Origin of the sequence: Bacteroides hominis, assembly GCF_033042785.2 — a bacterium.
In the GTDB taxonomy this organism is placed as follows: Bacteria; Bacteroidota; Bacteroidia; order Bacteroidales; family Bacteroidaceae; genus Bacteroides; species Bacteroides hominis.
This window is the reverse complement of record NZ_CP178829.1, coordinates 57672-115064: the sequence shown is the minus strand read 5'-3', so window position 1 is coordinate 115064 and position 57393 is coordinate 57672. Positions and strand designations below refer to the sequence as shown.

The following is a 57393-nucleotide window of genomic DNA, read 5'->3' as shown; positions in this document are numbered from 1 at the left end:
CATGGGGGAATTTTTGCAAAACCCTTGAAGCGCTGCCTTGCTTCGGAAAAATAAAGATGAGGCTTAAATAATAATAATTCAATAAAACCCAAGAACAATACAATAATAACATGAAAAAACTGATTTTACTTCTCGTACTGATTTTTTCGTTGCCTGTCGCGGCGCAGAACTTTACGATCGGGAAGAATACCTTTCTTTTAAATGGCAAGCCTTTCACCGTAAAGGCTGCTGAGTTGCATTATACCCGTATTCCGGCACCTTACTGGGAACATCGCATCGAGATGTGTAAGGCATTGGGCATGAATACTATTTGTCTTTATGTGTTTTGGAACATTCACGAGCAGACTGAGGGTAAATTTGACTTTACCGGACAAAATGATATAGCAGCTTTCTGCCGTTTGGCACAGAAGCACGGAATGTACGTTATTGTCCGTCCAGGTCCTTATGTCTGCGCCGAATGGGAAATGGGCGGACTTCCCTGGTGGCTATTGAAGAAGAAAGATATCGTTCTCCGTACACTCGATCCTTACTTCATGGAGCGTACAGCTATTTTTATGAAGGAAGTTGGCAAGCAGCTCGCACCTTTGCAAATTACCCGGGGAGGGAATATCATTATGGTACAGGTAGAAAATGAATACGGTGCCTATGCTGTTGATAAACCTTATGTCTCGGCGATTCGTGACATCGTGAAAAGTGCCGGGTTTACTGAGGTTCCCCTTTTCCAATGTGATTGGAGCAGTACTTTCGACCGGAATGGTCTGGACGATCTGCTTTGGACTATCAACTTTGGTACGGGAGCCAACATTGAGCAACAATTCAAACGTCTTAAGGAGGCTCGTCCGGACACACCGTTGATGTGCAGCGAGTTTTGGAGTGGGTGGTTTGATCATTGGGGGCGCAAACACGAGACTCGTCCCGCCAAGAGTATGGTACAGGGCATAAAGGATATGCTCGACCGCAATATCTCTTTCAGTCTTTATATGGCACATGGGGGTACTACTTTCGGCCATTGGGGAGGTGCCAACAACCCTGCTTATTCTGCTATGTGCAGTTCGTATGATTATGACGCTCCAATCAGTGAACCGGGATGGGCTACAGATAAATATTTCCAACTGCGTGATCTGCTGGAAAACTATTTGCCTGCAGGTGAACAGTTACCGGCTGTTCCCGTAGCTTTTCCGGTCATAGAGATACCCGAGGTGAAGTTTACGCGGGTGGCTCCCCTCTTTGCCAATCTGCCGGAAGCGAAACAGAGCACGGATATACAACCGATGGAAGCTTTCGATCAGGGATGGGGAACTATTTTGTATCGGACTGTTTTACAGCAGCCTGTAGATGCCGGTACGACGATGAAGATTACAGAAGTACACGATTGGGCACAGGTTTTTGCGGATGGTAAACTATTGGCTCGCCTCGATCGCCGTCGTGGTGAATTCACTTTGCAGCTGCCGGCTTTGAAGAAAGGGACCTGCATCGATATTCTGGTAGAAGCTATGGGGCGTGTTAACTTCGATGAATCCATCCATGACCGTAAAGGTATCACTGAGAAAGTAGAACTTGTCTGTGATAAGCAAACCACGGAGTTGAAGAACTGGACAGTTTACAATTTCCCGGTCGATTACTCATTTGTGCAAGACAAAAAATATAAAAGTGGAACGGCCCAGACAATGCCTGCTTATTATAAGGCCACTTTCCATTTGGATAAAGCCGGCGATACGTTCCTTGACATGAGTACCTGGGGTAAAGGTATGGTATGGGTCAATGGTATTGCTATCGGACGTTTTTGGGAGATCGGTCCGCAACAAACACTTTTTATGCCCGGTTGTTGGCTGAAAGAGGGAGAAAATGAAATAATTGTCCTCGATCTGAAGGGACCTGAGAAAGCCTCTGTTCGCGGTCTGAAGAAACCCATACTGGATTGGTTGCGTAATGAAGGTGCTTCTACCCATCGAAAGAAAGGTGAACAACTGAATCTGAAGCAGGAAACTCCTGTTGCTACAGGTACGTTTACTCCGGGTAACGGATGGCAGGAGATCCGTTTGGATCGTCAGTATACCGGACGCTTCTTCTGCCTCGAAGCTCTTTCGGCCCAAGACGGAAAGAAGATTGCAGCCATTGCCGAACTCGATGTGTTGGGAGCAGACGGCAAACCGATTTCGCGTGAAAAGTGGCGGATACGTTATGCCGATAGCGAAGAGACACGTAGTGGTAACTGTACGGGAGATAAAGTGTTCGATCTTCAGGAATCTACTTATTGGATGACTGTTGCCCGTGATGCTTATCCGCATCAGTTGGTTATTGATTTGGGAGGTGACTATACTGTAACCGGTTTCCGCTATCTGCCCCGTGCGGAAAAAGGATACCCTGGTATGATAAAGGATTATCGGGTGTATGTCAAAGGGGAAGAGTTTCAATACTGAAACAGGAATTTCCACTGAAGATTAGGTAGATAGATTGTGAATGTTATAAGATCCAATTATAACATTCACAATTTATTACTCTATGCTGTCTGATTTCAAAATTACAGAGATGTTTTCTTGAACATATCTTTTCGGTTCATAGAAAAATATTCGGGGGAAAAATGGTAATATAATAAATGTTTTGTATCTTTGACCAAAACATAACTTTAAAACATGATGAACACAAAATCTTTTTTCATGGTTGCCATTAGCGTATTTGTTTTGGCATCTTGTAATTTAAATCAAGTCAACCAAACGGGTCTATTAACCGCTTCCGTTCGTGAAGCACTTCATTCGCCGGCAACTTTGTCTATTGCTGATGAGATAGAGTCAGTCGAATATATCCCTTTAGAAATGACCAGTGACAATGCTTCATTGATAGACGGTGTAGTCGATTTTGCCATCACAAGCAAATATATTTATGTATTGGTGGGCAAGGAAGCTCGTATCGTACTGTTCGATCGCCAAGGACACTTCTTGCGTACATTTCTTCGCCAAGGTCAAGGTCCCGATGACTTTAATGGTATGATAGGTTTTATACAGGCTGATGAGACTGATAACCGTTTCTACGTCATCGGCAATAAGGTTGGCGTATATACATTGGAAGGCACGTTTGTGGAAGACCTACCTATAAATTCTCCCATCATCTATGCTCATCACCTCGGTAGTAAGCGCATTGGCGCCATCGCCATGCCTCTTATGCCTTTCCAGGGTGGCAGTTTTGGTATTGGTATATTTCAAGAGGATGGCGAGGCGATAATCACCAAGAATGATTTCTATTCGCCGTTGGTTCCTCGAGAAGATTCAGGCTTTACATTTGGAGTAATGGGTTCACCTTCAGGTGGAAAGCAGTCTTCAGTCTTGTTTAAAACAGCCAGTAACGATACTGTTTTTCGTTTGTCGGCAGACACCATACAGCCTGTTTTAGTGGCCGGATTAGGCAATTCGGATGAAGAGGTTATTCGTGGACTCAATATTCGAGATATTAAAAGGTTTCCTGCTGATGGCGATATTTTTGTAAGCGATATTTTTGAGACACCTCGTCGTTTTTATTTGCGCATGATGTTGAACAAGAAGTATTATGTGGCTTCGGTGGATAAACACAGTGGAGAAACAGTTGTGGAACAGTGTGATATTCCTGAGACAAGTGCTTTCAACTTAGCTGATATCAATATGCAGTTAGGCATGGTAGGTAGTAAGGGGTATAACCAGTTTCCGGTATGGGGGCGTTCTTTAGGAAATAATCTGGTGCAGGTTGTGACACCTTACGAGATAGAGACGTTTGAAGAACATACAAAAATTACTATACCACAAGAATTGCAAAAGAGAAACACGAATGAAAACCCGATTTTTATCATATATAAGATAAAATAATATTCTTAATATATCGGACTCCTTGGATAAATTCCCTGTTGTTTCAGGTTATGGTTTGATTGCACTTTTGCATCTGGAAGTTACGAAAAGAGTGTAATTTATTGGAAATGAGCGTAGGTTAATTGCTCTTTATAGTAATAGGTTACGATTTAGTTAGTTATCTACTGCATTATCCTTCTGCGCGTTGCGTAACCTTCAAAGAACTCTTCATATGCAAAAGTAGCTATTTAATTCGAGATTTTGATATAAACTCCCGTTTTTTTATCCCCTCATTCATAAGATTTTTCCGTAAAAGCGGTTTTGTCCGTCGGCACACCATTGCCCAAAACGAGTTTTGAACAAACGTGTGCCGACTACCGCATAGCCGGAGAAAAGGGCATTGCCTCACGCCTAAACGATGTTTAGACTGATGATGCGATGCCCCTTTCTTTTGCGCCTATGCCAAGAGGTGCTTTTACGGGTTTTCAAATGATTTTTCTTTTTTCGCTGTCCCTTTTGCCGGAAGCGGAAAGTGAATGCAGAGTGTGTCAGCCTGCCTCATGAATGAAACAGGCGGCCACACACAGCCGGACAAACCGGGAAGAATGATTGTTGCCACCCGGCTGGACAAGTTCCGTCGGATCGGAAACAATCATACTTCCTTTGTTGTGGTTTGCCCTTTTCACGCTTCCGGTGATGTCTTTTTCCTTTTGGTGATTCTTTTTTTTACGGATTTTCCCCTGAAGTTTTTTTCTACCCAATCTGCCTCTGTTTTCGTTTACCTCCTTTTTGCGCCTTTCAGTGAGCCGCATCAGTCAGTCATTTTCGTTCTGGGCGCAAAGGTAATTCCGGGATTGGACGGGAAAGCAAGGTCAAGCCTCCTGTTTTCGGTAAAAATCTCCAGCCCTGCGGGTAGTATTTTGACCGAAAAACCTTGCATTCCCTAATCCCTACCTTTTCAAGCACCCGAAACGAAAACGACCGATGCGACAGAAAGACGCATAAAAAAAATGTCGGATAAACGAGAGGCAGATAAGATAGTTTGAAACTCAACTCCCTCAGCTCTTGAATCCGCATAAAAAACAAAAAATCAAAAACAGCGAAGATATGACAGCAACGGCAAATTTCAGACAAGTGGCGCAATACATCGGGTTGGCGATATGCGGCTTGATGATGCGCACCGCCTTCGGGATGTTCGGCATCCTTTGGGGCATCATCAGAGAGATTGTAAACGGAGTGTTCCGAGTGGCGATAGGTGTAATCGTGGCTATCCTTTCCACCATTGCCTTCTTCGGCTTCATCCTTTGGTTATTCACCCTTTAACCCTTACCGACATGGGAAAGAGAAACAGCAAGACGGCAGCGCAGCAGTGCAGATATTACGAGGTGGACAACATCTTCGTGTATATGGTGGAAACGTACATCAACGGCAATTTTAGCACTTTCCGAAGATTGTACCACGAACTGAACAAGGACGCACGGAGGGATTTCATGGACTTCCTTCTCAACGAGGTAGAGCCGACCTATTGGAGAGAGATACTGAAACAGACAATCTAAAAATGACAGCGATATGAAAGGAACAGACCATTTCAAGAGAACGATACAGATGTATCTGGAACAGCGTGCGGAAGAGGATGCGCTCTTTGCGAAGAACTACCGCAACCCTGCCAAGAACATAGACGATTGCGTGACCTACATCCTGAACTATGTGCAGAAAAGCGGTTGCAACGGCTTCACGGACGGAGAGATATTCGGGCAAGCAGTCCATTACTATGACGAGAACGAGATAGAGGTAGGCAAACCGATGAACTGCCAAGTGGTGGTGAACCACGTTGTGGAACTCACGGCGGAGGAAAAGGCGGAAGCACGTCAGAACGCTGTCCGCAGATACCAAGAGGAAGAACTCCGCAAGTTGCAGAACCGCCACAAGCCGAGAACCGCCACCAAATCGACCGCACAAGAAGTACAACAACCCAACCTATTCAATTTCTGATTATGAAACCGAGAACACGCATACAGCAGGAAGTCGCACGTTTGAGCAAGCGACTACCGATATTGACCGAAGAACAAAGGGCATACGCTTTCCGTCATTGCTTCAAGCATTACGCAATCAAGAGGGCAAACGGCACGAACATCTGCACCGAGTGCGGACATTCGTGGAAAAGCGACCACGACCTTGCCGACACCGTTTGCGGATGCACCTGCCCCCGTTGCGGTATGGAGTTGGAAGCGTTGCGCACCCGAAAGAGCGTTTTCAGCGATATGGAGTATTTCTCCATCGTCACCACCTGCAAGCAGTACCAAGTGATACGCTTCTTCTCCGTCAATTCCCGATACAAGGCAGGACAGCCTGCCGAGTATTCCATCTTTGAGGTAGTGCAGAGGTGGATTGCCCCCGACGGCAGGACAACGACCGTTGCCCGACTGCGTGGAATGTCGATGTTATATTATGACCAGTGGTCGGAATACAGCGATATGGAGGTACGCAAGAACCAAGAAATTCGGGCATACGACATCACTCCGAGATGCACCTACCCCCGACAGCGTTTCATACCCGAAGTGAAGCGAAACGGCTTCAAGGGCGAATACCACAATATCCTGCCTTACGACCTTTTCAAAGGCATTCTTTCCGACAGCCGTGCGGAAACGTTGTTGAAGGCTGGGCAATATCAGATGTTGCGCTACTACCTGCACCACTCTTTCAATATCGGGGAGTATTGGGCGTCAATCAAGATATGTATCCGCAACGGCTACACCATCGCTGACGGCTCTATGTGGCGTGACACGATAGACCTCCTGCGACACTTCGGCAAGGACACGAACAGCCCGAAGTACGTATGCCCCCAAGACCTCAAAGCCGAACACGACAGGTTGGTGGCAAGACGCAACCGCCAAAGGGAACGTGAACGGACTGAACAGCAACGGCAGAAAGCGGTTGAGGACGAAAAGCAATATCTGAAAGCCAAAGGCATATTCTTCGGACTTGTCTTTTCCGACAGCCTTATCTGCGTCAAGGTCATCGAGAGCGTGGAGGAAATGATTGAGGAAGGACGGATGATGCACCACTGCGTGGGTGGCTACCACAATCGGGAAAACTCCCTTATCCTTTCAGCGACCATTGACGGCAGACGCATAGAAACGGTGGAAGTGTCCTTGAAAACCTTTGAGGTGGTGCAGTGTCGTGGCTTATGCAACGAGAACACCGAATACCACAAGCGCATCATCGACCTTGTGAACAAGAACGCCAATCTTATCCGTGAGCGGATGAAAGCGGCATAGCATCAACCCTAAAACAACATTGATATGGAAGTAAGAATTGAAAGCATGATTTGTGTGTGGGACGATAAAATCCCTGCATTGTTCCTTGAATTTGTGAACCTCCTCACTCTCACAACGAGTGAGGGGGAATTGAGAAAGAGTGTGAAGGAGTTTGCCGAGAAGCACGAACTTGACAAGTTTTTCCTTTACGGCTTCGGCTCTCACCATTTCTACCTGCACCAACGCCACACGAGCAATCCCGAAATGGTGATGAAGAACAGAGTTCTGTCAGTACATTTTTAACCATCTAAAAAGCAACATTATGGCAACACGAATGACAATCAACGGAGTAAGCACCTGCACGGAAGCAGGTACGGAGAAATACGAGCGTTTCCAATCGGGTATCGGCAGACGCAGGCGGACACTTGTGCAGTACGACTACCGCCATACGGACGGAGAACTGTTCGCTTGTGTCAAACCCACTTTGGACGAGTGCCGAACCGCACGGGACAAGTGGCTGAACGCAAAGCAGGGAAAGGAGGGCAACCGATGAACACGACCTATCAAACGCTGATAATCAAGTTCAGCGAACCTATCACGGCATTGGACGGCATCTTTGATGATGCCGGAGCGTGGGGAACGGACACCCTCAAAGGGTGGATAGATGATTACGAAAGCACACGTTTCACCGCCACCGATAGCCATACGGCAGTCATCACGAGCGAGTACAACATGGAATGTGTGAAAGAGTGGCTGCAACGGCAGACACCCATTGCCGAGATGCGAGAATTTTGAACAAGTTGGCGGTGTCCGCACCGCCAACATATAAACCTCTAAAAACAAAGGATATGATAGCAAAGACGATATTACAGCAGATAGGCGGAAGAAGATTTACCGCCATGACGGGCAGCCGTGATTTCATAGACATGGGCAACGGCTTACGGATGAGCCTTGCGAGGAACAAGACAAGCGCAAACCGCCTTGACATCATCTATGATGCGGGGGCAGACCTCTACAATATGCGGTTCTACCGCAGGACATTCAGCAAAAAGACGTTCGAGTGCAAGGAAAAGGACATTGCCGTACACGAGGGCATCTATTTTGATATGCTGGAGGAAATGTTCACGATGGTGACGGGACTTTACACACGCTTTTAAGTGGTGGGGCGGCGAGAGCCGCCCTACTTTCTTTCAGTGAGCATGATGGCGGACAAAGAAAGTAGCAAAGAAACCTTTGTCCAATCTGCGATAACTAAAAAATCCGCAAGTAAAACTTGCGGAGGCTATATATTGGGTCGTTATTTTTGGTGGAGGGGAATGATAATCTCGAACCGTTGAACTACACATTTCTGCTTCGTCTCCATTTCCCCCAACGATTTGATACGTTCAATCATTTTTGTTGTTCCTTTCTGAATTTTCCTAAATACTTTCTTCATATTTTCGCTATACTTTTTACGGTTAATAACTATGTTTTGTATTGCTCTCACAACACTTACAACTTGAAGTGTTATTTGGAAACCGATAGGCAAAAATGGCTCAACGATGTCAATTAACGAGAAAATCCTACGATAATCTATCAAGTGATATAGCAAAAGACGTGCCAAGTTGAATATGGCACGTCTTTTGTCAGTTTTGTCAGTCCTTTTATGGAATATACAGCAGTGCAAACTCCGCCTTTCTCCGTTTGAGCAGCATGGCGTGGCGTTTTCCTTTGTAGTTGCAGAAGGAGATATACTCACGGTAGATGTTCCTATCTCCAGCCTCCAACTTTTTTATCAAGGTGCTTTTGGGGATTGTCTTGCTACCCAAAAGCCTGTATGGACCCACGTTGTAGGCAAGCGTGGCAAGCAGAAGACTATCTTTCCCGAACTGCCGGAACATCGCGCAGAACTTCCGCAGGTCTTTTCTAAGTAGTGCGTCCGCCTGCCGTTTCGTCATGGTGCGTGCAGAATATCTTTCGCCCGGCAAAATTTTGTGACCCCACCCCACGTATGGGTGGTGCTTTTCCGAGTGCCAGCCCTCAAAATATTTCGTGCAGCGCACAGCCCTCTCGAAAAGTGGCAGACGGTAGATTGCCGCCTGCCCGTCCGTCCCCTCTTGGCGGCTGATCCGTGCAGACACGGAACAGACCGCCAGAAGCGAACAGAGCATTGTCATGAATACACGCATCATTTCAGCAAGGGTCTGAAGTTGCCGATGGGAACGATGGTCAAACCATCATCCTTTACATTCCGGTTGTTGAAGTCAAATTCCAGCTCGAAGGAGTTGCCGAAGTTGTCCTCCACCACCACGATGAAATTATGCGCCTCGTCACCCTCCGCCGTGTAGTACAGGCGGAACTTTTCGTTCTCCAGCAGGTAGCGGTCATTAGGCAGGAAGGTGATGCCGTTATCCATTTTGAGAGAGCCTTCCCCCTCGAACTGGAAATAGCGGATGGTATAGAGCGTACCCGAAAAGTCGCCCTCCTTTTTCAGTTCACAGCGGATTTCCACCGTCTGCCCCTTTGTCACCTTGTTCGGCACGGGCATGACCTCCACCGTGAAGGGATAGGACTGTTGAATGTCCATGTCGTCGTCGCACGACACGAGTGTGAATGACACAGCGGCTATCAGGCATAACGCCACCGCCTTGAAGATGGATGTTCTCTTGTTTCTGTTATTCAGTATGTTCATTGTTCTTCGATTTTTAGATGGTTGTTTTTCTGTTTTTTCGTTGTCTGTTGCAGGTACTCGTTCAAGTCCTTGCAACTGTCATAGAGTGAGGTACGGTCGGTGACACGCGCCCCATACCGTTTAGTAAGTGCGGCAAGCGTCCGCCGTCCGGCTTCGTCACGGTCGAGGAAGCAGCCGATGCGCCCGTAGCCGTCCAGCAATCCCGTCGCCTTCTCTGCGTTGGCGACGGAGTTCAACACAAGGCAGTCAGCATTACCGGTTACACCAAGCGTCACCGCAGAAAGGAAGTCCATGAAGCCCTCGAACACGAGGCACTCGCCAGCCGGGATGTCCGTTGCCTTCACCAAAGACACATCTTTGGGCGGTATGCACCCCTTGAAATAGCGGCTTCTGACTTCATAGCCACCCGCCATGTTCGGGAAACCGACAGCAAAATACCGTTTCCCACGAACACCGTAATTCAGACGGCAGCAGTGGCGGGATGCGACAGCGTAAGGTATGCACCGTTCCGCCAGATACTCCGTCAGCGGTGAGCGAAACAGCGGAGCGACCTCCACATCCTCAAAGACCGGTTCGGTTGGTTTTGCTTGATAGGTCGGGGGTTCCAACCTGTCAACCACCATATTGGCGGTTTCCGCTATGAACTTCGCCTGCGCCATGAAGTCACCGCTTTGCAGAAACTCCCCGGCAAGCGTGAAGATGTCGCCGCCCTTGCCCAAACCGAAGTCGTACCAGAGCTGTTTCGCCACGTTCACACGGAAAGAGGGTGTGCGCTCGCCCCTGTACGGGGCGATATACCACAGCTCGTTTCCGCTCCTTCTGACAGGCTCATGCCCCAACCGTGCAAGAAAATCCGCAAGCGGCATCCTTCTGACTGCATCTATTTCCGTCCGTTCCATACCCGTGTCAGTTGATGATGAACTTGATGCCGACCCCGAACTGCGTGTGAAACTTCCGTGTGTCGCCACCCCACAGGCAACGCTCACGGAGGTTGGCAAGCAGGGCGATACGGTCTGCCACGTAGCACTCCACATCGAGCGTCAGCGCGCCGCCGTAGATGAAGGCGTCCCGGTCGTGCAGCGTGGAGCCGTCGTGCAGCACCTTCTTTCCCCAATTCACAGACTCATATCCGGCGAGAGCCGAAGCCCCGGCATAGACGAACACGATTTTTCGGGCGTCCGACAGTATCTTGAAGTAATAGCCGCCCTCTGCCGTGAACTGCGCCACGGGTATCTTGGTATCCTTGTAGGGGTTGTTCTTCAGGAGGTATTCGCCACCGAACACCCACTTGTTCCCCTTCTTCGTGTAGGTGGAGAGAGCCGCCCCGAAACTATACCCGCCGTCCTTGCCGCCGGGATTGAAGCCGTCCGCCATGTTCGCCCTTGCCTCGATGCCCTGCATCTTCGGCAGACACCGCTGGGCGTGCGCCTGCCCCGTGAAAAGGGCAAGCGACGCGATGATTATTGCGATGTACTTTCTCATGGTCAGCGCACTTGAAGTTCGTTGATGGTACTGGCGCGTACCAAATCCTCGTTCTCAATCACGAAGGACTGGTGACGGCCGCCGTTCTTCTCATTCAGCTCCACCACGAGGCACTTGTCATCGGGGATGGTGAACTTCGCCATCGTGAAGACCGTGCGCTCACTCTTTTTGCCCGGCACGAGGGTGGCGTAGTTCTGCGCACGGAGCGGCAGGATGACCTGCTCCTGCACGGCGGTACGTTTCGCCACCTTCTTGTCCACGATTTTCCATGTGATGTAGTCCACATCGAAAGGCACGTTGCTCTGGTTCTTTATCTCCGTGTGGAAGTAGAGCAAGCCGTTGTGCGTGTAGATGCCTTTCAACAGATACTGGATGCCGAAACGCTTGCAGCCGATATGCTTCACCTCGCGCTTGTTCTGCTTGTGGATGGACTTCATGATAAGGCGCACCAGCATCGGGCTTTCGCTGCCCAGCTCTTTCAGATAGATTTCCTGCGCATTGTTCGGGCGGTTCACCGTGCTGCCGTCATGGATGAAGTCGCACATCTCCACGTTGAGCAACAGCGGTTCGGCGGCGTACTTCACGTTGAAGGTGTAGAAACTGCCGTCCTCCGTGATGACGGACATGTTGGTTTCGTTGGGGAAATTTCTCACGGTAGCCTTCACACGGATGACGTTCTCCGCTCCGTCGGCTTTCCCGGCAATCAGATCGGGCGAGCCTAAATCGACATAGCGCACTTCCGCCGGAAAGATGATGTGGACGGTCTTGTCATAGGTCACTTCCAGACCGTGCGGCGGTATCATGCGGTCGAAGGTCAGCTTGCGCGACAGACCGTAATACAGGTCTCCATCCACCTCCTTCTGCGGATAGACCTCCTTTGTCAAGGTCGGCTGTTCATTACTTCCGTTGGTCGTTTCAACGGTTACATTCTCCTGCGCGTTGGCAGTTGCGATGCCCATAGCGAGGGCAAACATGATGATTACTTTTCTCATTACTTTTGGATTTTTAGTGGTAATTTTTTTATTGTTCTCAATCTTTTTCTTGGTAAAGCATGACCCTGTACCCGGCTTTCAGATGCACCTTGACGGTGCGCATCTTCTTGGCGATGTACTGGCTCGTGCCTTGTATCAGCCCCTTGCCCAAGTCGGAGGCGAGCTGCGCCCCGGCATTGGTGGAGATGTTGATGCTGCTCCCCAACGAGCCGCCCATGTTGGCGGCGACCTCCCTGACGGCGTTCATCTCCATCGAGTTCGGGATGAAGATGCCGGACTGTCCGTCCGTGTCATAGACCGCAAGTTCCACGGGGATAATCGTGCCGTCGTATTCCAGCGAGGTGATCCCGATGTCGAGCCGCTCACCCTGTATCTTGCCCGTGCCGACCACCACCGCATTGCGGGGGATTGTCCTGCCCGCCACCGCCATAGGCTCCAGCAGGCGCAGCCTTACCGTCTGCCCGTCCGTCACGCTCTGCGCCCCATGCACACATGCCGGTATGGTGTTCCTGTCCGATACCTCCGCCGTGCCGACAGCCGTATTAAAACTTCTGTTGCGCTCCTGCGAGAAAGTGGCGACAAACTCCGCGTTGCTCATGGGCTGTGCAAGCGAGGAAACAACTTGGCGGGTCACCTGCCTTACGGGTGTCGCCGTGTTCTTCTTTCCTTTCTGCACGGTGGCAGGCTCTGCCGCCTGTTCCGGCTTCCCACCATTCTGACCGCCCATGTACTTTGCCGCCAGCTCGTAGGATTTCTCCATAAGAGCCACTTGGTCGTCCACGGCGGAAGCCTTGCCCTTCTCGCTTTCCAGTTCCGACTCCAGCGATGCGATGCGCTCCAACAATTCCTCCATCTCGGCATTGTCATTCTTCGGCTGTTCGTAGAAGTTGCCGAGCGTAGCGTTCAGGTCACGGTAGGCGGCAGCGGAGGATTGGATGGTCTGCGGCGTGGCGGGCTGTGCCTTTTCCTCCTTGCCGCCCGGATTGGCGAGGTCGAAGTCCGTTCCGTCCTCCGTTCCCACAATCTCTCGGTCGAACATGTCGCCCAACTGCCCGATGGCACGGTTGCGGCTCTCCTGACGCTCCTCCATCTCCCCATGCTCGTAGGCTTTCAGCTTGTCGCCGATAATCTGCCGGTTCGCCTTGTCCGCGTCGGGCATCTCGGTGTTGTAGCCGTCCGTTCCCGGCTGTTGCTCCTTGCCGGAGGACGGGGCGAATATCAGCCACATCGCCCCTATGAACACCAGCACCATAGCGGGCAGGACTATCATCTTCTGCCGTTTCAGCCGCTGCGCCTCGGTCAGCGGTTCGCGCTCCTTCTTCGGCTTTCCCGTGTCGGGAGCGGCTTTGTTCTCTTTCGTCGGTTCATTCTTTGGTTCATTCTTCTTCTGTTCCATATAAATAAGGTGTTAAGTGATTGTCTGTTTCCGCCGGGGTCGGCAGCTCCACCCGTCCGGCGTGTCCCGTTTCCATGCGTGAGCCATCATTCCTGCCGATGTCATAGACGGCTCTGCCGAAGGTGTATAGGGCAAGCACCGCGAAGGCGGCGAGCATCCCCAGCACGATGCGGCGGCATGTTTCCGGCGGCAAGCCGTCCAGATACCCTTTGAGCCTTTCCACCAGCCGTTTCCGTTTGTCGTGGAGCTTCCAGTACACGCCCCACATTGTTTTTCTGATACTTTTTACTTTCCGTTTCATAATCCGTTACCGTTTGATTGTCTGTAAATCCTTGTTCTCGATGATGGTGAAACCCTCGATGGTGAAACCGTTTGGGTTATCGTCCGACCGTGATGCGTTCAGCAGGCGGCAGGTGGTCACGAGGCTGCGCTCGGTGACGTTGCTCTGCCGGATGATTTTCTGCGTGGCGTAGGTCACGGCGCGGTAGGGATAGGCGTTGAAGTCGCACACCACGCTGTCCACCTTCAGCACTTGGTTGATGTTCCCGGCGATGATGCGGTTGTAGTACCCCTTCTCGGCGAAGTCCGAATAATAGTGGTACACGCTCTTGTCCGCCAGCAGCAAGGCACGTTTCACGTTGTGTTCAATCGCGCTTTTTTCAGGTGAGAGCGTGAAGAACAGCTCGTGGAAGCGGCGCACATGCTCCCGTGCCTCCGCCGGGCGGTTCTGCGACAGGTCCTGTGACAAGGCGAGCATCAGGCTCTTGCCGTTGTCCAGCACATAGATCTTCTCCCGTTGCTTCTCGGCGAAGCGGTAGGAGTTCCACACGCTCCACACCGTCACCACGGCGCACAGCGAGAGGAAGACGATACCGAACAGGCGTATCTGCCTGAACGACGATTCGATGTTTCTGAGTGACTTGAATTCCATTTTTACTTTTTCCGTTTATAATTGCACATTGATTATTTCAGCAGCTTGCCGATGCGTCCGACGGCGTTCCCTGCGGTAGCTCCCGCAACTCCGCCCGCCATGCCTCCGGCACGTCCAGCCATCTGGTTCATGTTACGGTTGTAGCCGCCCATGCCCCCGGCTTGGATGATCCAGCCCGCCACGGTGGGGATGGTGAAGTAACCGATGATGCCGATGCAGAGGAACACGATGTACACCCCGTCGCTCGAATCCAGCGAGAAGTTCGGGTCTGCCTGCATCCGCTCGATGTCGCTTTGCAGCATCAGCACCTGTATCTTAGCCAGTATGGTGCTGAACATGTCCGACACCGGCAGCCACAGATAGACCTGTATGTAGCGGCATATCCACTGCGTGAGCGTGCTTTGGAAACCGTCCCACACCGATATGGCGAAGGCTATCGGACCGAGTATCGCCAGCACCACGAGGAAGAAGGTGCGGACGGTGTCTATCACGAGGGCGGCGGCTTGGAACAGCAGTTCCAGTATCTCGCGGAAGAAGTCGCGGATGCTCTTTTTCATGTTGTACATTCCCCGGTCGATATACATCCCCGCCATCGTCACCATGTCGGAGGGCGACCAGCCGAGTTCCTCCAGCTGTTTGTCAAACTCCTCGTTGGACACGAGGTAGGCGGTTTCGGGGTTGCGCATCATCGCCTCGTATTCCAACTTGTCCTTCTGCTGGCGGTAGGTGTTCATGTCGAGCGTTTCCGCCTCCAGCATCTTCGCCGTGCCTTGCACGACGGGCGAAAGGATGCTGTTTATCGTACCCAGCACAACCGTGGGGAAGAACATGATGCAAAGACCGATGGCGAAGGGGCGGACCATCGGGAACACGTCTATCGGTTCGGCTCTCGCCAGCGACTGCCATACCCGGTAGGCGACGTAGAACAGCGCGCCCAGCCCGGCGATGCCTTTCGCCACGCCCGCCATGTCCTCGCACAGCGGCATCATCTGCTCGTAGAGCGAGCGCAGAATCTGGTGAAGGTTGTCGAACTCCATAGTCTTACCAGTATCTTTCGTTCATGTTCCCGTACAGCCCCATGATGCGGTCGAGGTCGTTCTTCTTTTTAGCGCGGAGATAGGACACCGATATGTTCTTGTTGGTGTAGTAGCTCACGAGGTTGCGGTAACGCTTCATTTTGGAATGGCAGCGTTCCACCACGTCCATGCGCTCCTTGTCGGTCATGGAGAGCGTGGTGATGTTCACCACGTTTTTCAGTTCGGTCAGTACATCATTGCTCTCTTCCAGCAGCTTCGTGTAGCCGAAGGCGATGGCTCCCAGTTCCTCCACGGTGAAGTTGTCGTCACGCATCATCCGCTGGAAGTTGGTCACATAGATGTCGGTGATGTCGCCCACCATCAGGATGGTCTGTTGCACCTTGCGGGCATCCCGGACAAGGTTGTTCACTGATTTCAGCGCGTCGTAATACTTCTTTCCCTGCTCGTAGATTTTCACGGTTTCCTGAAAATTCTTCACCATGTTCTGGGCGGTGGTCGAGGTATGCACCACGTTCTTGGAGGTGTTCACGATGCTCTGGGCGATGTTGGACGGGTCTATCACCGCCCACTGTGCGCTTGCCCGGCCCGCGAGAAGCAGGCACAGGCAGACAATCATTGTTATTCTTGTTCTCATGTTTACTTTGGATTTTAGCGGTTGTTATTCTTCTGTCTGGTTCTCCGGCTGCGGCTTCACCCGCACATAGTCACCGTTTGGCGAGAAGGTCAGCACGTCCGTTGCCTCGTTGTAGGACACGTCGATGCGGAAGCCGGTGTTCATGAACAGGTTGCCGTTCTCCTCCTGCAAGAGATAGGTTTCCGGCTTGAGTTTGCGGCGCAGACCGCTCCGGCGGAACACCGTCACCTTGTAGGCTTCGCCCTCCTTGTAGATAAGCACGTCGGGCTTCCCCTCCACGCTCTCCCAGTTCCCGCACAGCATGTCACGGCGGTTGTCGGCCACGTCGCAGGATTGCAGCATCATGACCGCCAATCCGATCAGGCACTTGCTGACTTGCAGCATTTTCACTTTTGATAAACTCATACGCATTTTTCTTTTTTCGTTGATAAATTCATTTTTAATTTTAATTGTTGGTTGTTTCCTTGTTTCTCCGCCTTTCGGCAAGCTGCCGGATGGCGGCTTCGATGTCACCGCCTAACTTCTCCGCCAGACGGTAAACTTCCACTTTCTCCGTTTCCTCGGTGGTGTACGCCATATACTCTTCGGCACTGACCTCCGTTGCATAGACCGCCGACTGCGTGCCACCCAAGCCTATCCACACCTCCTTGTAGAGCCGTGAAGGGTTGTTCGCCATGTTGATGGAGAGTATCTGCCCTTTCTCCTTTTCCGTCAGTCCGAGCAACGCCTGTATCTGGTCAAACTTGTTCATGTACTTGCGCTGGTCGAGAAGTATCTTGCAGTCGGAGTTGTTGATGATGCTCTCCTTGACCACGGGAGAGGAAATGATGTCGTCCACCTCCTGCGTTACCACGATTGCCTCGCCGTAATATTTTCTGACCGTCTTGTACATATAGCGCAGGTATTCAGCCATGTTCGCCGAAGAAAGAGCCTTCCAAGCCTCTTCCACGATAAGCTGTTTCCGCACCCCTTTCAGCCGTCGCATCTTGTTGATGAAGGCTTCCATGATGATGATCGTCACGACCGGAAAAAGCTCGCGGTTTTCCTTTATGCTGTCAATTTCGAAGACAATGAACCGCTTGTTGAGCAGGTCGATGTTCTCCGTGGAGTTGAGCAGGAAGTCGTAACGCCCGCCCCGGTAATACTGCCGCATGGTGGTGAGCATGTTGTCGATGTTGAAGTCGGACTTCTCCACCTTGATGTCACGTTCAGCCAGCTCCTTGCGGTAGTCGTCGCGCATATACTCGTAGAAGGTGTTGAAAGACGGCACGATGCTCCGGTCTGCCTTGATGCGCTCGATGTAGGCACTCACGGCACTGCCCAGTTCGCCGCTCTCCGTCTTCGTCACCTTGTCATCCTCCGACTTCCAGAGCGTCAGCAGCAGGGTCTTGATGCTGTCCTTCTTCTCCACGTCGAAGACATAATCATCGGTGTAGAACGGGTTGAACGATATGGGCTTTTCCTCCGTGTAGGTGAAGTACACGCCGTCCGCTCCGCCTGTCTTGCGCCGGATCATGCCGCACAATCCCTGATAAGAGTTTCCCGTGTCCACCAGCACGACGTGCGTACCTTGTTCGTAGTATTGCCTCACGAGGTGGTTCATGAAGAACGACTTGCCGCTGCCCGAAGGACCCAGCACGAACTTGTTGCGGTTCGTGGTGATGCCCCGCTTCATGGGCAGGTCGCTGATGTCGAGGTGCAGCGGTTTTCCCGTGAGCCTGTCCACCATCTTGATGCCGAAGGGCGAGAGCGAAGAGCGGTAATTGGTTTCCTCCGTGAACAGGCACACCGCCTGCTCGATGAAGGTATGGAAACTCTCTTCCGCCGGAAAGTCCGCCGCGTTGCCGGGTATCGCCGCCCAGTAGAGCGTCGGGCAGTCGATGGTGTTGTGGCGCGGCACGCACTCCATGCTTGCCAGCTGGCTGCCCACATCGTTCCTTATATGCTTCAGCTCCTCCGCGTCGTCGCTCCACGCCATGACGTTGAAATGCGCCCGTACCGAGGTCAGCCCGTAGGAATGGGCTTCGTTTAGGTATTGGTCTATCCACTCGCGGTTGATACTGTTGCTCCGGCTACACCGTGAGAGCGACTGCATATTGCGGGCGGATTTCTCGAACTTCTGCAAGGCTTCCTCGCTGTTGTCTATCAGCACATACTGGTTGTAGATATGGTTGCAGGAGAGCAGCAACCCCACGGGGGAGGCGAAGGAGAGGCGGCAGTCGCTCCGGTCGGTGGAGAGCTTCTCGTAACGGGTGTCGGTAGCCACCTTGCCCGGCAGGTCTTCCGCGTCGGAGAGGGTGTGCAGGCACAGTCGGTTGTCGCCGATGCGCATCTCCCTTGCCGAAAGCTCAATATCTTGTAAGGTGGTATTCCCCTCCGGCATGAGCGAGAAGTAGCGTTCAATCAATCCCGTTTTTCCCTCAGTACCCACAATCTCATCGGTGGATAGGCGGCGCAGCCTGACAAGCCCGCTGTCGTTCATGATGCGCTCGAACTGTTCGCAGGCTTCCAAGAACTTGGTCGTGGTTTCCTTGTCCAGTTCCTTCGGGATGATATGCCCACGGCACAGCGTGCTGAAATTGCTCTGCATCCGGTTACGTTCCTTCGTTGTCTTGGTCAGGTAGAGGTAGCAGGTGTGTTTCAGGTACGGACGCTCGTTGAAGTGACGCTCGAAAGAGCGGCTTAAAAAGCTCATGTCGTCCTTCTGAAGCTCCGGTTTGTAGCGTTCCTTGATGAACCAGTCCTGTTTGTGGACGACGGAGTAATCCGGCAGTACCTTGATTGCCTTGCACCAGCAGCCGTGTATCGCCTCGTACTCCGCGCCCGTCACGGTGTAAAGTTCCGGCAGTTCCACCTCGAAAGCCACCGTGATGTCGGCGTCCTTAGAGATGATGCAGCCATGCTCCACCGCAAGCAGGGGGAACTTGTTTTCCAGTGTTGTCATTTTTGATGTATTCCTCATGTTGTTTCTTCCTTTCGTTGTCGTTTGAACAGACGGGGTATCCGCCGCCGGTTGATAAGGTACCGGGGATGGCTCCGTGCCGCTCCTAATTTCATCAGCCCGTGTTCGCCGTACCGGGCGTTAAGCGCGAAGGTCTGCCATACAAGGAGGGAGGACGATGCCGCGCCGAAGCCGATACATATCCACTGGTCGATGCCGACCATGTAGAGGATGACGAACAGGACGAAGAGAGCCAGCAGACCTCCGCAGAAGATGAAGAGGTACTGAGCCTTCAAGCCCTTGAACTCTACCGGACGACCGATACCCTTGTTGATTGGGTATTCAGCCATACATTATTATATTAGAGGAAGAATGAGCGCAGGATGGTGGCGGCTACAATCAGGAAGATGCACGCGCCGAACCAGCTTGCCGCTGTTTTTGAGGTGTCGGGGTCGCCCGATGAAAATTTCCCGTACACTTTCACGCCCCCGATAAGCCCGACGACCGCGCCGATGGCGTATATCAGTTTCGTGCCGGGGTCGAAATAGGAACTCACCATAGAGGTGGCTTCGTTGATGCCCGCGATGCCGTTTCCCTGCGCGAAGGCGGAGGCGGTTGCGGCGATGATGAGTGCCGCAGAGAGGATTGTTTTTCTGTTTCTTACGATGTTCTTGTTCATAAACTGTCCTTGTTTTTTGCCGTCGAAAGGGTGGATGGTCCTTTGTCGGGCGGTTGATACTTTTTTACTTTACTTTGGTTTAGTGGTCGCCCTTTTGTTTCCACGGACTTGGGTGTGTCCGTTGCGTACCGGATGCGCCTTGCGCTTCCTCGCCGCGTGGGTTGATTGTCATTCCTTCATGTTCTTTCCTTTTTCAGTTGTCATACATAGTTGCGGATGTCGAACTCCTCGATGTTGTCAGGCACGACGAACACTTTGCTTTTTGCTTGTGCCACGGTAGTGTTTACCGTGTCCACAAAGACTGCCATTGCTTTGGCAAGCCTCTCGCTCATTGCTTCGTCGGTCAAGCGTTCCGTTATTCTGGAGTAAAGCTCCGTCCCGTCAAGCTCCGTCATGACTTTTCCAGCGTGTCGCATCTCCGCTTCGGACGGTGAGTCCTTCTTTATTGTTCGTACTGCCATGTCGATGTCCTCGAATGCACTTCCCGAAGCCTGTCCCTTGCCCGGTTCATCATCCTCCGGCTCATCCTCTCCGTATTCCAGTTCCTCCGGAGATATGCTCGTGAAGGTTTCATCGAGTTTATCCTCCGGGACTTGTGTCGGGCGCGATGCGGTTTCCGTGTTTCCGTCGTCAAAAGTAGCCTCTTCTTCCGACAGCTCAATGCCTTTTTCCGAAATGGCTGCTTCTTGCGTCGATATGGCAGCGGTTGTCCGAGTTGGAGCCATCCTGAAACGGCTCTTACCGATGATGTCCGCATCTTCATCCGAGGCTTCACTATGCAAGGTATCTTGCTTTTCACTCTTCGTTCCCAACGACCGCCATAATCCGGCAGCCCCTTTGAGGAACCGGACGAATTTTGTTTCCGTTATTCTGTCAGACAATAACATGAGCAGGAACCAGACGTTGCAGGCAACCGATACAATCAAGAATACTTTTGTCATAATCTCACTTTTTTGGCGTTTTCAATCTGTTCCATGTACTTCTCACCGTATTGTCTGAAATGGTCACGGAGAACATTGTCCACGAACTTGCCGATGCTCAATCCGTTTCCCAATCGGTTGGCGACAATAGCGACTTTCTCATGGACTTCACGAGAGATGTATATGCACTGTCGTGTTTTGATTTCCGACGATTGCAGGAAAGCCGCAATAGGCTTGCTGCCCTTTCCCTTTCCGGGAACATCACAGGTCTTTCCCAGACCTTTGTCGGTTGCACACTTCGCTGCACGGGCAACGTTTCTCTCACTCTTTCTTGTTTGCAGGCTGTCCGCCTGACTGTCATTCATCTTTCTTCTCATGTTGTTATTGATTAAAATGTTTATAAATTGTATGACTCCATGTGTCGCTTGAAGGATTCCGCTATCTCGTCTTGAAACTGTGTGAAATGGTAGGTCAGCACGTTGTCAAGAAAACCGGCGATAGTCACCTCGTTACCTCCGATGATATGTAGCATTTTCAGTATGCGGTCGTGGTACTCCTTTCGGATGTACACCTGTTTTCCGAGCCTTGCCGTGACATTGGACTCCCGCACGAACATGGAATCGTAATCCGTCTTCTCCGGCTTGCCGTTCCTGCGCCTGCGTTCCGTTTCTTCTTTGGGACGTGATGCAGGTTGGGGTCCGGCCGACTGCGGTTCTTCCTTCGGTGGTAGATCCGATACATTGCCGTCCGTGCTTCTTGCTTCCGGCGGTATGCTTGCATCGTCCATACGGAACGAGTTGATTATGGCATCACTGTCGATGTCCTCGATTCTTGCTTTCTTTGCCATGACACTCAATTTTTGATGATACCGAGAATTTCATCCACAAGGCGGTCAAGGTTGCTGCCGCGTACCAGTGTCTTGTCCGCAGGGAACGCCGTGGAACGGAACACCGCCTTGCGCTCCGCCGCTGTTTCCTTGCGGAAACGCTTGCTGTCCGGCAGGAATGTTTCGAGGATAGGCAGGGCGAACTCGGCGCATACCTTGTCGTATGCCTTGTATAGTTCCGTCTTCTCGCGTCCGTCCACCATGTTCCACACAAGGTAGATTCCTTTGATGCCGGATTTTCCCGTGCTTATCATCTGTTCGTTAATGACTGTGGCGAACTTGATGGAACTTTCCATCACCACCCTGTCTGCGATGATGGGTGTGAAGATGTAGTCCATCTTGGCGATAGTCTGTACCACATCGGCATTGTTGATAGTACCCGGCAGGTCGAAGAACACGAAATCAAGGTCGGGCTGTGCCTCCGTCAGATTTTCGGCGGTTCTTATCGCATCCTCCGCGCGGCTGCATCTGATTGTGTACGGGTTTTTCTTCAGCCGCTTGAGCTGCTCATACGCCATCACTTTGTAATGCCCGTCCTCCATGACGGCTTTCAGGTCACGCTTGCGCATGTCATGAATACTGTACTGCGGAAAGTCGCAGTCCACCACGGCCACGTTGTAGCCTTTCACATAGTGCAGGTAGCTTGCCACAAGCACTGTCAGGGTTGTCTTTCCGGCCCCTCCTTTCTGCGTGGAGATTGCCACATAAGTTGTCTCTTTCATTTGTTTGATAATTTATTAAGTTACACATCTGTCCGGTCACGGCAGCGTATTGCCATTCATACGCACGCACGCTTTACCGTCCGTTCATTTACCTGTTCACCAATCCGTCCAAGCCTTGGTTCATACGCATGAATACGGGAATGGAAATCCGGTTGTCCGTTCACACCCGCTTCCGACCGTTTGGACAGATGCCCGGATTGCTGTCCGAACATCCGATTGAAGGGGTGTGCTTTCAGTCCTTCATCCGAATCATGCTGCAAATAAACAATGATATTTTGAAACTTGTATCACTTCCCAAGCAAGTGGCAGCACGTTGCGCCGGTTGGCAGTCATTGACCGGGTCAAGCATCTGTCCGATACCGCTTTAAGGGCGTAACTTTGCCCCCGGACAGCAGGGTTCGCCGATGGTGGCGCAGCCGGAGTCCCGAAAGGTATCTTCCCAATCCGTCCCCTGACGGATTTTTATGTTCACCTGAACATAGCAAGGTATGTTTTCAGCCGCTCAAAATATTTTGAGCATCCCGGAAAACGCCTTGCCCTTGCAGGGGGCGGGCTTTCCCTCCGAAGTCGGAAAGCCTTTCAGAACTGCGGTGCTGTGATCCGAAGCGGCGGCTTATGCCGTCAATCCGCTAAATCCAAAGTAATATGAAAGAGAAAAGGAAAAGCAAAGCAGGGAGAAATCCCAAACTTGATCCGGCGGTGTACCGTTACACCGTCCGTTTCAACGAGGAGGAACACAATCGTTTCCTCGCCATGTTCGGAAAATCGGGTGTCTATGCACGGTCGGTTTTCCTCAAAGCGCACTTCTTCGGACAGCCGTTCAAGGTGCTGAAGGTGGACAAGACGCTGGTGGACTATTACACCAAGCTATCGGATTTTCATGCGCAGTTCCGCGCCGTGGGTACGAATTACAACCAAGTCGTGAAGGAACTGAGGCTGCATTTTTCAGAGAAAAAGGCGATGGCGTTGCTCTACAAATTAGAGCAACACACCGTCGAACTCGTGAAACTGAGCCGCCGGATTGTGGAACTTTCAAGGGAAATGGAGGCGAAATGGTCGCAAAAATCAGTGTAGGAAACTCGTTGTACGGCGCGATTGCCTATAACGGGGAGAAGATTAACGAGGCGCAGGGGCGGTTGCTTACGACCAACCGCATCTACAATGACGGTTCGGGAAAGGTGGACATCAACAAGGCGATGGAGGGTTTTCTCACCTTCATGCCGCCACAGATGAAGGTGGAGAAGCCGGTGGTGCATATTTCGCTCAACCCACATCCGGAGGATGTGTTGACCGATGCGGAATTGCAGGATATAGCCCGCGAGTATCTGGAAAAACTCGGTTTCGGCAACCAGCCTTATCTTGTTTTCAAGCACGAGGACATCGACCGCCACCACCTGCACATCGTGACGGTGCGGGTGGACGATAACGGGAAATGTATCAGCGACAAGAACAACTACTATCGTAGCAAACAAATCACCCGTGAGCTGGAGAAGAAATACGGGCTGCACGGCGCGGAGCGCAGGAACCGCCGGCTTGACACGCCGCTAAGCAAGGTGGACGCATCGGCAGGTGATGTGAAGAAGCAGGTGGCTGGCACTGTGAAGGCTCTGAACGGGCAGTACCGTTTTCAGACGATGGGCGAATACCGTGCGCTCCTTTCCTTATATAATATGACGGTGGAGGAAGCGAGAGGCAACGTGCGCGGACGGGAGTATCACGGGCTGGTTTATTCCGTCACGGACGACAAGGGTAACAAGGTGGGCAACCCGTTCAAGTCCTCGCTTTTCGGGAAGTCCGCAGGTTATGAAGCCGTACAGAGAAAATTTATCCGTTCCAAATCAGAGATTAAGGACAGGAAGCTCGCCGACATGACGAAACGCACCGTTCTTTCCGTGCTGCAAGGCACTTATGACAAGGACAAATTTGTATCCCAACTCAAAGAGAAGGGCATCGACACCGTACTGCGCTACACGGATGAAGGGCGTATCTATGGAGCGACGTTTATCGACCACCGCACAGGATGTGTACTGAACGGCTCTCGCATGGGCAAGGAGCTTTCGGCGAATGCCTTGCAGGAACACTTCACCCTGCCATACGCCGGACAACCGCCGATACCGTTATCCATCCCTATGGATGCTGCGGACAAGGCATACGGACAGACCGCATACGACCGTGAAGACGTATCGGGCGGAATGGGCTTGCTCACTCCCGAAGGTCCGGCGGTAGATGCTGAGGAAAAGGCTTTCATCCGGGCGATGAAGCGCAAAAAGAAGAAAAAGCGCAAGGGCTTGGGTTTGTAATCGGAGTATCAACAATTAAAAAATCAATGTATGTCACAACAAGAAGACGATTTGAGGGCATTGGCGAAAATCATGGATTTTCTGCGTGCCGTGAGTATTATTTTAGTGGTTATGAACGTGTACTGGTTCTGTTACGAAGTCATCCGGCTGTGGGGCGTGAACATCGGTGTGGTGGACAGAATCCTTCTGAACTTCGACCGCACGGCGGGGCTGTTCCATTCCATACTGTACACAAAGCTGTTTGCCGTCCTGCTGCTTGCCCTGTCCTGTCTGGGTACAAAGGGGGTCAAGGGAGAGAAAATCACTTGGGGAAGAATATGGACGGCACTCGCCGCCGGGTCCGTGCTGTTTTTCCTAAACTGGTGGATACTGGCTCTGCCGCTTCCGATTGAGGCGGTGATGGGGCTGTATGTCCTTACCATCGGTACGGGCTATGTCTGCCTGTTGATGGGAGGTCTGTGGATGAGCCGTCTGTTGAAACACAATTTGATGGAGGATGTTTTCAACAACGAGAACGAGAGTTTCATGCAGGAAACAAGACTCATCGAAAGCGAGTATTCGGTCAATTTGCCGACACGCTTCTATTACAAAAAGCGTTGGAACAACGGTTGGATCAATGTGGTGAATCCCTTCCGTGCGTCCATCGTGTTGGGTACGCCGGGCAGCGGCAAGTCATACGCCGTGGTAAACAATTTTATCAAGCAACAGATTGAAAAGGGCTTCTTGATGTACGTGTATGACTTCAAATTCAGCGACTTGTCCACCATTGCCTACAATCATCTGCTGAACCACCCTGACGGCTACAAGGTGAAGCCGAAGTTCTATGTGATCAACTTCGACGACCCGCGACGCTCTCATCGGTGCAATCCCATTCACCCGGATTTTATGGAAGATATTACGGACGCCTACGAGAGTGCCTATACAATAATGCTCAACCTCAATAAAACGTGGGTGTGACCTGTAAAGTCGCGTAATTGATTGTTAAACAGTGATATTAGTTGCATGATTTAACCCGCTGTTCCGTCAGCGGTAGCCTACTATAAGGTGCATCTCCAGTGATGGGTTGTGCCAAGCTTATAGGACAAAGTACACTCTCCGAAAGGACAAGACTGAACCGTGAGGGAACGTCAAGGGCGGTTAGTATCATACTGCCGAGTGGCGAGGCTGGATAGCATGGTTAACATAAGTGAACTGTCTTTAGCCATCGTGAGGTTTGAAGGAGCGGAAGATACTTTAGCTCTCACCAAAAGGTAAGCAGTCGGATAACCCCTGCCCATGTTGGGGTTACACGGACATGGCACTGCCGGTGGACTTGACAGAACCTAAACTATCCTTTTGTCAATTACGTGGAACAGGGCAAGCCTGTATCTCTCTCGTAACAACGCGAGTAAGCGAACCGCAAGGCAAGCCGAAAGGGGTGCAGGTATGAGATAACGGAGAAAGCGAACGCCTCCCTGTAATGGGGAGGATACGGATTGAATCGACATCACGGGCTGATTGTGGATAACATCATCCGACACGAAAGTGGGCAGACTTCCGTATATGGTAACTCTTTACAAGATAACTTTTAGAACTTTCAAAAGGAGGAAAGCAAATGAACGAAACTAAGACATCGTGTGCGCCTGCTGACAACAGGAATCTGACTTGGGACGGTATGAACTGGTCCAAGTGCGAAGCCTATGTCCGAAAGCTTCAAGCGCGTATTGTAAAGGCTCAGAAAGAAGGCAGACATAACAAGGTGAAAGCCTTGCAATGGATGCTCACTCACTCTTTTTACGCCAAGGCATTGGCTGTAAAGAGGGTTACTTCCAACAAAGGGAAGAAAACGTCTGGAGTAGATAAACAGCTTTGGGACTCTCCCAAGCGCAAGTACAAAGCAATCAGTGAACTGAAACGCCGTGGCTACAATCCGCAGCCACTCCGTAGGGTTCACATCAAGAAAAAGAACGGTAAACTCCGACCGTTGGGAATACCGACCATGAAAGACAGGGCGATGCAGGCTTTATATCTCATGGCATTGGAACCGATAGCCGAAACGACAGGCGACCGTTTCTCCTACGGCTTCCGAAAGAAGCGCAGGACAATGGACGCAATCCGTCAGATTGATACGGTTTTAAACCGCCAACATTCTCCCGAATGGATTTTGGAGGGAGATATAAAAGGCTGTTTCGACCACATCAGCCACGACTGGCTCATTGAGAATATCCCTATGGATAAGACAATACTCAGAAAATGGTTGAAATGTGGAGCTGTGTTCAACGGAAAACTATTCCCGACAGAAGAGGGTACGCCACAAGGAGGTATCATATCACCGACACTTGCAAACATGGTACTTGACGGGCTTCAGCCGCTCTTGGCTAAAAGATTCAAAAGACTATGGCGTAACAACAAGACATTCCATTACAAGGTAAATCTTATTCGCTATGCTGACGACTTTATAATCACAGGCCGAGATAAGGAACTATTGGAAAACGAAGTCAAACCAATAGTGATAGAATTTCTCAAAGAAAGAGGTCTTACCTTATCCGAAGAGAAAACTACTATTACGAACATATATGACGGATTTGATTTCTTGGGTTTCAATGTAAGGAAGTTCGGCAAAAAGCTATACACATCTCCGTCCAAAGACGCACAGAAACGCTTTAGGGCAAAAATCAGTGACATAGTCAAAGGACATAAGATGTGTAAGCAGGAATCGCTGATACGAATGCTCAATCCTGTAATCACAGGATGGGGTAACTATTACCGATATGGTGCATCGACCGATGCTTTTCATGGTTGCGACTACCACATTTATAATCTCACGAAGAAATGGGCCTTACGTCGTCACCCTAAGAAACGCAAGTCTTGGGTCGCAGACAGGTATTGGCATGAAATTCGGGGACGCAAATGGACGTTTGCGTGGAAATATGAAACGAAAAGTATGAAAGTGAACTACCTGACCCTTAAAAGATTGTCGGATATACATTATACTCCGTACAAGCAAGTCAAGGGAGAGGCAAATCCTTTTGACCCGGAATACGATGATTATTTCTCTCAGCGTAAGGAGCAACAAATGCTGGAATCTCTCAAAGGACGTAAGTCTCTCTTATATTTATGGAACAAGCAGAACCGGATTTGTCCGTTATGTGGCAAGGAAATAGACTGTACAAAAGCATGGAACGTCAACGAAATATCTGTTGGTGGTTCGATTGTACGGCAACTTGTCCACAACAACTGCTACAAGCGAAATAAACGAAAATGTTGAAAGTATGAGCCGATTTCTAACAACAAATAGAAATATTGAGTTGCTTGAGCCGTATGAGGGGAAACTCTCACGTACGGTTCTTAGGGGAGAAGGGGGCAGCAATGCCCTTGACTTACCCGATGTGCAAAAGCAGGGTGACTTCTTTGTGGAATCACCTATCATTTTGTTCGCCAGTATTATATGGTATCTTAAAATCTATCAGAACGGGAAATATTGCACGTTTCCCCATGCCATCGAATTTTTGAACCGCCGCTACGAGGATATTTTTCCGATACTGACTTCCTATCCCGAACTGGAGAACTACCTTTCCCCGTTCATGGATGCGTGGCTCGGAGGGGCTGCGGAGCAGCTCATGGGGCAGATAGCGTCGGCAAAAATTCCGCTTTCGAGGATGATTTCACCGCAGCTCTATTGGGTGATGTCGGACAGCGAGTTTACGCTGGACATCAACAATCCCGAAGAGCCGAAAATCCTATGCGTGGGCAACAATCCCGACCGTCAGAATATCTACGGGGCGGCTCTCGGATTGTATAACTCCCGCATCGTGAAGCTCATCAATAAGAAGGGGATGCTGAAGTCGTCGGTCATCATAGACGAGCTGCCGACGATATATTTCAAAGGGTTGGACAATCTTATAGCTACCGCCCGAAGCAACAAGGTTGCCGTGTGTCTGGGATTTCAGGATTTCAGCCAGCTGGTGCGCGACTACGGTGATAAGGAGGCGAAAGTGGTGATGAATACGGTCGGTAACATTTTCTCCGGGCAGGTGGTAGGTGAAACGGCAAAGACACTATCGGAACGATTCGGTAAGGTGTTGCAGAAACGGCAGTCTATCTCCATCAACCGGCAGGATGTTTCCACCTCCATTAACACGCAGATGGACGCGCTTATCCCGCCCAGCAAGATTTCCGGTTTGACGCAGGGAATGTTTGTCGGTTCGGTGTCCGACAACTTCAACGAGCGTATCGAACAGAAGATTTTCCACTGCGAGATTGTGGTGGATGCCGATAAGGTAAAACGGGAGGAAAGTGCCTACAAGAAAATCCCCGTTATTACCGATTTCACTGACGCAGACGGCAACGACCGCATGAAGGAAACGGTGCAGGCAAATTACCGGCGCATCAAGGAGGAGGTGAAGCAGATTGTTCAGGAGGAATTGGAGCGCATCGCGGGCGATGACAACCTGAAGCATCTGTTGCAGCAGAAGTAACCTATTAAAATAAGGGAGGATAGCTAAAATCCTCCCTTATTTTAATATTCCTCCAAAAGTTTATTTTGACGTAAATCTTCAATGTAACATGCTAAGTTACTTGAAACTTTATTAAATACTTTATCAAGATATGGGATGATATTTTCCAAATTCAATTCCAACTCTAACGGGAAACTATGATATTGATGTAAAAACCTTGTGATGTCATTTCTTTCTGAAACAGATAAAAGCAAAAATGGATTACTGTTTTTATAATATACCATTGCTGAAAGATGAATAAAAGCGCATCCTAATTTATAAACAAAAAAAGGCCAGCCATAAAATTTATCAGCTAAATCCACCATTTGTTTATCGGTCACGACTTTCTTTGTATTGGGATAAGACCATTTTATTCCCTCCAAAGTTTGGTTTATAAAATGCTCTCTAAGGTTTAAGTCGCTAATTGACAACAAAAACATAACTCTTACCATAGAATCTAATTCTTGACGCAGAATAGATATTACCTGCCCATATAATTGTTGTTGCAACAAAATATTTATAGCGCAAGAATGTTCTCCTGACCTTTGAGTAACTATATCGCAAAATAAATTAATATTATTTGTTTTCATTGTTGAGTGATTTCGCTTATAAGATATAGGATTTACTATTGGTTGCCACATATATCTGATGCGGCATTTCTTTTTCGTTGTATATTATTGTATGGTTGTCGCACAAGGTCATTCCCAGCCTTTCAACCACACGGATGGATGCCACGTTTTCCGGTCGGATACTGCAACAGACAGTTTTCAGTTCCAGCTCTCCAAAGGCGTATTCCAAACACGCGCGGGCGGCTTCCGTACCGTAACCGTTATGCCAGTATGTGTTATCGAGTATATAGCCAAGCTCGACAGTCTCGTTCCCGTTTAGGGTACTATTCATCAGACCGGCTTGTCCTATCAATGCGCCGCTTTCTTTCAGTATGACGGCAAAATATCCGAACCCGTCCTTGCGGTATCGGATGAGTTGCCTGTTTATCCATTTGCGCACGTCCTTTTTGGTAAAGCCGTGTTCCCAAGCGTACATGACTTCCGGCTTTCCCATTATGGCAAGGAGTGCGTCCATATCCTTACGGGTTATCCTGCGGATAAGCAGCCGTTCCGTTTCCATGACGACCAGCGATGCGGAATAGGTCTTTATCTCAAATCCGTCCTCTTTCCATTCCTTCACAAGCCTGTTGATCGTTTCTTCCACCAGACTGTCATAAGCGGCATCGGGAATAACCTTTATAAAAAAGGTGTCACGGGTTTCTTTCATGACCCATTCGTTGATGTCTTTCAGTTCCTTGCCTTCGGGAATGTAATTCTTGTGTATCATGAACTCGTTGATGTTGTCCGCCAACAATTCTTCCAACTGATAACGGATGTCATCCTCCAGTTCGGCAAATGGTATGGTTTCCTCTTCATAGATGCCTTCTATTAAAACATCATCCTCTTCCATATCCTCGTCCGGTGTCTGATTGCCCCGTTTCATGTCCAACATATCCTGCGCGAACTGCCCGGATTCCTTGTCCTTGTACTTCTTGGCATATTTTTCCAGCAGTTCCCAGTCCTGACGGCTCATCGGGCATTTGAAAACGGCTCGTTCCACCTCGTTACAGCGCACCATGTCCGCCTTCACATCATCGGGAAGCGACCGGCATTCCTTGCAGATATGCCGCGAGTGTCCTTTGCCGCTGAATTGCTCGTTGGCTTTGTACTCGCTACAAATCCGACAGTAATGCCCCTGTTGTTTCTTCTTTTTCGCCACCATACCCCGTTATTATATCAACAGTTCTTTTCCTTTATCGGTAAGACGATATTTCTGCCGGGGATGTTTCGGATTTTCCGGGTAAATAGGCTCTACCAAATTCTGCCTTATGGCTGGATACAGATATAGTTCTAAAAAATTACTTTTGTCCTTTAATCCTATCACACACATAATCTCTTTGGTTGAAAGTGTCTGTGTGCCGATTGCAGACAACACCTTTTCCACCTGTGGGGTAACTGTGGGGTGACTGTGGGGTAACTGTCGGGTAATTGTCGGGTCGTGCCCCACAGTTTTTCGGGTATAGCGGAAAATAACCCATACACTATTTCCATCTGTATGAAACTCCGGATCGGGAATGCCGACACGCCGGCATTCGCTTATCATAAGCCCGATGCCTCGTCCCCAGCTTTCCAGAACCTCGCTTTTATACAGAACATTCGCAATAATCAGGTTTTGAGGTTCTGAATTATGCCCGCTCAATAACTTTTCCATTGTTATATCCGGCGGAAAAGTTCCACTGTTCTCAATCTCCACACGGTCATCATAGATGGCAATTCCTACCGAACTGCCGGGACGGTGGTATGAGCGGTGGCAAAGGGCATTTGTGCAGCATTCCCTCAATGCCTTGTAAGGAATCTCAAGCTCTTCCTCCCGATACAAGCCTTCAACTTTGCCCGAAAGGGAAAGATGCTTGAAAAAGAACGACATTGCAGTGTCCAGCAGTGTGTAGATATTGCCAGTGGTACGCTGATTGTCTATAAACTCGTCTTTTGTAGTTCCTTTGAAACGCGCCAACCGAAGCAGGCACTGGGGATAGAAGTAAAAATCACGACCGAACAAGACTGCGGAAGCATTATTCAGTTTTCCGTCATGTAACAGGTTGAATTTTTCGAGTATGGTCGGCAAATCCTCCCTTATGGTGGCTTCGGGTAGGCGACCGCACCGGATGCCTCCACGTACCGCTCCCATAATGGCATGTTCATCAAGGTCAGTAACTTTGATGTCGGGATTCGTCATCGCCTCCCAAGCGTATTTCCCACCTCGCTGCATAAGCAGTTGGTTATATACGTCTTGCGGCATGGAGGATGTCACGCTCTCCAATCGAAGATAAGCCCGTCCCTTATAGGAGAACGGACGCATATAACGTTGGCTGTCCGCAGACAAGGCTATCACACTCTTGTCTGTATTTTGGATACTGATATACGAAACTTCGAGTGTGGCAAATGGTTCAAAACGCCGGATGGCTTCCGCAATATCACGCTTCGTCTTGTCGCTCACTTCCTGCCCGATGATCTTTCCTTTGTCGGTCACACCGAACAACACCGTGCCACCTTCGCTGTTAAGGAAAGCGCAGAGCGTTTCCATGCCGCGCTCCAACTGCCCGGTGGTTTCCTTGAACTCCACCTGCCCGTTTTCCTTTTCGGCTATCAGTTGTTTTACTATATCGAGGTTGTCTATGTTCATATTCAATTCGTAACAATTGTACAAAGATAGCGTTTTTCGCTGAAATTCGGGGCAATAGCGCGCCGAAAACGCCCTTTTTCGTATAGATTTTACTCAAACGGGAGAACAGCATGATACCATTCTCCCGCTTATACCTGATTTTATCTTCTCATACGTTCCAGCTCTTCATCGCGCAGCATTCTCTCGTTCAGTTTCTCCTGCATCTTGTCGAGGAAATAGGTACGGCTTTCGTTTTTCCGACGTTTGATGTCGGTATAGAAGCGGTAGCAATCCTTCGACTCAATACCGAATATCTTGTAGAGAATCGGGGCGAGCTGTTTTAGCGGCATATTGCCGTTGTTGATACAGCCCATCTCGTCTATGCCGTAGATAAGTTCCACGAGGTCGATGGCGTTGCCCGTCCAAAGAAGGCTGGCGGTGGTTTCTGTTGCGTTGTTGGCGGATATTAGTGGTGGCACTTGGGGCGTGGCAAGGAATTTCTGCATCTTTCTTACGAAAGACAGAGCCTTGCTGACGTAGGCGGCAATCTCTCTTCTTTCTTCTGACAGATTACGCACCGGATGGTGCTGCAACTCGATTTCGATGTAGGCAAGCGCGATGACGGTAAGGTTCATGTCCATGCCGCCGTTGCACAGTTCTATTACTTGGGTGGCGAAAGCCGTGTATGCTTTTTCCATATTGCAGTCTCCGGCTTCGTTTATCCGGCGGAAGAACTCGGTTTCCGCCAATAAAAAATAATTCATGTCCTGTCAATTTTGAAATTTTACACTCTGTTTTCGGTATGCGCACATGAATATAATTGGCAAAAAACGCGGCAGAAAACAAAAAATCCAACGCTCAATTTTACAAAGTGTTGTATTTCAGTGGTATAAAATTCAATATTTTTTCACAGGGACAAATTATCTCCGACTTAAATTGTTTGTAATCAGAACATTTATTCTATTCTTGAAAATAAAAATGTATGCTTGCCGCACATTTTGGCTATCTTGCTTTTTTATCAAGGATGTAGATAATGCGGCATACACCGTTGGGAAAACTTTTCAAAGAGGAAAGCGTCCAGTGTTGCTCTGGCAGAGCCGACTTAAAAAAATGTCGTCCGCTTCCGGATATGAAAGGAACGGTGTATAGTATGATTTCATCCACAGCGTGCATACGCAGTAGTCCGTTTATATAGTCTGCCGTGTCCGGTGTGGCTTCCGCGAGGTAACGGATGTTTGTGCCGTCTTTTCTCCATTCGTGCAGCATTGAAATGGAATAGTCTGGTGTCACGCGGTAAAGGGCGTTCTTCCTGATTTCATCAAGACCGCAACGGTCAAGGCACAAATCCTGATGTGCTTTATAATATAACTCTGAAGAAAGACATCCGTCCATCGTCAGTACGGCGAGAATCTGAACTTTACCCATAATCGTTACCTTTCATTAGGCAAGGGCAAAAAAGTAGCGTGCAATTCACACTACCTTCAAGCGATGGCTCTGGTAAAGCCTTTACGGAGAGTACGTGAATGCACGCTATGCGTAAGCATAGCATAAGCATCACGCAATCGTCTCCGTAGTTCCAATTTACCAGATTTTCGCTTGAAACGCCTTGCGGTCTTATCCTATATGTTGGCGGCGAAAAGCTCCTGCCAATCGCCGTTTTTCTCAAATGTTATGCAAAGATAGCCAAATTCAGTGAATTACAGGCTATGATTGCTTGAATTTATATTTAAGTCCATACTCTTCAAGTTTGCTGTATAGTGTTGTCCTGCCTATTCCGAGCAGTTCGGCGGCGACACTCCGGTTGCCGTTTGCCTGTTTCAACGCACGCAATATCCGCTCCTTATCCTCCGCGTCATTGCGCAGGGCGAAGTTGACAGTAGAGGTCGGTTTCGTCACGGCAAGTTCCAGATGCTCTTTCATGACAACACCTTCCTGCGCCTGCAATACAGCACCCATAACTTTCTGCCGAAGTTCCCGCACGTTGCCCGGCCATGCGTGTGTCAGCAACGCTTTACGTGCTTCGGAACTGAACCCGCTCACGCTACACTCCAGCTCTCTGTTTGCCATATCACGGAAGAACTCTGCCAGCGGCATGATGTCTTCCTGACAGTCACGCAACGGAGGAACGGTTATCCCGAAGTCGTGCAGGCGGTACAGAAGATCCTGCCGAAAACGCTTTTCACTCACTGCCGCTTCCAGATCCTCGTTGGTGGCGGCGATGATGCGGACATTGAAACTCCTGTCTGCCTTGTCTCCGACCGGGCGATACCGCCTCTCCTGTATGGCGCGGAGCAACATCTGTTGGGTTTCCAACGCGAGGTTTCCTACCTCGTCCAGAAACAGCGTGCCGCCTTCCGCCTCATGGAAATATCCTTTCTTGGCACAATCTGCTCCTGTAAACGCTCCCTTGACGTGTCCGAAGAAGGCCGAGGGCGCAAGCTCTTTGGTGAGTGAACCGCAGTCCACCGCCACGAATGGCTTGACTGCCCGCTTGCTCTTGTCGTGCAGGTGGTGGGCAATATGTTCCTTACCCGTGCCGTTCTCTCCGAATATCATCACGCTCATATCGGTAGCGGCTACCAGCCTTATACGGTGCATGATTTTCTGAAATGCGGAACCGTCACGGGCGAACACAGGCATACGGCGTTGTCCTGCCTGACGTTCTTTCAGTATGGAACGGATCAGGGGGACAAGTTTATCCTCCACAAGCTGTTTGGGAATATAGTCTATCGAGCCGAGTTTCATGCTTTCCACGGCGGTATTAACTTCGGCGTAGTCGGTCATAATGATGAAGGGCTGCATCTTTCCCTCCTTTCGCATCCAGCGCAAAAGGTCAATGCCGTTACCGTCAGGCAGGCGCAGGTCGGCAACCACGATGTCATTATCTGTCGCCTGTTGTAGATGTTTCTTCGCGGTTGAGAGGTGGTAAGCCTTCACGGTGCGGTAGCCCTCCCGCGCCAGCATGTTGCAGACAAACTCGCAGTACACGATATTGTCTTCTACCACAATTATTGTTGTCTTATCCATCTTCGTATTTTCTCCTTTCCTCTTCTGCCAACCGGATTATTTCCGCTCCCTTATCCAGCACGGCAGTCACGGCATGGCTTAACGCTTCACCATCCGGGAGTACATCGCCATGAAGCAATCTGTAAAGTACATTTAGCGGTTGGTCGGCACGTAGCACCTCCCACGAGCTGCGCAGGTGGTGTGTCAGGGAATCCAGCTTTTGCAGGTCTTTTTCTGTTGCCGCTTCCCGTATTGTCTGCATCTCTTTTTCAGTTTCCGTCATCAACTTTTCCAGCATAACGGCTTCATTGCCGTAAGACAGCAAAGCTGAAAAATCCGGTTTCCCGTCCGGTGTTTCTTTTATGGCACACCTGTCGGAAACCTCCATCAACTCCGATATGGAGAACGGCTTGAACAGGCATCCGGCAAAGCCTTTTGCCAATAGTTCCCCTTTGTTACAACTGCCCGAAGCGGTTGCCACAACCACCGGGATTGTTGGTGAATTGCCCACGTTGGACGAACGCAACAGTTCCAGTAATTCGAAACCGTTTATACCGGGCATATTCAAGTCTGTCAGCAACAGGCTGTATTCTTTCTGGCGTATCATTTCCATCAGTTCCGCAGCATCGGTGCAAGTGTCGCAGTGTATTCCTTCTTAGGAGTACATCTCTTTCAGCATCAGAAGTAATACCTCATCATTGTCAATGGCGACAACATCATGGAATTTATTGTTATGATAAACAGGTGTATTGCTTGTATATCCAAGCTGTTCTTCAGCTTCCTGCATAGAAATTTCAACTGTGAAACGACTGCCTTTCCCTTTCTTGCTGTCCAAACGGATTGTTCCGCCAAGCATCGACACAATATTACGCATTATGGCAAGCCCAAGCCCGAAACCCTCCTTTGCGGCGGCATTTGATAGACGTTCAAACGCACCGAACGCTTGTTTCTGTTCCTCTTCTGTCATGCCTGTACCTGTATCTTCAACGACCAGTGTCAGAACTCCATTATCATATTCAGTAATCAAAGAAACACCGCCTTCTTCTGTGAACTTGACTGCGTTTGACAGCAGGTTATTCCCGATTTGTATTATTCGCTCTTTGTCGGTCAATACAATGGCATCGTGTCCAGTCTTCACGGACAAGGACAACCCTTTGTTCACTGCAACAGGAATGAACTCCGTTTCAAGTGTGTGCGTGATTGCAGAAATCCGGCAGGGTGACAGACGGGGCTGTTCCTTGCCGTTGTCCAGGCGGAAGAAGTCAAGCAAAGTGTTGAGCATATCCCGCATACGGTCGGAGGATTGCAGTATATTTCGGATATATTGCCCATTATTACCGCTATTGCATTCTTTCCGCAAAAGTTCGGTATAGCCAGTTATTGCCGTCAGTGGTGTACGCAACTCATGGGTAATAGTATGTACCGCTTTCTTTCGGGAGGTTATGAGTACCTCATTTTGTTGCACGGACTGTTCCAATTGCTCGATCAAATCCGTTGTCTTGCGTTTGTATCGTTTAATGTTCTTTGCATCACGGTGTATGATGATATAGGAAATGACCAACAGCAAAAGAACAAATCCCATCAAGCCGCCTATCTGCATAAATGATTTTTTACGCATCGCTGTTATCTCGCTTTCTCTATTTTGTAAATCAGATTGTACCTTCTTTTCGATTTGGCAAATCAATCCTTGCAGTTGTCTGTTAAGTTCTGCATTACGGGCAGCAAGACTATCGGCTTGTTCTGACAATCGACGGCTCTGCGCTTTCTGTTCGTTGACCATGTTTCTATTGGATGAACGGAGCGTAGTCGTTGTTGTCGTTGGCTTCGTTCCCTCTTTTTTGCCAAAGATGCCCAAGAAACCTTTTCGTTTTGGCTTTTTGGACTGTTCCTGCACACTTTTCTGCACAATAACCGGAATTTGATTGGCTATCTTCTTGTTAATAGATTGTTGTTCATCCATTAACCGGACTATCTGGAACATCTGTCGTTCCTTATCCTCTAAAAGACTGCGCACACTATCGATGCGCTCTGCTGGATAGGTGGCCTTGAAACGGCAGAGCATACTGTCCATTGCCATACGCCGTGCATGGTAATGCTCGATATCTTTATCGTTCCATTCCAGTATTGTTTCACCCAATAGAGAAAATTTTATCATTTGAATATTGATATTGTTTATTTCTTTTCGGAGCTCGTCTATTTTTTTATTGCCAAGTTCTAATGCTTCTATCTCCTGCCATTCATAGAGGCTATTATATGCCATACATCCGATAAGAATGGAGATAAGTATATATCCCAACTGTATTGCCTTATAGAAATTTCCTGACCGCTCCATTATTTTGATGACATTGATTTTTGGAACATGAATAAAAGTTTATCTTTTTCGTTCATGCGGATATTATCAGAATAATCGCCTTTTGTTATTTGATACCCGCATGGCTTGACCATAAAAACGCCTAAGCCCTTAGTGTATGAACTTACTTCTGAGGCGTAGTCTTTACTTGTATTTAATGGAACTTTCCCTTTAATATGACACCACTCATTATTGCAACTGATGTCTTCAATCTCAGACATCATTTTTTGCAAATCTGTAATAGCTTTGGAACTTGCCGCTTGGGGTATCTGCAACTCAAAATAGAGCATCGGTTCGAGAATGTCCACACCTGACTGTTGCAAGGCCAGCCTGAAGACATAAGGGGTCAGCTGTCTGAAATCAGCAGGTGTACTTACCGGGCTATAATACTCGGCTTGAGTAAAAGTTACTTTCAGATCAGTCACTTCCCATCCATGTAAACCAGATTGGCAAGACATACGAATCCCTTCAAAAACGGCATTTTGAAAAGAATGGTTCAGATAACCATAGGAGATGTCACTTTCGATTTGCAACCCTGTCCCTAACGGCAAGGGTTCAAGCGTCAGCCCTATTGTGGCCCAGTAAGGGTTGGGTGGCACTTCGATCTGAATAATCTTATTGACCTTTTTTACAGGTCGTTCTTTGTAGATAGTCTTGATCTCATCAAAATGGACCTTTACGGAAAATCGTTCTTCCAGCAATGTCTGTATGATTTCCTTTTGTGTCAAACCATATAACGAGATTTCCAATTCATCACTATATGAGTTTATGGAAAAGGACAAAGACGGGTCTTCAATCCACAATGTATTCAGAGCGGATATCACCTTGCTTCTCTCTTCGGACCTGTCTGGCCGGACGGAGGATTTGAGAGCGGGATGCTGATGAGATAACCCTTGAATCAAACAAGGTTTAGTACCTAAATAATCTCCGATTCGAAAATCTTCCATATCTTCTACAATCGCGATATCATTGGCCCCCACTTCATCAACATTTATCTCTCTGCCCTGATAAATAGTCTTTAGATTTTTAATCTTGATGAATTTTTCCGAATCGTTGATTCTTACAATGTCTCGAAGTCTCAGACTTCCGTCAATTATTTTTAGAAAACTTCTTTTATGTCCTTTGGGGTCATGCTCTATCTTATAGAGATAAGCTGAAAGTCTGTTTGAGACTGATTCTGGAGGAAGTATAAAAGAAGAGATGGCGTCCAACAACTCATTGATACCGATATTGAACATTGCTGATCCATGTAGTACCGGATAGACTTTGGCTTTTGCCACAAGATCGATTATCGTATTCCAATAATCAGCCGGTGAAATTTCGCTATCCGCCAAATATCGTTCTAATATATTGTCGTCATGGTTGCATACAAATTCTTTGTATTCTTCCTTTATATATGTTTGGGAGCAAATCGGATAAACCAATCCATCGACAACAGTTTGCATAAACAGGACATCTTGAGACAGATTTGTTTTTATATCCAGATACAAACGCTCTAAATTCACACCGTCACGGTCAATTTTATTGATAAATATAATTGTCGGGATTTGCAGTTTTTGTAAAGTATTGAACAGCAACTTTGTTTGCGCTTGTATGCCTTCCTTTGCGGATAAGATGAGGACTGCTCCATCAAGCATTTTGAATGTCCGCTCCACTTCCGCAATAAAATCCATGTGTCCCGGAGTGTCAATGATATTGCATTTCACTCCATTCCAGATAATAGATGTCGTAGAAGCCCGAACAGTAATTCCTCTACGTTTCTCTATATCCATAGAGTCTGTTATGGTGTCACCATTATCCACACGGCCGCACTTTTCCGTTGCTCCACTGGCAAACAGCAGATTCTCGGTTACGGAAGTTTTTCCTGCATCAATGTGAGCAAGAATTCCTAAATTTATAATATTCATTTGGATTAAGCAATAATATACTACAATAGATGCATTGTCGAAACGCACCTTTTAATACCTCCTCGTAGCATGTGAGAACTACAGGATTACTAACTCGTATTAATATGTATATTATTACTGCCGCATAACGATTACAAAATTACACAAAAAAATATATCTAACAAAAGTGGGAGGATTTTTTAACTTTTTACCATAGACATTTTATTAGGGAAGCGTAGGTTCAACTGGTAAGTACAAATAAGTAGAAATGTTTGAACAACAACGTTTTAGGAAGTTGAAAAAAATCAAGTTTCTCTCTCGGTATAACGTTTATTTTGGCCAATATCTTCTTTAGTTTGGCATTTGAGTATTTCCCATTCGTGTTCTATTTAGCTCCTTATTATGAGTATGTAGCAAGTTGCTTATCAAATTCAGCCTCTTTGAGGGTCAAATATGGTTTTGCAAATGGTGACTGACAAGACATAAACAAGGTCAGCAGGATTTTTTACATAAATGGACATGAATGTATATAACCTAAAATAAGAATAAATTTTAATAAGGGCTGCCCAAAAAGAAAAAAAATGCAGTTGCCATCCTACAGATACTTGCAGAAAGGATAAAATTTACTTTTAGACCTTTTGGGATAGCCCTTATTAATACTTCAGATAAAATTCCTAAGGTTATATTTTCAATCCTTTGGACCGGGTTTCCTCCTTGGCATACAGCCCCGGATGCCCAGTTATGGTGTGATTGGCGATAATACTTTCCGATGGATTGCGTATTTGCGGTGATGTATCTTCGGGATATTGCCTGATACCGTTTCGCACACCTTTCGCTTCCGGTTTGACCTGTTGCCCTTCATGCTCCTTTTCGGTGATTTCGGGTGTAGGCGGCGCAAGTTCCAGCTGTATCTTGCGGTCAAGGGCGGCAAGTTCGGACTTCAACTGTTTCAGTTCTTCCTCCTTCTTCCACACCTTGCCTGCTATCTCCTGCAACTGCGGTATCTCACGTTCCAAGACCTCATTCTTCGCTTTATACTGGTCGATGATGGAGGGGATTCTCTCAATCGCGTTGAGGAAGTTGCGGGCGGCGGCCAACGGGTCAGCCAGCGCCAGATGCCCGTTGTTGTAGGTGTACTTGTAGTTCCCCTCGACCACGAAGCGGTTGTCGGTAAACTCCAATCCCTCTTTGAGTATCCTTTCGCTGACCACCTTTATCGGGAAACCGTAAAACTCTCCAACCTGCGTGTACAACCCTCCGGTCGTGGCATTCTTGGCTATCTCCTGCAAACGCTTTCCGATGACTTTCTCATCGGCGGAATCCACTCCGTCCACCTTTATTATATTAAGGTGATTGCCCTCCTTGTCGGTCTGCACCACAGAGAGGAAGCGGTTCCAGTCCTCCGTCATGGCATCTATGAAAGCTGTGTTGTTGCCCAGCTCGCGGGTCTTCGATTCCAGCTTGAACTCCGAATCACGCTTGCCCTTGTTGAACGACTTGCGTTCCCCTTCGAGCGAGGCGATACGTTTTTCCAGTTTCGCCTTGTCCAGCAGGTCGGTGTTGCCGGATAGCAACGCCATATATTCCGAGAAGTTCATGCCCGATTTCTCGTCCATTGCCCCCTCGTCGATGGTACGCGCTTCCATAGCACCGCTTTTAAGCTGGCTGATGAAAGTCTGCTTGCAGTGCAGGAGGTTGAACTTGTAACTGTCCAGTGATTTTTCCACCGCGTAGATTATTACGTCCACGTTGTTCCCGGCGAAATGCTTGGCTATCTCGTTGCCTGCTCTAACTCCCCGTCCGTCACGCTGTTGCAGGTCGGACGGTCGCCACGGCGTATCAAGATGATGAATTGCCACACACCGTTTCTGTGCGTTCACACCCGTTCCGAGCATGGAGGTGGAGCCGAACAGCACACGCACCGTCCCGGCGTTCATGGCATCTATCACCGCCTTCCGAGCCTTGTCGGTCTTGCACTCCTGAATGAAGCGCACCTCGCTTGGCGGTATGCCGTAGTCCTCCGTCAGTTTGCGCTTGATTTCCGAATAGACGTTCCACCCATCGCCCGGCTGGTAAGTCCCCAAGTCAGAGAAAACGAACTGCGTGCCTTTCTGCGCGTCGTATTTTTGATAATACTCCGCGATTATTTTGGCACAGTGGCTCGCCTTGTTGTCGGGGTGGTCTTCGTAATGCGGGTCTATCATGCGCATGTCGAGTGCCATCTTCCGGGCATAGTCCGTGGCGATAAGCATCTTCGCCTTTTCCTCCGTTTCCGAAAGCGGCAGTCTGCCCAACAGGGTGGCGTCGCCCGTCTTGGCGAATTGCATCAGCTTCTGTATGAAGTCCTCCTGCTCCGGCGTGGGCGGTATGTGGTGCAGTATCTCGTTTTTGTTGGGACGGTCCACGCCCACATCCTCCGCCGTGCGGTAGTCCGTGATTTCATTATAGAAGGCGGCAAGCTCCGGCACTTTGATGAAGTAGCGGAAACGCTCCTTCTGCACCACGTTGTTCGTCACGTTGAACTCAAAATCCGTTGTCTTCTTGGCAAATATCGCCGACCACGCATCAAAACATCGAATGTCCTGCCGTTCCAGCTCCTTCGGGCGCAGGTACTTGAACAGCAGGTACAGCTCAGTCAGCGAGTTGCTGATAGTCGTGCCGGAGAGGAAGGTCGCCCCCAAGTCCTTGCCCGTGCGCTCCTGTATGGTGCGGATAGCAAAGAGCATGTTCAGTGCCTTCTGGCTTCCCTCGCTGTTCCCCAATCCCGCCACACGGTCGTGGCGCGTGTTGAAAGTCAGATTCTTGAACTGGTGCGATTCATCAATGAAAATGTGGTCGATGCCCATCTGCTTGAAGTCCACCACGTCGTCCGTGCGTGACTTTATGGCGTGTTCCACCTTCTCCAATTTCGCTTCAAGGTTATGCTTGCGCTTCTCCAGACCTTTCAGCATCGCCCGCGATACGTTCTTTCCCTGCTGGCGCAGCACTTCGAGGTTTTCCTCCACCGTGTCAAGCTCCGCTTGCAGGATGCGCTGCTGCAACTCCGGCGACTGCGGTATCTTGCCGAACTGGTCGTGCGACATAATGACACAATCGTAGTCGTTGTTCTTGATGTTGTTGAAGAAACGCACGCGGTTGGCGGTCGAAAAGTCTTTCTCCGAAGCGTACAGAATCCTCGCGTTGGGATATGCCGCTTGATAGGTGGCGGCAATCTCCGCAACATTGGCTTTCAGCCCGATAATCATCGGCTTGTGCGCCAAGTTCAGACGCTTCATTTCATGCGCGGCGATGCACATTATCAGCGTCTTGCCGGTTCCAACCTCGTGGTCACAAATTCCGCCGCCGTTCTGTTTCAGCATCCAGACGCAATCCATCTGCGAGGGATAGACGCTCCTGATGCCCCGGCTTGCCAGCCCTTTCAGATTGAGGTCGGGAAAAGTCTGATGCGAGCCGTCATACTTCGGGCGCACGAAACAGTTGAACTTGCGGTTATACATCGTCGTCAGCCGCTCCTTGAACTGTGGCGACTGCTCTTCGAGCCATTCGGAGAAGCCGTTTCGTATCTCGTCAATCTTGGCGTTGGCGAGCTGTATTCCCTCGCTGTCGCGCACCTTGATGTCGTTGCCATGCTCGTCCCTGCCGATGGACTTCATCATGTCGGGACAGGTGTTGTGCAGGGCGTGTTTCAGAAGGTGCATGCCGTCATAGTTACGGTAATACCCCTTCACCAGAAACTCGTCCGTGATTTTCATGGTGCGGTAGCCGCACGCCACCGAAAACTCGTCCATGCTTGCAGAGTAGGCGATTTTCACCTCCGTGTCGAACAGCCGGCTCATGTAGGCGGCATAGACACCCGTCGGAATCCAGCGTTCCCCGAAATTGAAATCAAGGTCTTCAAAAGCGATGCGCGGCGGTTCGGCATCTTTCAGAGCCTCCAACGCCTGCTTCACCTCCGGCATACGTTCACTTTCGGGGTTTTCGCCCATCCAAGCCTCTATGCGTTCCGCTTTCTCTATCACGTTTCCGGCAATAAAGCGGTCCTTAATCTCGTAACCGGTTACGAGCGGATTGTAATAGATGCGCCCTTGCAGGGCTGTGAGCAAATCCTCCGCCGTACTGTCGGTTATCTCCCGCATATAGTCGAGATCGACAGTGCCGAACTTGTTGAGCGACGCGGACAGTGCTTCTTCGGGTGAGCCGACGTTGGCATGGCTCTCCACGGAGAAGGAAACGGGACGCTCGAAGATGTCCGCCTTGACAAACTTCCCGTTCTCCGCCCGTTCCAGCGAAAGGATGTCACGCCCGCTCGCGTCCATCATCACTAACTTCACGTTCTGCTTGGCGTTGAGGTTGCCGTAGCGCATGACAAACTCATCGTAACAGGTGTTTAGATGCTCTCGCCACGGGACATTTGCTTCATGCAGGTTCGATTCATAGCGGTACAGCCGCTCGTAGGCGTCACGGAGTAAAACATACTGTAACGCCTTCTCCTTCTGGTAGCCTTTCAGGTCGAGCGGCTGGAATGTCGCCCCGTATGGCGTGATGTCCTTCAGGTAGCCGATGTTATGACGCCCCCTGTCAGCCACCAGCGACCCTTCGCGCAGGTGCATCTCCGGCGTGCGGTGGTAGGCACGCGGCGAAAGGTCCACGACTTCTTCCTTCGGCTTCTCCGCTTCGATGTCGGGGAAAAGGGAGGTCGCCACCGCTTCCGGTGGGGTATCTGTAACGGCAGGTGCGGTGACTGCTTCCGGCTGTGTTTCCTCCTGCCGTGGTTGCTCACGGGGAGTGTCCGGCACGGCTTTCACTTCCATCTTTTCCGCCGCCGCTTGTTTCTCGTTATGCTGCCTTGCCAGTTCCCGAAGTTCCTTCCTGCGTTCCGGCGTCAAATCCATCATCATCTCGTAGAAGCCGTTGATGGGAGGATTGGTATCCCAGTCCAACGTGGCATAGATGTCGTCCGGGTCGGCAGGCTTGGCGGTGTTCTCCGTTTTAGCCTCCTTGTTCTCTGTTACAGTCTTAGGGGTGGTAGCCGTCGGCACAGCCGTAACATTTTGTGTGACATGCACCTGTGGCTTGGGTAGAACGCGCCTTGCCGAGCTTTCCTTTTTCGCCTCCTTTTTCTTTTTGGCGGTTTTCGGTTGTTGGCTGACTTCTTCCGTCATCCCCCAGAGATCGAGCAAGGATAGCTGCACACCGTCAGAATATTTCGGACGTGGCTCTATCTCCGGCTTTTCCTCTGTGGGTTGCGGTTTCTCCGTCGGAGTTTCCACCGCCTGCATCGAAGATGTTGTTTCCATCTTTATGGCAGTACGCTCCACCTCCTTTTGAACGGTAACTTTTTCTTCCGTTCCCGACTGCCGGATTGAACCCGAATACAGACGCATGGCGAGCCTGTAATGGAAATCCTCGTCGAGCATACGGTGCAAATCCCCGGCGATGCCTGCTGCCTTGCCCTCGTGCAGATAGACCATAGCGGGCTTCCCGTATGGGTCGGTGTCAAGTTTCGCCGTCGTATGCACGATGCGTTCCGGGTGGTGGATGAAATAGGCGTTGTCGGTCAGGTCGGTTTTCGTGTCCGTCTGTATTACGGTCATCAGCCGCTCGTCCTGCGACATTTCCTTCTTGCTGAGGTTCTTTTGCAGGACAATCAGGTCACTGCCCACTTCTGTCCCCGCGTTGTCCGTGAACAGGTTGTTGGGCAGGCGTATCGCGGATACCAGATCAGCCTTACTGAACAGCTCGTTACGCACGGAGGTCTTGGTGCTGTTCAATACCCCTTGCGAGGTGATGAACGCCACGATACCGCCGTCACGCACGGCATCCAGTCCTTTGAGAAAGAAATAGTTGTGGATGGCTTTCTGGGCGGAGCGTCTGCCGAATGAGTCGCTCCGCTGAAACTCAGGGTCGAACACGGCTATGTCTCCGAACGGAATGTTGGACACCGCCAAGTCGAAATAATTGTTGAACGGTCTTTCGATTTTCTCAAAACCGCAGGTGCGCGTTTTCTTGCCGGGATAGAGATGCCTCAGGATTGTACCCGTGAGCAGATCCTTCTCGAAAGCCATCACATCCGCATTGGGGTTGTGCCGCAGCATGGAATCCACGAACACGCCAACCCCCGCCGACGGTTCGAGCATACGGGCGGGGCGGACGCTGTAATCTGCCAGCACGTCCGCGATGGTGTCGGTTATCTCTTTGGGGGTGTAGAAAGCGGTCAGCACGGACGCTTTCAGCGAATCCACAAACCGCTTGTACTCTGTTTCGTCCTTGCTGTTCTCACGGATAAGCCTGTGCAACTCCACTGTCGGGGCGAACAGTTCGAGGTCGGATTTCGCCCACCGGACGGCATCCGTCAGTTCCTTTGCAGGGTTGAGGATACATTTCAGACCGCCGAAACCGCAGTACCTTTGAAGTATGGCACGCTCTTCGGTTGTCGCTGTCCTGTTTTCCCTGTCAAGGATGAATGCCGTCCGTATCGCCTCGATGTTGTCCCGCAGTTTCTGTTTGCGGTTAAACGCCATATTCCCCGATGTAAAGGACGGTTGCCCCCGTCAGCTCCGTGTAGAGCAGGTCGTAATCGGAAGACAGGGCGAAGTTGTCGTCCGAAAGGTCATAGACGGAGAACACGTTGCCGACAAGCGGCATGAGTTTCAGAATAAAGGCTTCTTGTTTCTCTTCCGGCACTTCGTCGAAAAACTCGCTCTCCACGACTTCACGGAGAATGGCGTACCGGGAATAGCGCAGCCCGCGCAGCAGCGTGTCCATCGCCTGCTCTTGCGCGCCATCGGCGGGATAGCCTTCGAGCCGCGCCTTTTCATACGTTTCGGCGGCACGGTCGGCCCGTTCCCGTATGAAAGCGGTGTCAGTCGCCTGTTCAAACTTGTTCGTGCGGAGGTAGTCCAGCAGGTACAGACCGTAATAGGAAAAGTCGGTCTGACCCTCGTTTTTCTTCTTGTTGTTCATTACTTTGGAGTTTAGTGGATTGATATTTAACGGGATAATTGATTGGAAAAAGGAAGAAAAAGGCACTCGGTATCCCTCCGAGTGCCACCACTAAATCCAAAGTATGAGTGTAATCCGGTATCGAAGAACAATTCATTACTCTGAACAAGTGGCAAAGTTAGTGCAAATCGAAGACAATACGAAAAAAACTTGTTTGTTTCTATTGTTGAGATGCAGCCTAACTTATCAAAAGTTAGTGATTATTTCCTTTTTTTCGGATAGGAAGACTTGCATTTCTTTTCCGGGAACACGAACGTCGTGTTATATTCCCCGTCAAAGGCGACTATGGCATCGAAGTTCTTGCCCTGCTTGCTCTTGAAGCCTTTGAGCGGCTTGGTGTGCCCGTCGGTGAGCAGGTCTTTGATTTCGTCGTCGGACAGGGTGCGTCCCGCTTTCTGCCGGAACACGGGCAGTCCGCACTCCGTGTTGTCGCAACGTACCACCTTGCCGTAGAACCGCATCCTGCCCGTGCCGCACTTGGGACACGCGCAGCCGGAATCACGGCTGCCGAAGAGCTTGTCGCACGAGAGCAGTTCGGAGGTGATTTCCCGTGTGTACGCCTCTATCTCCTTGCGGAAAGTGTCGGCGGGCAGTTCCCCGCGCTCGATACGTGCCAGTTCCTTTTCCCATTCGCCCGTCATGGCTACATCGGCGATGCGCATCGTCTTCACCACGGAATTGAGGGCGAGTCCCTTTTCGGTGGGAACAAGCGACTTCTTGCAGCGTTCCATGTAACCGCGCTTGAAAAGCGTTTCGATGATGGACGCTCGTGTGGCGGGAGTGCCGATGCCGCAGTCCTTCATCGCCTGCCGCAGCGCGTCGTCCTCAATTTCCTTGCCCGCTGTTTCCATTGCCGAGAGCAGGGTGGCTTCGGTATGCAGCGGCTTGGGTTTGGTCTTTCCTTCGGTGATGGAGGTGGCTTTCAGCGTGAGCGTGTCGCCATCCTGCCAGCCGGGGATGGTAGTTTCCTCCTTTTCCTCGCCATAGACGGCACGCCATCCGGCTTGCTTCACGACACTGCCTTTCACGGTGAACTCCACTCCGGCACATTCTGCCGTGACAGCAGTCACGTCCTTGACGCATTTTTCGGAGAATGCCTCTATCATTCGTCCGGCAATCATCTGATAAATGGTGCTGTCCTCTTTGGAGAGGAAGAGCGGTTTCTCTCCCGTGACGAGCAGGGCATGGTGGTCTGTTACCTTGCCGTCATCCACGCTACGGCGTGTCGGGATGGCTTTTGCCCGCACCTTGTCTTTCCATTCGGGCTGCGTGCCGATAAAGGCGAGTAGCTTGGGGATTTCAGCGAACACGTCTTCGGGGATGTAGCGGCTTCCCGTTCTCGGATAGGTTATCAACTTCTTCTCGTAGAGCTTCTGCGCGATTTCAAGCGTCTGTTCCGCCGTGAAGCCGTGCTTGGCGTTGGCTTCTTTTTGGAGCGTGGTCAGGTCGTACAGCAAGGGAGTTTCCTCCGTCTTCTCCTTACGCTCTGCTTTCGTTACCGTTGCGCTGCCTGCCGCCTTTACCTTATTATATAGCTCCGTTGCCGGTTCTTTCGACTTCCATTTCTCGGAGGATGAGAGTTTCACGACCTCGCCGTCGCAACCGTCTGTTGCGATATGGAGCTGCCAGAATGCTTCGGACGTAAAACGGCGGTTCTCCCAATAGCGTTCACACACCATCGCCAGCGTGGGTGTCTGCACACGCCCCACCGAATACGTGCCATGTCCGGCGGCTATGGATAACGCCTGAGTGCCGTTGATGCCCACGAGCCAGTCGGATTCGCTCCGCGCTTTGGCGGCGAGGTATAGGTTGTCGTACCTGCTGCCGTCTTCGAGGTTGCGCAGTCCCTCACGGATAGCCTTGTCGGTGAGCGAGCTGATCCACAGACGCACGAAAGGAGTGGTGCAACCCGTATAGTGGTAGAGGTAGCGGAAGATAAGCTCTCCCTCGCGTCCGGCATCGGTCGCCACGATGATTTGTTCGCTTGTGTCGAACAGTCTTTTGATGACTTTTATCTGCGACACCACGCCGCTGTCGGGCTTGTAACCTTTCTCCGTCCTGACCTGACGGGGGACGAGCGTGAATGTGTCGGGAATAATCGGGAGGTTGTCACGGACAAATCCGCGCACGCCGTAGCCGTCGGGCATGGCAAGCTGAACGAGGTGTCCGAATGCCCATGTCACGGCATAGCCGCCTCCTTCGAAATATCCTTCCTCTCTCTTTGTCGCGCCCACGATGCGGGCGATTTCACGTGCCACGGAGGGCTTTTCTGCAATGATTGTCTTCATGTTTTCTTGCTTTTTTGTTGATACTTTGGATTTTATTTTGGATTCAGTGGCGGACACGGGATTACATTTTCATGCCTTTGTTGTTCTTCTTTTTCGGCTTCTCCTGCTGCTGTTGCTGGCGGTCGTCCTTTGGGGCGGTCTGACCTTTCTGCAAAGGCTCTTTCAGGTTCTTTGTCGCCTCGTTGGTTTTGCCCTCGTTGTTCACCGCCACCTGTGTGCGGCTCTCGTTGGACGGGGCGACCTGCTGGGCGTTGTCGGGGTTCGTTTCGTAGCGGTACGGGCGGCCCTTCTCCGGGTTGAACTTGATATACATCGTGGCATGGAAGCCCTGCTTGTCGGTCACGTTCTCCAGTTTCACGGCTTTACCCGCCACGTAGTCGGCTTTCTGCTTGTCGGTGAAGTTCACGCCGCTCCATTTGCTGATGGGGCGGATGCTGCCGTCCTCGTTCATCCACGTGTTGCGGCGTTGCTCCTTCTTGGTCTGTGCGGCATTTTCCCCGCCTTGCGCCTGACTTTTCGAGGTGTCACCTTTGGCTTCCTGCGTCTGTGCGGTACGGGGCGACCTTCCGGTTCCCGGCACGAACTCCACGCCGCGCTGCTCCACGTTCACTTGAAGGGTGGTGACGAACTTCCTGCCGTCGTTGCGCTCGATGAGCTTGTCGCGCACGGGCAGTCCGGCGCGGAGCATGTCCTGCTCCTGTTTGGTGATTTCCGTCTTGCCGATGCGCTCCGGGATGCGCACCTTGTTTGCCGGAATGTCCGTGATTTCATTCGTCTTGCGGTCGATGCTGATGTAGGAGGGGATGATTTCGCCCGTTTCCCTGTCCACAATGTCCACGACCCTGCCGAGGTTGCCCGTTTCGCGCAGGTTCTTCCGGTCATCGTCGGAGAATTTGTGTTCCTTGTACTCATCTAACTTCTGCTCCTTGCGGATGAAGTGCGGCACGAGGCTGACATTTCCCTCGCCGTCCTTCTTGAAGGAGAGGCGGGCGTCCAGCTCGAATGATTCGCCGCCGAAGGTGGGCTTGACCTTTACCAAGTCGGACTTGCCGTAGTGGAGCATCTTCGTAAGGTCTCCGGACTTTTCAAGGTCGTCACGCTTCACGCCCCATCTGTCCTCCAGCTCCTGCCAGTTGATTTTGCTCTCGTTGATGGGTTGGTAGCCCTGTCTGCCCTGCGTCTGTTGCGGGCTTTCCTGCTGTTCTTTCTGTTGTTCCATGTTTTCCTGTTTTTGAGGTTCTTGTTTCTCTGTCTTTTGTGCCGCCATCTCTTCCTGCACCTGCTGTTGATAAGGGAAGGTGTCGATTTTGTGCGGTGCAAGGATTTGTTTGTTCTGGTACGGATGCTGAAGCAGGTCTTTCATCACGCCAAGCATGGAATCCACTTGGTCTGCCGCGATGCGGTAGAAACCGAAGCGGCTGGGTTCCTTGCACTGCCGGAAGAAGTTCTTGAAGAAGTTGTCCAGCACGTCGCCGTGTCGGTCGAATTGCAGGAAACTCTGCGCGTTCTCAGCTTTCGCAGGGGTACGCTTGGGTGTGTCGTCTGCATTCAGCCCGGCTACCACGCTGATCTCGCCCGTCTTCTCGTCACGGACTACCAGCACGTCCTTTTCGTCTTTTTTCTTTGCCATTTGAAAAATGTTTTAATGGGTTATTTATGAAAGAAATTATGGATACGAGCCTTGTAGAAGGCTATATCTTCTTTTTTGAAGTCCTTGATATGGTTGGAAAGGAATGTCAGCACATCCTCCTCGCTGTAATAGGTTTTCTTGCCCAGTGTCTTGTAGGGCAATGCGCCGACACTGCGGTAGCGTTGCAGTGTGCGCTTGCTTATCTGGAGCAGCATGCACAAATCCTGATTGTCGAAAAGGCGGATGCTTTCCGTGATAGTAGGCTGTTTCCCCTCAGCCTTCATCGCCAGCAGCAGTTCGTCCTGACGGTCGAGCCGTTCCATCAGCTTCTGCATCCAGCCCTCGAAGTTGTTTCGTGTGAGCAGTTCCATGACCTATGTCCTCCTTCCTTTTGGTTTGCCGCCAGTGCGCAGCGTGTGGTTGCGTTTCAATTCCTGCGGTGTCGCCGCGTCCTCGTTGACGGCACACGCTTCAAGCAGGCGGTCTATTTCCGACTGCCGGTAGCGGCATTTACCGCGAAGCACGACATAACCGATGCGTTGCTCGCTGCGCATACGCTGGAGGGTGCGGGTACTCACGTTAAGCAGGTGCGCCGCCTCGCGTGTGGTGAGCAACCTGTCGGGCGATGCCGCTTTCTTGTCGCCGGAGGCGGCACGGACGTGTGCCGCAATCTCCGCTATCTGTTCCGTCAATGACCGGAAGGCAGAACTTTCCATCGTTATCACTTTCATATTCAGTCCTTTATTTTTGTTTATTTTCATGAACATAGGCTGCGCCTCGGCATACCGTTCAAGCAAGTTTGACGCTCTACACTCGGCTTGCTCTATGTTTCTGCGACAAAATTCGGCAATAAACAAAAGGGGCTTTAACAACTCACTACGTGACTCACGTAAGATTTTTACGGAAGATGGCTCCGTAACCCGGTCAAACGGTGCAACAGGCAGCCTTTCAGCGGAAAACGGTACGTGTTAAGGGCTGCATCGTTACCTTTGCGGGCAAACCGATAATTGCATGAATATGGAAATAGTATCTATCGAGAAAAAGACTTTCGAGATGATGGTGGCGGCATTCGGCGCACTCTCGGAGAAGGTCGCCGCCCTAAGGCGCAAAAGCGACACGGGGCGCATGGAAAGATGGCTCACGGGCGAGGAGGTCTGCGGGCAGTTGAGAATAAGCCCGCGCACGTTGCAGACGCTGCGCGACAGGCGGCTTATCGGCTACTCGCAGATAAACCGCAGGTTCTATTACAAGCCGGAGGAGGTTAAGAGGTTGATACCGCTTATCGGCACGCTCTATTCGCACGGCAGATGATTTGATTTATTCACCCACTGAATCCGAAGTTATGATGAACGAGACCAACGATGTTTTTACGATGGAAGACGAGCCGATAGCCTCTGTGATGCAGGATATGCGCAAAGGCTCGAAATGGCTGTCTGTATTTCTGGAAAGTTACCGCCCTCCGCTGGACGGGGAACGTTACCTGACTGACGGTGAGGTGGCGGAACTGCTCCGTGTCAGCCGACGCACCTTGCAGGAATACCGCAACAACCGCGTGTTGTCCTTCATACTTTTGGGAGGGAAGGTGCTTTACCCGGAAACGGGGCTGCGCGAGGTGCTGGAAGCGAACTACCGCAAGCCGCTGGAGTGAGGCGGCCAACATGAAAAAGGAAACGGGCGACATTTTGTGGTGCTGCCCGTTTACTTTTTATATACTTGGGTGTTTTAATGACCTTAAAACCAGTTTTTTGATTGATCCAACCAATTTCTATCGTTAGAAATTCATATAGTTAATAAAAAGTTGTAACTTTGCATTTAACGCAATCTAAAAATTAATTGTAATGGCAATTTTAAACAACATTAAAAATGTACTATCAGAAAAAGGAGTTATGAGCAAATGGTTGGCAAAACAATTACAGAAAGATCCTGCAACAGTATCTAAATGGTGTAATAATCATTCTCAACCTGATTTGTACACATTTGTTCGTATTGCAAATTTGCTTGATGTTGATGTTCATGAACTTATTTGTCATACAAAAAAATAGTATCTAAAGGAATATAGATGTTTCACCATTTTTAAGCATGTAAATAAAGTGTATGAGCAATAAAATTTGGAATTTTGATATATTAGTTGATGATTGTTTTGTTAATTTTAATACAAAAAAGCAAGAAATAAATCCAGATCATAATGACAGGTTATTATCAGTTGCTAATGGCTTTGAAGATGGCAGTTGGAGATATCGTCAATTCAAAGAATTTGTTTTCAGTAATATTGCAGAAACAGCTTTGTCTGCACAAGAACGAGAGAAATTAATAGATAATGATTACGGTAGGCTTATTGAGGCTGCCAAACATTTACGACTTGTTGACAAAGAGCAGAATGGAAAGGGAAGTGAAATAGCGGAAATTATTCTATATGGCATAATGAAGAACCATTATAAAGCCTTATCTGCAATACCTAAAATTTTTTATAAACAGAATGATAATGATAATGCAAAGGGCTCTGATTCTGTACACATTGTAATTGACCCAAATGGAGGCTTTCAACTTTGGTTAGGAGAAGCTAAATTTTATAATTCTCTTGAGGATGCGCGATTATACGAACCAATAAATTCTGTTGAACAAATGTTGCGCAAACCTATTATGAAAAAGGAATGCGGAATAATGACCAATCTCAATGAACTTGATAAACAAATTGAAAACCAAACATTACTTAAAAAGATAAAAGAATGTTTCGATGAGAATACTTCCATTGACGAAATAAAACCCAAACTACATATACCTATTCTTTTATTACATGAATGCCAGATAACAGCAAGTACTACTGAAATGAGTGATGAGTATAAAAATAGTATTATTTCTTTTCATAGAGATCGTGCTCATTCGTTTTTTAAGAAGCAGATCAACAAGCTTAGTTCTGTTCATAAGTATTCGGAAATAAACTTTCATTTGATTCTTTTTCCTGTTCCTGATAAAACAAAAATAGTAAACTGGTTTATTTCACAAGCAAAAAATCTCAAAAATGATGCAGACGAATGATATATATAATACATGTTTAGATATAAGTAATGTTCTAAATGCTGGTGATATAAGTAATGCAAGATCCAAAGTAATTACATTACTTCATGAGATTAATGGTACTAACAATAATTCATATATGGAATTAGTCAACCATCTTATTCGTGAAGTGGGGCTTTTACCGTATATTGATACATATACTGCATCTTGGGAAGATCGGTTTGTATGTGAAGTTTTTAAAGTTAATATTGGAGAAAGAAAACCTTGTGTCTTACATACTGCTCAATCACAGGTATTAAAGAAGTTATTAGAAGGGAAAAGCGTTGCGGTGAGTGCTCCTACAAGTTTTGGTAAAAGTTTTGTTATTGATGCATTTATTGCGATTAAACAACCAATTAATGTTGTAATATTAGTACCTACGGTTGCTCTTGCAGATGAAACAAGAAGACGAATTTGCCGAAAATTCTCTCATCAATATAAAATAATTACAACAACAGATGTAGAACTTGCGGAGAAAAACATATTGGTATTTCCGCAAGAAAGAGCTTTTGCCTATATAGATAAACTTCCTTCAATTGATATTCTAATCGTTGATGAGTTTTATAAGGCAAGTACAAATTTTGATCTTGAAAGAAGCTCCACTTTACTCAGTTCAATGGTAGAACTCGGAAAGAAAGCTAAACAAAGATATTATCTTGCCCCAAATATCCATGAAATAGAAGAAAATGTATTCACTGAAGGGATGACATTTCTGCGTATGGATTTTAAGACCGTTGTAACGCATGCATGGCGGTTATATAAAAGCAGACCAAAGAATGAAGATAAACAGAGTTTTAAGACACGTAAACTTATTGAATTAATAAATACAGGTATAGGTAAAGCTTTGATATATACCGGCACATATAAGGGAATTGAAGAAGTAACAACAATTCTTAACAGAAATTTATATAATAAAGACTCTGAACTGCTTGCTAATTTTTCTGATTGGCTGGAATGCAATTATGGAGAAAAGTATATTCTTAAAGATTTAGTCAAACATGGTATTGGTATTCATAATGGTCAGCTACATCGTTCTCTTAGTCAAATTCAAATAAAACTATTTGAAGAACAGAATGGGTTAGATTATTTGGTATCGACCTCGTCTATAATTGAAGGAGTAAATACTCAAGCAGAGAGTGTCGTTTTATGGTCAAATAAGAACGGGGCTCATAAGATTGATTATTTTACCTTTCGCAACATCATTGGACGCGCAGGCAGAATGTTTCGTTATTTTGTAGGTCGTGTCTATATGCTTGAAGAGCCACCAAGTCAAGAAAATACTAAATTGAGATTAGAGTTTCCTGATGATGTAGTAAAAAAACTTGATGGAAATGACCCCGGTATAAAATTGAATAATGAACAATATGTAAAAATTCAACGATATCAAGATGAAATGATAGAACTTCTTGGAACGGATATTTGGCATAGAATTGAAAGAATACCACAAATCAGAAGTTGTAAACCATCAATGTTAAAGATAATTGCGGAAAAATTGAAAACTGATTCCAATTGGCCAACAAATTGCGATGCTTTACAAAACAATAATACATGGGAATGGAGGGATGCTTTAGGAGATATCATAGAAATTTTGGAATATCATCGAAAAGGACATTTACGGTATTATGCATGTGCATGTAGTAATGGATGGAAAATGACTATAAAAGAGCTATATAACACAGTAAAAGATTATGGTATTACATATGAGGATATATTTACATTTGAAAGATATGTATCCTTTAATCTCTCATCTATTATTGCGGTAATTAATATTATACGTCAAGAACTTTATCCTAATTCCTCAAATATCGCCAATTTTGTATATAAAGCATCAAATGCCTTTTTACCTAAAATTGTATTTCAACTTGAAGAATACGGATTACCGAGGATGATTAGTAAAAAGATACAAAATGCAGGTCTTATAAATCTTGAAGACGATTCTAAAGAGATTACAATCGTTATACAGGAATTTAACACGATAGGAATTGAATACCTTGAACAAAAAATACCTAATCTCCATTCATTTGACAAATATATATTAAAACATTTTATGAACGGAATTCGTTGCATAACGACAAATCAAAAGAATTAAATAATAGCCATATTATTACCTCTATATTTTTTGAGATATGATATGGCTATTTAGATAAGGATCCATATAGAAATTCTTTCGTATAATTTTCATTTGATATCTTCAACAGTACGCAGTTTTTCCGTTCTGTATAAACATCACGTATGTTTGCCGCTTCTCTTGTGAGAGAACCTTTCCTACCAGCCACATGCGGAACAGGTAGGTGTTGTAGGTGTTCAGCCGAAAAGCAATCAGAATAATGATTTCAGGCGCGTACACGTCCGCGTACAGCCCGTTTTCAAGCTGCATGTAGCGGCACACCTTGTAGTCGTTCAGCACGTCAGACTTGCGGACGGCTTTGATGACGGCGTTCACTGCCGGGACGGTCGTATGGAACAGTCCGGCTATTTCGGTGGCGGTCATCCACACATCGTTACCGGTTACGCTGACCGCCTTGTCCTCTATGATGATTATGTCACGTTTCATGGCTCCTCTTTTTTAGATGGTGCAACCTGCAAATTCCTCGACGTTGTTTAACCTTGCGGCAAGGTTTTCCATATCCTGATTGAGTTTTTCTTTGGTTATCTTCGCGTAAATCTGCGTCGTCTTTATGCTCTTGTGTCCAAGCATGGAGCTGACCGTTTCGATGGGTACGCCGTTGGAAAGGAAAACTGTCGTGGCTGCCGTGTGGCGGCTTTGATGCCACGTGATATGCTTGGTGATGCCGCAACGCTTGGCGACGGCACGGATACCGGCAAGGCACGTGTTATAATGCGGAACGGGGAATATCCTGCCGTTCTCGCATAGCCCACGGTATTTGCCGATTATGCGGTTGGCGATGTCAAGCAGGCGGATGTTGGACACCACGCCCGTTTTCTTGCGGTTGATGTTTATCCACTCGTGTTCGTCGAAATAGGTACGGATATTCTCTTCCGTGAGGTTGCGCATATCCGCGAACGACAATCCGGTGAACGCACAGAACAGGTAGAGGTCGCGGTACAGTTCCTGTTTGGCGTTTTTCAGTTTCCCCTCCATCAGCAGGCGTATTTCGTCTTTGGTCAGGAAACTGCGTGTCGTTTCCTCCTTCTTGATTTCATACTCGCGGAACGGGTCGCGTGTCAGCCACTCGTTGTTGATGGCTATGAACACCATTGTCCGTAGCGGGCAGACGTACAGCCACACGGTATTGGTGCAGCAGTGCTTGTCCGTGCGCAGGAACATCTCGAAGTCGGAGATGAAAGCGGGAGTAAGCTCTTTTAGGGCGATGTCCTTCACATGGTAGCGGATGTCGAGGAACTCTTGCAGGTGCTTGTAAACGACACGGTACTTTTCCAGTGTACCTTTTGCTTTCATGCCTGCTTCCACCTGTTTCTCATAGTTCTCGTTGTGCCGACGGAACACCTGCATCAGCGTGTGGTAGCGGTGTTCCAGTCCGAGAAAGGCGTTCTTTACCTTCTCCGCCGTGACGAAGTTGTCACGCTCCATGATTTCCTGATAGTGTCTGTTGATGCGCACCCGCATCTTGTCAAGCATACGGTTCGTTTCGAGTGCCGCCGCGCTTCTGCCCGTGACACGTCCCCCTTTGGTGTCCCACAGCTTCGGATCGACACTCAACTTGCAACTGAACTGCGTCTGGCTGCCGTCCACCGTGATGCGTCCCATGACGGGAACCGTCCCGTCCTTTTTCACTACCTGACGCTTGAGGTAGTAGATTACTGAAAATGTACTCTTCATCGTTCTTAATTTTTGGATTTCAAAATTAGT

The 57393-nt window shown here is 49.1% G+C and carries 55 protein-coding genes and 4 pseudogenes (1 of these 59 cut by a window edge); 22 read left to right on the top strand and 37 right to left on the bottom strand.

Going from position 1 to position 57393, the window contains the following annotated elements; translation table 11 throughout:
- The 3 genes from R3O62_RS00540 to R3O62_RS00530 form a co-directional block, all read left to right on the top strand.
- Positions 1-71, top strand: partial view of a glycoside hydrolase family 2 protein gene (locus R3O62_RS00540; RefSeq protein WP_317473054.1) — the end only. The gene continues 2935 nt to the left of window position 1, outside the view; the window shows 71 of its 3006 coding nt (coding positions 2936-3006); its start codon lies off the left edge, out of view; its stop codon occupies positions 69-71.
- A 39-nt stretch (positions 72-110) separates the two neighbouring features.
- Complete coding sequence (locus R3O62_RS00535) at positions 111-2420, top strand: beta-galactosidase (protein ID WP_269098216.1); 2310 nt, start codon at positions 111-113, stop codon at positions 2418-2420.
- A 216-nt stretch (positions 2421-2636) separates the two neighbouring features.
- Positions 2637-3833: a 6-bladed beta-propeller gene (locus R3O62_RS00530; RefSeq protein WP_005808539.1), complete on the top strand. Its 1197-nt coding sequence runs from the start codon at positions 2637-2639 to the stop codon at positions 3831-3833.
- Between the two features lie 207 nt (positions 3834-4040).
- Here the strand turns inward: R3O62_RS00530 and R3O62_RS00525 are convergent.
- Positions 4041-4221, bottom strand: a pseudogene (locus tag R3O62_RS00525) (hypothetical protein).
- Positions 4222-4348: 127 nt separating this feature from the next.
- Here R3O62_RS00525 and R3O62_RS00520 point away from each other — a divergent pair.
- The 9 genes from R3O62_RS00520 to R3O62_RS00480 all read left to right on the top strand — a co-directional run bounded on the left by R3O62_RS00520 (position 4349) and on the right by R3O62_RS00480 (position 8226).
- Positions 4349-4759, top strand: coding sequence for a hypothetical protein (locus R3O62_RS00520; protein WP_234130062.1), 411 nt, complete (start codon positions 4349-4351; stop codon positions 4757-4759).
- Positions 4760-4919: 160 nt separating this feature from the next.
- Positions 4920-5135 carry a hypothetical protein gene (locus R3O62_RS00515; protein ID WP_128703195.1) on the top strand — a complete coding sequence of 72 codons (216 nt, stop codon included), beginning with the start codon at positions 4920-4922 and terminating at the stop codon, positions 5133-5135.
- A gap of 11 nt (positions 5136-5146) precedes the next feature.
- A complete protein-coding gene (locus R3O62_RS00510) occupies positions 5147-5368 on the top strand; it encodes a hypothetical protein (RefSeq protein WP_317472540.1) in 222 nt (73 codons plus the stop codon).
- 13 nt (positions 5369-5381) lie between these two features.
- A complete protein-coding gene (locus tag R3O62_RS00505) occupies positions 5382-5804 on the top strand; it encodes a PcfK-like family protein (RefSeq protein WP_123550755.1) in 423 nt (140 codons plus the stop codon).
- Between the two features lie 2 nt (positions 5805-5806).
- The gene (locus R3O62_RS00500; RefSeq protein WP_317472539.1) at positions 5807-7090 is read left to right on the top strand and encodes a PcfJ domain-containing protein; all 1284 of its coding nucleotides are present in this window, start codon (positions 5807-5809) and stop codon (positions 7088-7090) included.
- A gap of 24 nt (positions 7091-7114) precedes the next feature.
- A complete protein-coding gene (locus tag R3O62_RS00495) occupies positions 7115-7372 on the top strand; it encodes a hypothetical protein (protein WP_234130060.1) in 258 nt (85 codons plus the stop codon).
- A gap of 19 nt (positions 7373-7391) precedes the next feature.
- Positions 7392-7622: a DUF3873 domain-containing protein gene (locus R3O62_RS00490; RefSeq protein ID WP_087388426.1), complete on the top strand. Its 231-nt coding sequence runs from the start codon at positions 7392-7394 to the stop codon at positions 7620-7622.
- Positions 7619-7864: a DUF6956 domain-containing protein gene (locus R3O62_RS00485; protein ID WP_123550758.1), complete on the top strand. Its 246-nt coding sequence runs from the start codon at positions 7619-7621 to the stop codon at positions 7862-7864. The genes R3O62_RS00490 and R3O62_RS00485 overlap by 4 nt, the downstream gene beginning before the upstream one ends.
- A gap of 53 nt (positions 7865-7917) precedes the next feature.
- Positions 7918-8226, top strand: a complete 309-nt coding sequence (locus R3O62_RS00480; RefSeq protein WP_234130059.1) for a hypothetical protein — start codon at positions 7918-7920, stop codon at positions 8224-8226.
- Positions 8227-8259: 33 nt separating this feature from the next.
- Here R3O62_RS00480 and R3O62_RS00475 read toward each other — a convergent pair.
- The 20 genes and pseudogenes from R3O62_RS00475 to R3O62_RS00380 all read right to left on the bottom strand — a co-directional run bounded on the left by R3O62_RS00475 (position 8260) and on the right by R3O62_RS00380 (position 22620).
- Positions 8260-8648: pseudogene (locus R3O62_RS00475) on the bottom strand (hypothetical protein).
- A 64-nt stretch (positions 8649-8712) separates the two neighbouring features.
- Positions 8713-9240 carry a glycoside hydrolase family protein gene (locus R3O62_RS00470; protein WP_317472538.1) on the bottom strand — a complete coding sequence of 176 codons (528 nt, stop codon included), beginning with the start codon at positions 9238-9240 and terminating at the stop codon, positions 8713-8715.
- Positions 9237-9740: a DUF3872 domain-containing protein gene (locus R3O62_RS00465; RefSeq protein WP_195337305.1), complete on the bottom strand. Its 504-nt coding sequence runs from the start codon at positions 9738-9740 to the stop codon at positions 9237-9239. Before R3O62_RS00465 ends, R3O62_RS00470 begins: the two co-directional genes overlap by 4 nt.
- Positions 9737-10639, bottom strand: a complete 903-nt coding sequence (locus R3O62_RS00460) for a toprim domain-containing protein (RefSeq protein ID WP_195337306.1) — start codon at positions 10637-10639, stop codon at positions 9737-9739. Before R3O62_RS00460 ends, R3O62_RS00465 begins: the two co-directional genes overlap by 4 nt.
- 7 nt (positions 10640-10646) lie before the next feature.
- A complete protein-coding gene (locus R3O62_RS00455) occupies positions 10647-11222 on the bottom strand; it encodes a conjugal transfer protein TraO (protein ID WP_317472537.1) in 576 nt (191 codons plus the stop codon).
- A 2-nt stretch (positions 11223-11224) separates the two neighbouring features.
- The gene (gene traN, locus R3O62_RS00450; protein WP_317472536.1) at positions 11225-12214 is read right to left on the bottom strand and encodes a conjugative transposon protein TraN; all 990 of its coding nucleotides are present in this window, start codon (positions 12212-12214) and stop codon (positions 11225-11227) included.
- A gap of 37 nt (positions 12215-12251) precedes the next feature.
- Positions 12252-13610, bottom strand: coding sequence for a conjugative transposon protein TraM (gene traM / locus R3O62_RS00445; protein WP_293564070.1), 1359 nt, complete (start codon positions 13608-13610; stop codon positions 12252-12254).
- On the bottom strand, positions 13591-13878 hold the full coding sequence (locus tag R3O62_RS00440) for a TraL conjugative transposon family protein (protein WP_005790789.1): 288 nt from the start codon (positions 13876-13878) through the stop codon (positions 13591-13593). The genes traM and R3O62_RS00440 overlap by 20 nt, the downstream gene beginning before the upstream one ends.
- 39 nt (positions 13879-13917) lie before the next feature.
- The gene (traK, locus tag R3O62_RS00435; RefSeq protein WP_004293887.1) at positions 13918-14541 is read right to left on the bottom strand and encodes a conjugative transposon protein TraK; all 624 of its coding nucleotides are present in this window, start codon (positions 14539-14541) and stop codon (positions 13918-13920) included.
- 32 nt (positions 14542-14573) lie between these two features.
- Positions 14574-15578, bottom strand: coding sequence for a conjugative transposon protein TraJ (gene traJ / locus R3O62_RS00430; RefSeq protein WP_317472535.1), 1005 nt, complete (start codon positions 15576-15578; stop codon positions 14574-14576).
- Positions 15579-15582: 4 nt separating this feature from the next.
- Positions 15583-16212, bottom strand: coding sequence for a DUF4141 domain-containing protein (locus tag R3O62_RS00425; RefSeq protein WP_005790794.1), 630 nt, complete (start codon positions 16210-16212; stop codon positions 15583-15585).
- Positions 16213-16236: 24 nt separating this feature from the next.
- Positions 16237-16617, bottom strand: coding sequence for a DUF3876 domain-containing protein (locus R3O62_RS00420; RefSeq protein ID WP_317472534.1), 381 nt, complete (start codon positions 16615-16617; stop codon positions 16237-16239).
- A 40-nt stretch (positions 16618-16657) separates the two neighbouring features.
- On the bottom strand, positions 16658-19174 hold the full coding sequence (locus tag R3O62_RS00415) for a TraG family conjugative transposon ATPase (RefSeq protein WP_317472532.1): 2517 nt from the start codon (positions 19172-19174) through the stop codon (positions 16658-16660).
- Positions 19171-19503 (bottom strand): DUF4133 domain-containing protein, encoded by a 333-nt coding sequence (locus R3O62_RS00410; RefSeq protein WP_317472531.1) that lies wholly within the window; start codon positions 19501-19503, stop codon positions 19171-19173. The genes R3O62_RS00415 and R3O62_RS00410 overlap by 4 nt, the downstream gene beginning before the upstream one ends.
- An 11-nt stretch (positions 19504-19514) precedes the next feature.
- A complete protein-coding gene (locus tag R3O62_RS00405; protein WP_005790801.1) occupies positions 19515-19832 on the bottom strand; it encodes a DUF4134 domain-containing protein in 318 nt (105 codons plus the stop codon).
- A 200-nt stretch (positions 19833-20032) separates the two neighbouring features.
- Positions 20033-20773 carry a hypothetical protein gene (locus R3O62_RS00400; protein WP_005790803.1) on the bottom strand — a complete coding sequence of 247 codons (741 nt, stop codon included), beginning with the start codon at positions 20771-20773 and terminating at the stop codon, positions 20033-20035.
- Complete coding sequence (locus R3O62_RS00395; RefSeq protein WP_005790806.1) at positions 20770-21129, bottom strand: DUF3408 domain-containing protein; 360 nt, start codon at positions 21127-21129, stop codon at positions 20770-20772. The genes R3O62_RS00400 and R3O62_RS00395 overlap by 4 nt, the downstream gene beginning before the upstream one ends.
- Positions 21130-21149: 20 nt before the next feature.
- Positions 21150-21599, bottom strand: a complete 450-nt coding sequence (locus tag R3O62_RS00390; protein WP_005790808.1) for a DUF3408 domain-containing protein — start codon at positions 21597-21599, stop codon at positions 21150-21152.
- A gap of 5 nt (positions 21600-21604) precedes the next feature.
- Entirely contained in the window at positions 21605-22360 is a 756-nt protein-coding gene (locus R3O62_RS00385) for a ParA family protein (RefSeq protein WP_005790809.1), read from the bottom strand.
- Positions 22361-22416: 56 nt separating this feature from the next.
- The gene (locus tag R3O62_RS00380) at positions 22417-22620 is read right to left on the bottom strand and encodes a hypothetical protein (RefSeq protein WP_317472545.1); all 204 of its coding nucleotides are present in this window, start codon (positions 22618-22620) and stop codon (positions 22417-22419) included.
- Positions 22621-23005: 385 nt separating this feature from the next.
- Between R3O62_RS00380 and mobA the strand changes: the two genes are divergently transcribed.
- The 5 genes and pseudogenes from mobA to R3O62_RS00355 all read left to right on the top strand — a co-directional run bounded on the left by mobA (position 23006) and on the right by R3O62_RS00355 (position 29117).
- Positions 23006-23434 (top strand): conjugal transfer protein MobA, encoded by a 429-nt coding sequence (mobA, locus tag R3O62_RS00375; protein WP_002560988.1) that lies wholly within the window; start codon positions 23006-23008, stop codon positions 23432-23434.
- Positions 23413-24660, top strand: a complete 1248-nt coding sequence (gene mobB, locus R3O62_RS00370; RefSeq protein WP_002560989.1) for a conjugal transfer protein MobB — start codon at positions 23413-23415, stop codon at positions 24658-24660. The genes mobA and mobB overlap by 22 nt, the downstream gene beginning before the upstream one ends.
- Before the next feature lie 30 nt (positions 24661-24690).
- A pseudogene (locus tag R3O62_RS00365) lies at positions 24691-25614 on the top strand (YWFCY domain-containing protein); the annotation flags it as partial.
- A 640-nt stretch (positions 25615-26254) separates the two neighbouring features.
- On the top strand, positions 26255-27907 hold the full coding sequence (gene ltrA / locus R3O62_RS00360) for a group II intron reverse transcriptase/maturase (protein WP_005647985.1): 1653 nt from the start codon (positions 26255-26257) through the stop codon (positions 27905-27907).
- Between the two features lie 4 nt (positions 27908-27911).
- A complete protein-coding gene (locus R3O62_RS00355) occupies positions 27912-29117 on the top strand; it encodes a TraM recognition domain-containing protein (RefSeq protein ID WP_083434161.1) in 1206 nt (401 codons plus the stop codon).
- 41 nt (positions 29118-29158) lie between these two features.
- On the opposite strand, the gene R3O62_RS00350 is transcribed toward R3O62_RS00355, so the two are convergent.
- The 14 genes and pseudogenes from R3O62_RS00350 to R3O62_RS00285 form a co-directional block, all read right to left on the bottom strand.
- A complete protein-coding gene (locus R3O62_RS00350; RefSeq protein ID WP_002560991.1) occupies positions 29159-29725 on the bottom strand; it encodes a hypothetical protein in 567 nt (188 codons plus the stop codon).
- Positions 29726-29741: 16 nt separating this feature from the next.
- Complete coding sequence (locus R3O62_RS00345; protein ID WP_002560992.1) at positions 29742-30905, bottom strand: GNAT family N-acetyltransferase; 1164 nt, start codon at positions 30903-30905, stop codon at positions 29742-29744.
- A 9-nt stretch (positions 30906-30914) separates the two neighbouring features.
- A complete protein-coding gene (locus tag R3O62_RS00340) occupies positions 30915-32366 on the bottom strand; it encodes an ATP-binding protein (protein WP_002560993.1) in 1452 nt (483 codons plus the stop codon).
- A gap of 140 nt (positions 32367-32506) precedes the next feature.
- On the bottom strand, positions 32507-33109 hold the full coding sequence (locus tag R3O62_RS00335) for an RteC domain-containing protein (RefSeq protein WP_002560994.1): 603 nt from the start codon (positions 33107-33109) through the stop codon (positions 32507-32509).
- A gap of 238 nt (positions 33110-33347) precedes the next feature.
- On the bottom strand, positions 33348-33770 hold the full coding sequence (locus R3O62_RS00330; RefSeq protein ID WP_002560995.1) for a dihydrofolate reductase family protein: 423 nt from the start codon (positions 33768-33770) through the stop codon (positions 33348-33350).
- Between the two features lie 279 nt (positions 33771-34049).
- Positions 34050-35372, bottom strand: a complete 1323-nt coding sequence (locus R3O62_RS00325) for a sigma-54-dependent transcriptional regulator (RefSeq protein WP_002560996.1) — start codon at positions 35370-35372, stop codon at positions 34050-34052.
- A pseudogene (locus R3O62_RS00320) lies at positions 35365-37683 on the bottom strand (ATP-binding protein). The gene R3O62_RS00325 and the pseudogene R3O62_RS00320 overlap by 8 nt, the downstream one beginning before the upstream one ends.
- A complete protein-coding gene (gene tet(Q), locus R3O62_RS00315) occupies positions 37683-39608 on the bottom strand; it encodes a tetracycline resistance ribosomal protection protein Tet(Q) (protein WP_002560998.1) in 1926 nt (641 codons plus the stop codon). The pseudogene R3O62_RS00320 and the gene tet(Q) overlap by 1 nt, the downstream one beginning before the upstream one ends.
- Positions 39609-40267: 659 nt before the next feature.
- A complete protein-coding gene (locus R3O62_RS00310) occupies positions 40268-46108 on the bottom strand; it encodes an N-6 DNA methylase (RefSeq protein ID WP_317472529.1) in 5841 nt (1946 codons plus the stop codon).
- Positions 46098-46550: a DUF1896 domain-containing protein gene (locus R3O62_RS00305; RefSeq protein ID WP_002561000.1), complete on the bottom strand. Its 453-nt coding sequence runs from the start codon at positions 46548-46550 to the stop codon at positions 46098-46100. The genes R3O62_RS00310 and R3O62_RS00305 overlap by 11 nt, the downstream gene beginning before the upstream one ends.
- 239 nt (positions 46551-46789) lie before the next feature.
- The gene (gene topB / locus R3O62_RS00300) at positions 46790-48877 is read right to left on the bottom strand and encodes a type IA DNA topoisomerase (RefSeq protein WP_002561001.1); all 2088 of its coding nucleotides are present in this window, start codon (positions 48875-48877) and stop codon (positions 46790-46792) included.
- Positions 48878-48938: 61 nt separating this feature from the next.
- Complete coding sequence (locus R3O62_RS00295; protein ID WP_002561002.1) at positions 48939-50507, bottom strand: DUF3945 domain-containing protein; 1569 nt, start codon at positions 50505-50507, stop codon at positions 48939-48941.
- A 20-nt stretch (positions 50508-50527) separates the two neighbouring features.
- Positions 50528-50878: a helix-turn-helix domain-containing protein gene (locus R3O62_RS00290; RefSeq protein WP_004291454.1), complete on the bottom strand. Its 351-nt coding sequence runs from the start codon at positions 50876-50878 to the stop codon at positions 50528-50530.
- Positions 50879-50881: 3 nt separating this feature from the next.
- Positions 50882-51238 carry a helix-turn-helix domain-containing protein gene (locus tag R3O62_RS00285; protein ID WP_002561004.1) on the bottom strand — a complete coding sequence of 119 codons (357 nt, stop codon included), beginning with the start codon at positions 51236-51238 and terminating at the stop codon, positions 50882-50884.
- 280 nt (positions 51239-51518) lie between these two features.
- Between R3O62_RS00285 and R3O62_RS00280 the strand changes: the two genes are divergently transcribed.
- The 5 genes from R3O62_RS00280 (at position 51519) to R3O62_RS00260 (ending at position 55650) form a co-directional block, all read left to right on the top strand.
- Positions 51519-51818, top strand: coding sequence for a helix-turn-helix domain-containing protein (locus R3O62_RS00280; RefSeq protein ID WP_019131010.1), 300 nt, complete (start codon positions 51519-51521; stop codon positions 51816-51818).
- A gap of 31 nt (positions 51819-51849) precedes the next feature.
- Positions 51850-52155 (top strand): helix-turn-helix domain-containing protein, encoded by a 306-nt coding sequence (locus R3O62_RS00275; RefSeq protein ID WP_002561005.1) that lies wholly within the window; start codon positions 51850-51852, stop codon positions 52153-52155.
- Between the two features lie 190 nt (positions 52156-52345).
- The gene (locus R3O62_RS00270; protein ID WP_002561006.1) at positions 52346-52549 is read left to right on the top strand and encodes a helix-turn-helix transcriptional regulator; all 204 of its coding nucleotides are present in this window, start codon (positions 52346-52348) and stop codon (positions 52547-52549) included.
- A gap of 52 nt (positions 52550-52601) precedes the next feature.
- Positions 52602-53543: a HamA C-terminal domain-containing protein gene (locus R3O62_RS00265; RefSeq protein ID WP_002561007.1), complete on the top strand. Its 942-nt coding sequence runs from the start codon at positions 52602-52604 to the stop codon at positions 53541-53543.
- A complete protein-coding gene (locus R3O62_RS00260; protein WP_004355287.1) occupies positions 53527-55650 on the top strand; it encodes a DEAD/DEAH box helicase in 2124 nt (707 codons plus the stop codon). Before R3O62_RS00265 ends, R3O62_RS00260 begins: the two co-directional genes overlap by 17 nt.
- Positions 55651-55752: 102 nt before the next feature.
- On the opposite strand, the gene R3O62_RS00255 is transcribed toward R3O62_RS00260, so the two are convergent.
- Positions 55753-56115 carry a hypothetical protein gene (locus tag R3O62_RS00255; RefSeq protein WP_002561010.1) on the bottom strand — a complete coding sequence of 121 codons (363 nt, stop codon included), beginning with the start codon at positions 56113-56115 and terminating at the stop codon, positions 55753-55755.
- 12 nt (positions 56116-56127) lie between these two features.
- Complete coding sequence (locus R3O62_RS00250) at positions 56128-57363, bottom strand: site-specific integrase (RefSeq protein WP_002561011.1); 1236 nt, start codon at positions 57361-57363, stop codon at positions 56128-56130.
- Positions 57364-57393 lie beyond the last annotated feature (30 nt).

Excerpts from the sequence above, each read along its gene's own strand:
- traN (WP_317472536.1), bottom strand. The coding sequence starts at position 12,214 with ATGAGAAAAGTAATCATCATGTTTGCCCTCGCTATGGGCATCGCAACT.
- traK (WP_004293887.1), bottom strand. The coding sequence starts at position 14,541 with ATGGAATTCAAGTCACTCAGAAACATCGAATCGTCGTTCAGGCAGATA.
- R3O62_RS00290 (WP_004291454.1), bottom strand. The coding sequence starts at position 50,878 with ATGGAACTGCTCACACGAAACAACTTCGAGGGCTGGATGCAGAAGCTG.
- ltrA (WP_005647985.1), top strand. The coding sequence starts at position 26,255 with ATGAACGAAACTAAGACATCGTGTGCGCCTGCTGACAACAGGAATCTG.
- R3O62_RS00275 (WP_002561005.1), top strand. The coding sequence starts at position 51,850 with ATGATGAACGAGACCAACGATGTTTTTACGATGGAAGACGAGCCGATA.
- traJ (WP_317472535.1), bottom strand. The coding sequence starts at position 15,578 with ATGGAGTTCGACAACCTTCACCAGATTCTGCGCTCGCTCTACGAGCAG.
- R3O62_RS00495 (WP_234130060.1), top strand. The coding sequence starts at position 7,115 with ATGGAAGTAAGAATTGAAAGCATGATTTGTGTGTGGGACGATAAAATC.
- R3O62_RS00420 (WP_317472534.1), bottom strand. The coding sequence starts at position 16,617 with ATGAGTTTATCAAAAGTGAAAATGCTGCAAGTCAGCAAGTGCCTGATC.
- R3O62_RS00265 (WP_002561007.1), top strand. The coding sequence starts at position 52,602 with ATGAGCAATAAAATTTGGAATTTTGATATATTAGTTGATGATTGTTTT.
- R3O62_RS00490 (WP_087388426.1), top strand. The coding sequence starts at position 7,392 with ATGGCAACACGAATGACAATCAACGGAGTAAGCACCTGCACGGAAGCA.
- R3O62_RS00295 (WP_002561002.1), bottom strand. The coding sequence starts at position 50,507 with ATGGCAAAGAAAAAAGACGAAAAGGACGTGCTGGTAGTCCGTGACGAG.
- R3O62_RS00500 (WP_317472539.1), top strand. The coding sequence starts at position 5,807 with ATGAAACCGAGAACACGCATACAGCAGGAAGTCGCACGTTTGAGCAAG.
- R3O62_RS00535 (WP_269098216.1), top strand. The coding sequence starts at position 111 with ATGAAAAAACTGATTTTACTTCTCGTACTGATTTTTTCGTTGCCTGTC.
- mobA (WP_002560988.1), top strand. The coding sequence starts at position 23,006 with ATGAAAGAGAAAAGGAAAAGCAAAGCAGGGAGAAATCCCAAACTTGAT.
- R3O62_RS00400 (WP_005790803.1), bottom strand. The coding sequence starts at position 20,773 with ATGACAAAAGTATTCTTGATTGTATCGGTTGCCTGCAACGTCTGGTTC.
- R3O62_RS00455 (WP_317472537.1), bottom strand. The coding sequence starts at position 11,222 with ATGAGAAAGTACATCGCAATAATCATCGCGTCGCTTGCCCTTTTCACG.
- R3O62_RS00280 (WP_019131010.1), top strand. The coding sequence starts at position 51,519 with ATGAATATGGAAATAGTATCTATCGAGAAAAAGACTTTCGAGATGATG.
- R3O62_RS00260 (WP_004355287.1), top strand. The coding sequence starts at position 53,527 with ATGATGCAGACGAATGATATATATAATACATGTTTAGATATAAGTAAT.
- R3O62_RS00355 (WP_083434161.1), top strand. The coding sequence starts at position 27,912 with ATGAGCCGATTTCTAACAACAAATAGAAATATTGAGTTGCTTGAGCCG.
- R3O62_RS00270 (WP_002561006.1), top strand. The coding sequence starts at position 52,346 with ATGGCAATTTTAAACAACATTAAAAATGTACTATCAGAAAAAGGAGTT.
- R3O62_RS00415 (WP_317472532.1), bottom strand. The coding sequence starts at position 19,174 with ATGAGGAATACATCAAAAATGACAACACTGGAAAACAAGTTCCCCCTG.
- R3O62_RS00350 (WP_002560991.1), bottom strand. The coding sequence starts at position 29,725 with ATGAAAACAAATAATATTAATTTATTTTGCGATATAGTTACTCAAAGG.
- R3O62_RS00405 (WP_005790801.1), bottom strand. The coding sequence starts at position 19,832 with ATGAACAAGAACATCGTAAGAAACAGAAAAACAATCCTCTCTGCGGCA.
- R3O62_RS00465 (WP_195337305.1), bottom strand. The coding sequence starts at position 9,740 with ATGAACATACTGAATAACAGAAACAAGAGAACATCCATCTTCAAGGCG.
- R3O62_RS00515 (WP_128703195.1), top strand. The coding sequence starts at position 4,920 with ATGACAGCAACGGCAAATTTCAGACAAGTGGCGCAATACATCGGGTTG.
- R3O62_RS00340 (WP_002560993.1), bottom strand. The coding sequence starts at position 32,366 with ATGAACATAGACAACCTCGATATAGTAAAACAACTGATAGCCGAAAAG.
- R3O62_RS00305 (WP_002561000.1), bottom strand. The coding sequence starts at position 46,550 with ATGAACAACAAGAAGAAAAACGAGGGTCAGACCGACTTTTCCTATTAC.
- R3O62_RS00335 (WP_002560994.1), bottom strand. The coding sequence starts at position 33,109 with ATGAATTATTTTTTATTGGCGGAAACCGAGTTCTTCCGCCGGATAAAC.
- R3O62_RS00440 (WP_005790789.1), bottom strand. The coding sequence starts at position 13,878 with ATGTGGGGCGTGTACTGGAAGCTCCACGACAAACGGAAACGGCTGGTG.
- R3O62_RS00510 (WP_317472540.1), top strand. The coding sequence starts at position 5,147 with ATGGGAAAGAGAAACAGCAAGACGGCAGCGCAGCAGTGCAGATATTAC.
- R3O62_RS00480 (WP_234130059.1), top strand. The coding sequence starts at position 7,918 with ATGATAGCAAAGACGATATTACAGCAGATAGGCGGAAGAAGATTTACC.
- R3O62_RS00390 (WP_005790808.1), bottom strand. The coding sequence starts at position 21,599 with ATGGCAAAGAAAGCAAGAATCGAGGACATCGACAGTGATGCCATAATC.
- R3O62_RS00395 (WP_005790806.1), bottom strand. The coding sequence starts at position 21,129 with ATGAGAAGAAAGATGAATGACAGTCAGGCGGACAGCCTGCAAACAAGA.
- R3O62_RS00460 (WP_195337306.1), bottom strand. The coding sequence starts at position 10,639 with ATGGAACGGACGGAAATAGATGCAGTCAGAAGGATGCCGCTTGCGGAT.
- traM (WP_293564070.1), bottom strand. The coding sequence starts at position 13,610 with ATGGAACAGAAGAAGAATGAACCAAAGAATGAACCGACGAAAGAGAAC.
- R3O62_RS00385 (WP_005790809.1), bottom strand. The coding sequence starts at position 22,360 with ATGAAAGAGACAACTTATGTGGCAATCTCCACGCAGAAAGGAGGGGCC.
- mobB (WP_002560989.1), top strand. The coding sequence starts at position 23,413 with ATGGTCGCAAAAATCAGTGTAGGAAACTCGTTGTACGGCGCGATTGCC.
- R3O62_RS00325 (WP_002560996.1), bottom strand. The coding sequence starts at position 35,372 with ATGGATAAGACAACAATAATTGTGGTAGAAGACAATATCGTGTACTGC.
- R3O62_RS00255 (WP_002561010.1), bottom strand. The coding sequence starts at position 56,115 with ATGAAACGTGACATAATCATCATAGAGGACAAGGCGGTCAGCGTAACC.
- R3O62_RS00505 (WP_123550755.1), top strand. The coding sequence starts at position 5,382 with ATGAAAGGAACAGACCATTTCAAGAGAACGATACAGATGTATCTGGAA.
- R3O62_RS00470 (WP_317472538.1), bottom strand. The coding sequence starts at position 9,240 with ATGATGCGTGTATTCATGACAATGCTCTGTTCGCTTCTGGCGGTCTGT.
- R3O62_RS00530 (WP_005808539.1), top strand. The coding sequence starts at position 2,637 with ATGAACACAAAATCTTTTTTCATGGTTGCCATTAGCGTATTTGTTTTG.
- R3O62_RS00485 (WP_123550758.1), top strand. The coding sequence starts at position 7,619 with ATGAACACGACCTATCAAACGCTGATAATCAAGTTCAGCGAACCTATC.
- R3O62_RS00345 (WP_002560992.1), bottom strand. The coding sequence starts at position 30,905 with ATGGTGGCGAAAAAGAAGAAACAACAGGGGCATTACTGTCGGATTTGT.
- R3O62_RS00250 (WP_002561011.1), bottom strand. The coding sequence starts at position 57,363 with ATGAAGAGTACATTTTCAGTAATCTACTACCTCAAGCGTCAGGTAGTG.
- topB (WP_002561001.1), bottom strand. The coding sequence starts at position 48,877 with ATGAAGACAATCATTGCAGAAAAGCCCTCCGTGGCACGTGAAATCGCC.
- R3O62_RS00285 (WP_002561004.1), bottom strand. The coding sequence starts at position 51,238 with ATGAAAGTGATAACGATGGAAAGTTCTGCCTTCCGGTCATTGACGGAA.
- R3O62_RS00425 (WP_005790794.1), bottom strand. The coding sequence starts at position 16,212 with ATGAGAACAAGAATAACAATGATTGTCTGCCTGTGCCTGCTTCTCGCG.
- R3O62_RS00410 (WP_317472531.1), bottom strand. The coding sequence starts at position 19,503 with ATGGCTGAATACCCAATCAACAAGGGTATCGGTCGTCCGGTAGAGTTC.
- R3O62_RS00520 (WP_234130062.1), top strand. The coding sequence starts at position 4,349 with ATGCAGAGTGTGTCAGCCTGCCTCATGAATGAAACAGGCGGCCACACA.
- R3O62_RS00310 (WP_317472529.1), bottom strand. The coding sequence starts at position 46,108 with ATGGCGTTTAACCGCAAACAGAAACTGCGGGACAACATCGAGGCGATA.
- R3O62_RS00330 (WP_002560995.1), bottom strand. The coding sequence starts at position 33,770 with ATGGGTAAAGTTCAGATTCTCGCCGTACTGACGATGGACGGATGTCTT.